The 55,285-nt window shown below is 66.9% G+C and carries 56 protein-coding genes (1 of these 56 cut by a window edge); 7 read left to right on the forward strand and 49 right to left on the reverse strand.

Going from position 1 to position 55,285, the window contains the following annotated elements:
* Positions 1-108 precede the first annotated feature (108 nt).
* The 34 genes from AC3WLE_RS25715 to AC3WLE_RS25880 form a co-directional block, all read right to left on the reverse strand.
* The gene (locus tag AC3WLE_RS25715) at positions 109-525 is read right to left on the reverse strand and encodes a gamma-glutamylcyclotransferase family protein (protein WP_492319979.1); all 417 of its coding nucleotides are present in this window, start codon (positions 523-525) and stop codon (positions 109-111) included.
* A 2-nt stretch (positions 526-527) separates the two neighbouring features.
* Complete coding sequence (gene rraA / locus AC3WLE_RS25720) at positions 528-1,025, reverse strand: ribonuclease E activity regulator RraA (protein WP_011615564.1); 498 nt, start codon at positions 1,023-1,025, stop codon at positions 528-530.
* A 48-nt stretch (positions 1,026-1,073) separates the two neighbouring features.
* The gene (locus AC3WLE_RS25725; protein WP_492319978.1) at positions 1,074-2,813 is read right to left on the reverse strand and encodes a thiamine pyrophosphate-binding protein; all 1,740 of its coding nucleotides are present in this window, start codon (positions 2,811-2,813) and stop codon (positions 1,074-1,076) included.
* A gap of 57 nt (positions 2,814-2,870) precedes the next feature.
* Positions 2,871-4,148, reverse strand: coding sequence for an MFS transporter (locus AC3WLE_RS25730; protein ID WP_492319977.1), 1,278 nt, complete (start codon positions 4,146-4,148; stop codon positions 2,871-2,873).
* 132 nt (positions 4,149-4,280) lie between these two features.
* On the reverse strand, positions 4,281-5,105 hold the full coding sequence (locus AC3WLE_RS25735) for a LytR/AlgR family response regulator transcription factor (protein WP_010810508.1): 825 nt from the start codon (positions 5,103-5,105) through the stop codon (positions 4,281-4,283).
* Positions 5,106-5,207: 102 nt separating this feature from the next.
* On the reverse strand, positions 5,208-6,383 hold the full coding sequence (locus tag AC3WLE_RS25740) for a sensor histidine kinase (RefSeq protein ID WP_492319976.1): 1,176 nt from the start codon (positions 6,381-6,383) through the stop codon (positions 5,208-5,210).
* Between the two features lie 62 nt (positions 6,384-6,445).
* A complete protein-coding gene (locus tag AC3WLE_RS25745; protein ID WP_010810506.1) occupies positions 6,446-6,814 on the reverse strand; it encodes a DUF962 domain-containing protein in 369 nt (122 codons plus the stop codon).
* A gap of 267 nt (positions 6,815-7,081) precedes the next feature.
* On the reverse strand, positions 7,082-8,026 hold the full coding sequence (locus AC3WLE_RS25750) for a CysB family HTH-type transcriptional regulator (RefSeq protein WP_010810505.1): 945 nt from the start codon (positions 8,024-8,026) through the stop codon (positions 7,082-7,084).
* Complete coding sequence (locus tag AC3WLE_RS25755; protein WP_492353124.1) at positions 8,023-9,132, reverse strand: sulfate/molybdate ABC transporter ATP-binding protein; 1,110 nt, start codon at positions 9,130-9,132, stop codon at positions 8,023-8,025. Before AC3WLE_RS25755 ends, AC3WLE_RS25750 begins: the two co-directional genes overlap by 4 nt.
* The gene (cysW, locus tag AC3WLE_RS25760) at positions 9,129-10,058 is read right to left on the reverse strand and encodes a sulfate ABC transporter permease subunit CysW (RefSeq protein ID WP_492319974.1); all 930 of its coding nucleotides are present in this window, start codon (positions 10,056-10,058) and stop codon (positions 9,129-9,131) included. Before cysW ends, AC3WLE_RS25755 begins: the two co-directional genes overlap by 4 nt.
* A gap of 1 nt (position 10,059) precedes the next feature.
* The gene (cysT, locus tag AC3WLE_RS25765; RefSeq protein ID WP_058697938.1) at positions 10,060-11,019 is read right to left on the reverse strand and encodes a sulfate ABC transporter permease subunit CysT; all 960 of its coding nucleotides are present in this window, start codon (positions 11,017-11,019) and stop codon (positions 10,060-10,062) included.
* Positions 11,020-11,178: 159 nt separating this feature from the next.
* The gene (locus AC3WLE_RS25770; protein ID WP_492319973.1) at positions 11,179-11,850 is read right to left on the reverse strand and encodes an RBBP9/YdeN family alpha/beta hydrolase; all 672 of its coding nucleotides are present in this window, start codon (positions 11,848-11,850) and stop codon (positions 11,179-11,181) included.
* Entirely contained in the window at positions 11,847-12,698 is an 852-nt protein-coding gene (locus AC3WLE_RS25775; protein ID WP_492319972.1) for an EAL domain-containing protein, read from the reverse strand. Before AC3WLE_RS25775 ends, AC3WLE_RS25770 begins: the two co-directional genes overlap by 4 nt.
* 187 nt (positions 12,699-12,885) lie before the next feature.
* Positions 12,886-13,797, reverse strand: a complete 912-nt coding sequence (locus tag AC3WLE_RS25780) for an ATP-binding cassette domain-containing protein (protein ID WP_492319971.1) — start codon at positions 13,795-13,797, stop codon at positions 12,886-12,888.
* Between the two features lie 35 nt (positions 13,798-13,832).
* Positions 13,833-14,636, reverse strand: a complete 804-nt coding sequence (ssuC, locus tag AC3WLE_RS25785) for an aliphatic sulfonate ABC transporter permease SsuC (protein WP_492357271.1) — start codon at positions 14,634-14,636, stop codon at positions 13,833-13,835.
* Between the two features lie 13 nt (positions 14,637-14,649).
* Complete coding sequence (ssuD, locus tag AC3WLE_RS25790; protein ID WP_316150122.1) at positions 14,650-15,813, reverse strand: FMNH2-dependent alkanesulfonate monooxygenase; 1,164 nt, start codon at positions 15,811-15,813, stop codon at positions 14,650-14,652.
* 34 nt (positions 15,814-15,847) lie between these two features.
* Positions 15,848-16,876, reverse strand: a complete 1,029-nt coding sequence (locus AC3WLE_RS25795; RefSeq protein WP_492319968.1) for a sulfonate ABC transporter substrate-binding protein — start codon at positions 16,874-16,876, stop codon at positions 15,848-15,850.
* Positions 16,877-17,033: 157 nt separating this feature from the next.
* Positions 17,034-17,657: an NADPH-dependent FMN reductase gene (gene ssuE, locus AC3WLE_RS25800; protein WP_492319967.1), complete on the reverse strand. Its 624-nt coding sequence runs from the start codon at positions 17,655-17,657 to the stop codon at positions 17,034-17,036.
* Positions 17,658-17,730: 73 nt separating this feature from the next.
* Positions 17,731-18,735 carry a sulfate ABC transporter substrate-binding protein gene (locus AC3WLE_RS25805; RefSeq protein WP_492319966.1) on the reverse strand — a complete coding sequence of 335 codons (1,005 nt, stop codon included), beginning with the start codon at positions 18,733-18,735 and terminating at the stop codon, positions 17,731-17,733.
* Between the two features lie 404 nt (positions 18,736-19,139).
* Positions 19,140-19,445 carry a hypothetical protein gene (locus AC3WLE_RS25810; protein WP_492353126.1) on the reverse strand — a complete coding sequence of 102 codons (306 nt, stop codon included), beginning with the start codon at positions 19,443-19,445 and terminating at the stop codon, positions 19,140-19,142.
* Positions 19,430-20,176 (reverse strand): T6SS phospholipase effector Tle1-like catalytic domain-containing protein, encoded by a 747-nt coding sequence (locus AC3WLE_RS25815; RefSeq protein WP_492319964.1) that lies wholly within the window; start codon positions 20,174-20,176, stop codon positions 19,430-19,432. Before AC3WLE_RS25815 ends, AC3WLE_RS25810 begins: the two co-directional genes overlap by 16 nt.
* A 484-nt stretch (positions 20,177-20,660) precedes the next feature.
* The gene (locus AC3WLE_RS25820) at positions 20,661-21,257 is read right to left on the reverse strand and encodes a DUF3304 domain-containing protein (RefSeq protein ID WP_492357270.1); all 597 of its coding nucleotides are present in this window, start codon (positions 21,255-21,257) and stop codon (positions 20,661-20,663) included.
* Between the two features lie 263 nt (positions 21,258-21,520).
* A complete protein-coding gene (locus AC3WLE_RS25825) occupies positions 21,521-22,060 on the reverse strand; it encodes a ferritin-like domain-containing protein (RefSeq protein WP_492319962.1) in 540 nt (179 codons plus the stop codon).
* A 279-nt stretch (positions 22,061-22,339) separates the two neighbouring features.
* Positions 22,340-24,928 carry an ATP-dependent chaperone ClpB gene (clpB, locus tag AC3WLE_RS25830; protein ID WP_492319961.1) on the reverse strand — a complete coding sequence of 863 codons (2,589 nt, stop codon included), beginning with the start codon at positions 24,926-24,928 and terminating at the stop codon, positions 22,340-22,342.
* Between the two features lie 224 nt (positions 24,929-25,152).
* Complete coding sequence (locus AC3WLE_RS25835; protein ID WP_492357269.1) at positions 25,153-26,034, reverse strand: MaoC/PaaZ C-terminal domain-containing protein; 882 nt, start codon at positions 26,032-26,034, stop codon at positions 25,153-25,155.
* Positions 26,034-28,184 carry a D-(-)-3-hydroxybutyrate oligomer hydrolase gene (gene phaZ2 / locus AC3WLE_RS25840; protein ID WP_492357268.1) on the reverse strand — a complete coding sequence of 717 codons (2,151 nt, stop codon included), beginning with the start codon at positions 28,182-28,184 and terminating at the stop codon, positions 26,034-26,036. The genes AC3WLE_RS25835 and phaZ2 overlap by 1 nt, the downstream gene beginning before the upstream one ends.
* Before the next feature lie 122 nt (positions 28,185-28,306).
* Positions 28,307-29,851, reverse strand: a complete 1,545-nt coding sequence (locus AC3WLE_RS25845) for an acyl-CoA synthetase (protein WP_492319958.1) — start codon at positions 29,849-29,851, stop codon at positions 28,307-28,309.
* A 14-nt stretch (positions 29,852-29,865) separates the two neighbouring features.
* Positions 29,866-30,942 (reverse strand): branched-chain amino acid ABC transporter permease, encoded by a 1,077-nt coding sequence (locus tag AC3WLE_RS25850; protein ID WP_492353132.1) that lies wholly within the window; start codon positions 30,940-30,942, stop codon positions 29,866-29,868.
* A gap of 11 nt (positions 30,943-30,953) precedes the next feature.
* Complete coding sequence (locus AC3WLE_RS25855; RefSeq protein WP_492319956.1) at positions 30,954-31,979, reverse strand: branched-chain amino acid ABC transporter permease; 1,026 nt, start codon at positions 31,977-31,979, stop codon at positions 30,954-30,956.
* A 15-nt stretch (positions 31,980-31,994) separates the two neighbouring features.
* Positions 31,995-32,735, reverse strand: coding sequence for an ABC transporter ATP-binding protein (locus tag AC3WLE_RS25860; RefSeq protein WP_492319955.1), 741 nt, complete (start codon positions 32,733-32,735; stop codon positions 31,995-31,997).
* The gene (locus tag AC3WLE_RS25865) at positions 32,728-33,489 is read right to left on the reverse strand and encodes an ABC transporter ATP-binding protein (protein WP_041227982.1); all 762 of its coding nucleotides are present in this window, start codon (positions 33,487-33,489) and stop codon (positions 32,728-32,730) included. The genes AC3WLE_RS25860 and AC3WLE_RS25865 overlap by 8 nt, the downstream gene beginning before the upstream one ends.
* A gap of 92 nt (positions 33,490-33,581) precedes the next feature.
* Positions 33,582-34,769: a substrate-binding domain-containing protein gene (locus tag AC3WLE_RS25870; protein WP_492319954.1), complete on the reverse strand. Its 1,188-nt coding sequence runs from the start codon at positions 34,767-34,769 to the stop codon at positions 33,582-33,584.
* A gap of 77 nt (positions 34,770-34,846) precedes the next feature.
* A complete protein-coding gene (locus tag AC3WLE_RS25875; RefSeq protein ID WP_492357267.1) occupies positions 34,847-35,629 on the reverse strand; it encodes an enoyl-CoA hydratase/isomerase family protein in 783 nt (260 codons plus the stop codon).
* On the reverse strand, positions 35,626-36,297 hold the full coding sequence (locus tag AC3WLE_RS25880) for a TetR/AcrR family transcriptional regulator (RefSeq protein WP_492319952.1): 672 nt from the start codon (positions 36,295-36,297) through the stop codon (positions 35,626-35,628). Before AC3WLE_RS25880 ends, AC3WLE_RS25875 begins: the two co-directional genes overlap by 4 nt.
* Before the next feature lie 240 nt (positions 36,298-36,537).
* On the opposite strand from AC3WLE_RS25880, the gene AC3WLE_RS25885 reads away from it, so the two are divergent.
* Positions 36,538-37,446 (forward strand): alpha/beta fold hydrolase, encoded by a 909-nt coding sequence (locus tag AC3WLE_RS25885; protein WP_492353354.1) that lies wholly within the window; start codon positions 36,538-36,540, stop codon positions 37,444-37,446.
* Here AC3WLE_RS25885 and crcB read toward each other — a convergent pair.
* The 7 genes from crcB to AC3WLE_RS25920 all read right to left on the reverse strand — a co-directional run bounded on the left by crcB (position 37,396) and on the right by AC3WLE_RS25920 (position 44,060).
* Complete coding sequence (crcB, locus tag AC3WLE_RS25890; RefSeq protein WP_492319950.1) at positions 37,396-37,776, reverse strand: fluoride efflux transporter CrcB; 381 nt, start codon at positions 37,774-37,776, stop codon at positions 37,396-37,398. The genes AC3WLE_RS25885 and crcB overlap by 51 nt on opposite strands.
* Positions 37,776-38,294: a molybdenum cofactor biosynthesis protein MoaE gene (locus tag AC3WLE_RS25895; protein ID WP_011615581.1), complete on the reverse strand. Its 519-nt coding sequence runs from the start codon at positions 38,292-38,294 to the stop codon at positions 37,776-37,778. The genes crcB and AC3WLE_RS25895 overlap by 1 nt, the downstream gene beginning before the upstream one ends.
* Before the next feature lies 1 nt (position 38,295).
* Complete coding sequence (gene moaD / locus AC3WLE_RS25900) at positions 38,296-38,553, reverse strand: molybdopterin converting factor subunit 1 (RefSeq protein WP_492319949.1); 258 nt, start codon at positions 38,551-38,553, stop codon at positions 38,296-38,298.
* Positions 38,554-38,585: 32 nt separating this feature from the next.
* The gene (locus tag AC3WLE_RS25905; RefSeq protein WP_492319948.1) at positions 38,586-39,824 is read right to left on the reverse strand and encodes a molybdopterin molybdotransferase MoeA; all 1,239 of its coding nucleotides are present in this window, start codon (positions 39,822-39,824) and stop codon (positions 38,586-38,588) included.
* Between the two features lie 173 nt (positions 39,825-39,997).
* Complete coding sequence (gene thrC / locus AC3WLE_RS25910) at positions 39,998-41,443, reverse strand: threonine synthase (protein WP_492353353.1); 1,446 nt, start codon at positions 41,441-41,443, stop codon at positions 39,998-40,000.
* Between the two features lie 21 nt (positions 41,444-41,464).
* A complete protein-coding gene (locus AC3WLE_RS25915; protein ID WP_010810475.1) occupies positions 41,465-42,775 on the reverse strand; it encodes a homoserine dehydrogenase in 1,311 nt (436 codons plus the stop codon).
* A gap of 49 nt (positions 42,776-42,824) precedes the next feature.
* The gene (locus AC3WLE_RS25920; protein ID WP_492319946.1) at positions 42,825-44,060 is read right to left on the reverse strand and encodes a pyridoxal phosphate-dependent aminotransferase; all 1,236 of its coding nucleotides are present in this window, start codon (positions 44,058-44,060) and stop codon (positions 42,825-42,827) included.
* Positions 44,061-44,404: 344 nt separating this feature from the next.
* Between AC3WLE_RS25920 and AC3WLE_RS25925 the strand changes: the two genes are divergently transcribed.
* From AC3WLE_RS25925 to AC3WLE_RS25945, 5 genes are all read left to right on the forward strand, one after another.
* Positions 44,405-44,788, forward strand: a complete 384-nt coding sequence (locus tag AC3WLE_RS25925; protein WP_018309168.1) for an Mth938-like domain-containing protein — start codon at positions 44,405-44,407, stop codon at positions 44,786-44,788.
* Positions 44,789-44,913: 125 nt separating this feature from the next.
* Positions 44,914-45,378, forward strand: a complete 465-nt coding sequence (locus AC3WLE_RS25930) for a peroxiredoxin (RefSeq protein ID WP_492352290.1) — start codon at positions 44,914-44,916, stop codon at positions 45,376-45,378.
* A 404-nt stretch (positions 45,379-45,782) separates the two neighbouring features.
* The gene (locus AC3WLE_RS25935; protein ID WP_010810471.1) at positions 45,783-47,486 is read left to right on the forward strand and encodes a PhoH family protein; all 1,704 of its coding nucleotides are present in this window, start codon (positions 45,783-45,785) and stop codon (positions 47,484-47,486) included.
* A 137-nt stretch (positions 47,487-47,623) separates the two neighbouring features.
* Positions 47,624-48,085, forward strand: a complete 462-nt coding sequence (locus AC3WLE_RS25940) for a hypothetical protein (RefSeq protein WP_492319944.1) — start codon at positions 47,624-47,626, stop codon at positions 48,083-48,085.
* Between the two features lie 47 nt (positions 48,086-48,132).
* On the forward strand, positions 48,133-48,804 hold the full coding sequence (locus tag AC3WLE_RS25945; protein ID WP_492319943.1) for a C40 family peptidase: 672 nt from the start codon (positions 48,133-48,135) through the stop codon (positions 48,802-48,804).
* A gap of 61 nt (positions 48,805-48,865) precedes the next feature.
* Here the strand turns inward: AC3WLE_RS25945 and AC3WLE_RS25950 are convergent, their stop codons facing one another.
* From AC3WLE_RS25950 to AC3WLE_RS25985, 8 genes are all read right to left on the reverse strand, one after another.
* Positions 48,866-49,873, reverse strand: coding sequence for an inorganic phosphate transporter (locus AC3WLE_RS25950; RefSeq protein WP_010809518.1), 1,008 nt, complete (start codon positions 49,871-49,873; stop codon positions 48,866-48,868).
* Positions 49,874-49,886: 13 nt separating this feature from the next.
* Entirely contained in the window at positions 49,887-50,513 is a 627-nt protein-coding gene (locus AC3WLE_RS25955) for a DUF47 domain-containing protein (protein ID WP_010809517.1), read from the reverse strand.
* 189 nt (positions 50,514-50,702) lie between these two features.
* Positions 50,703-52,094: a replicative DNA helicase gene (locus tag AC3WLE_RS25960; protein ID WP_492352289.1), complete on the reverse strand. Its 1,392-nt coding sequence runs from the start codon at positions 52,092-52,094 to the stop codon at positions 50,703-50,705.
* A 160-nt stretch (positions 52,095-52,254) separates the two neighbouring features.
* Positions 52,255-52,707, reverse strand: a complete 453-nt coding sequence (gene rplI, locus AC3WLE_RS25965) for a 50S ribosomal protein L9 (RefSeq protein ID WP_492319942.1) — start codon at positions 52,705-52,707, stop codon at positions 52,255-52,257.
* A 32-nt stretch (positions 52,708-52,739) separates the two neighbouring features.
* Entirely contained in the window at positions 52,740-53,018 is a 279-nt protein-coding gene (rpsR, locus tag AC3WLE_RS25970; RefSeq protein ID WP_006163606.1) for a 30S ribosomal protein S18, read from the reverse strand.
* Between the two features lie 3 nt (positions 53,019-53,021).
* On the reverse strand, positions 53,022-53,321 hold the full coding sequence (priB, locus tag AC3WLE_RS25975; RefSeq protein ID WP_492319941.1) for a primosomal replication protein N: 300 nt from the start codon (positions 53,319-53,321) through the stop codon (positions 53,022-53,024).
* Positions 53,322-53,398: 77 nt separating this feature from the next.
* Entirely contained in the window at positions 53,399-53,773 is a 375-nt protein-coding gene (gene rpsF / locus AC3WLE_RS25980) for a 30S ribosomal protein S6 (RefSeq protein WP_010809513.1), read from the reverse strand.
* A 118-nt stretch (positions 53,774-53,891) separates the two neighbouring features.
* A complete protein-coding gene (locus AC3WLE_RS25985; protein ID WP_492352288.1) occupies positions 53,892-54,884 on the reverse strand; it encodes an asparaginase in 993 nt (330 codons plus the stop codon).
* A 255-nt stretch (positions 54,885-55,139) separates the two neighbouring features.
* Here AC3WLE_RS25985 and lexA point away from each other — a divergent pair, with 255 nt between their 5' ends.
* Positions 55,140-55,285, forward strand: partial view of a transcriptional repressor LexA gene (lexA, locus tag AC3WLE_RS25990; RefSeq protein WP_013957143.1) — the 5' portion only. Its footprint extends 508 nt past the window's final position; only the first 146 of its 654 coding nucleotides appear in the window; its start codon is at positions 55,140-55,142; its stop codon lies off the right edge, out of view.

The raw sequence follows: 55,285 nt of genomic DNA on the forward strand, positions 1-55,285 counted from the left end.
GGCTGAGCCCCGTGCAATACAGGACTCAGCCCTTGGCGGCCTAACTTACCCGTCCAACTTTACGGGGTCAGTTCAAATGGGCGCCGTCTGTTTGAAACGAGCCGGGGCTCAGGCCGCGGCGGTATCGCGTGCGCGGCGATAGGCCACCCAGTCGCCGCTGTCGATGCGCGGCAGCGTGGCCACCGCGGACTCGGCCACCGGGTACAGCAGGCAGGCGACAGGCTGGCCGTTGTGCAACACGGGCCGTTCCTCGCGCACGAACAGCGTGGCCTGGCCGGGATAAACCTCTTCAATCTCGTCGAGCACCGGCAACAGCGCCTCGGCAATCTCATAGAGATCGCCCACGACCGGCCCGCCACTGGCGTCCAGCACCAGGCCGGGATAGGTGCCGAAGTCAAAGAGCCTGCCCGCGATCGTCCCCGTGCCCAGCAGCGTGGGCGCGGCAATGCCGTGGCGCTGCGCGGCGGCGTTCAGGTCGTTGACCTCGCCGGCGCGCAGCGTGCCGTAGACAAAGACGCGCGGCATGCTCAGTTCCCCAGCCTTTCGTCCGAGACCAGCACGCCGTCGGCATCGACGTAGATCCAGTTGCCCGGGCGCACCACCGCGCCGGGCATCTGCACCGCGACGTCGCTTTCGCCGACGTTGCGCTTCTGGCTTTTCTGCGGATGCACGGCGAGCGCGCGGATGCCGATGTCGCACACGTCCAGCTCGGCGGTATCGCGGATGCAGCCGTTGACGACGATGCCGACCCAGCCGTTCTTCTCGGCCAGCAGGCCAAGGTTGCCGCCCACCAGCGCGCAGCGCAGCGAGCCGCCGCCGTCGATCACCAGCACGCGGCCCTGCCCCGGCGCTTCCAGCGCGGTGCGCACCAGCGAGTTGTCTTCGAACACCTTGAGCGTAGCCGCGGGGCCGGCAAAGGCGCCCTGCTTGCCGAAGGCGCGAAACACCGGCGCCATCACGCGCAAGGTGCCGTCGGCAAGGCGGTCTTCATGCGCGTCGCACAGGTCGGTGGTGACAGGCTTCATCGATGGTCTCCTGATAGGTAAGAAAGTATCCGGTCGGGCAGCCCGGCCTCACTGTTGCTGGCTGGCCAGCGCCTGCGCGCGGATGGCGCTCAGCGTGGTGCGCGGCGTGATCACGTCCGGGTCCACCTGGATCTCGATCAGCGTGGAGACCGGCGCGGCCAATGCCTCGCGCAATGCCGGGGCAAAGGCTTCGGTCGTGGTCACGGTGGCGCCGCGCGCGCCATAGGCGCGCGCCAGCGCGGCAAAGTCGGGGTTGTGCAGCTCGGTGCCCGAGACATGGGTCGGGTATTCGCGCTCCTGATGCATCCGGATGGTGCCGTACATGCCGTTGTTGACGACGATGAAGATCACCGGCGCCTGGTACTGCATCGACGTAGCCAGTTCCTGGCCATTCATCAGGAAGCAGCCATCGCCGGCCAGCGCCACCACGGTGCGTTGCGGGAACGCGATCTTGGCGCCGACCGCCGCCGGCACGCCATAACCCATCGCGCCGCTGGTCGGGGCCAGCTGGCCGCGGCGGCCGCTGGTGAACGGGCGGTAGTGGAAATACCGGTGCAGCCAGCCGGCGTAGTTGCCGGCGCCATTGGTCACGACCGCGTCGGCCGGCAGCAGCTGGTCCAGCGTGCGGATGACTTCGGCCATGTCGACGCCCTGTCCAGTAAATGGGGGCGGCTGCAGGTAGCGTTCGTAGTCGGCGTGCGTGGCTTCTGTCCACGCCTGCCAGCGCGGCTCGGCGGGAGGCTGCAGGCCGGCCAGGCGCGCGGCGATGGCCGGCATCGAGGCCTGGATCATCAGGTCGGCCTGGTAGACGCTGCCCAGTTCCTCGGCGCCGGCGTGCACGTGGATCAGCTTTTGCGCGGGACGCGGCGCGGCGATCAGCGCGTAGCCGCCGGTGGTCATCTCACCCAGGCGCGGGCCGACGGCCAGCACCAGGTCGGCGTTGCGGACGCGCTCGGCCAGCGCCGGGTTGATGCCGATGCCGACATCGCCGGCGTAGTTGGGATGGCGGTTGTCGAACAGGTCCTGGCCGCGGAAGGCGCAGCCCACCGGCAGCGCGAAGCGCTCGGCAAAGGCCTGCAGGTCGGCGCAGGCCTGCGGCGTCCAGCCGCTGCCGCCGGCCAGCACGAAGGGACGCTCGGCGGCGTCGAGCATCTCGGCCAGCCGCGCCAGGTCGGCCTCGCCGGGCCAGCTCATGACGCGCTGGTAGGCCTGCAACTGCGGCACGGCGGCAGTCTGCGCCAGCATGTCTTCGGGCAGCGCCAGCACCACCGGGCCCGGACGGCCCGAGGTGGCGGTCTGGTAGGCGCGCGCAATGTATTCGGGGATGCGTTCGACCCGGTCGATCTGCGCCACCCACTTGGCCATCTGGCCGAACATGCGGCGGTAGTCGATTTCCTGGAAGGCCTCCCGGTCCATGAAGTCGGTGCCGACCTGGCCGATGAACAGAATCATCGGCGTCGAGTCCTGGAAGGCGGTGTGCACGCCGATACTGGCATTGGTGGCGCCCGGCCCGCGCGTGCAGAAGGCCAGCCCGGGGCGGCCGGTCAGCTTGCCGTAGGCCTCGGCCATCACCGCGGCCCCGCCCTCCTGGCGGCAGATGATGAAGCGCAACTGGTCGCGGCGGCGGTGGAAGCCGTCGAGCACGGCCAGGTAGCTTTCGCCCGGCACGCCGAAGGCCAGCTCGGCGCCGTGCGCCAGCAGCGCATCGACCAGGATATGGCCGCCCGGCAGCGGCGTGCCGTGTTCGGAATCGTCAGGCTGGGTGGTATTGGCCGGCGTCATTGACATGAAAGCATCCTCAGGCGATCGAATTCGGAAGGCGGTGCTTGGGTGGCCCGGCCCGGGCTAGGCGGCCTCCGCCTGGCCCGCCGCCGCGCCGCGGCGCGAGCGGTTGCCGTTGCCCACTGTCACCGCGGTGAAGATCGACAGCAGCTGGAAACCGCCGATCATGAAGAACACCCAGGCCGGCAGCTTTGCATCCATCAGCGCACCGAAGAACAGCGGGCCGCACGCCAGGCCGATATCCAGGCCCGAGTAGACCACGCCATAGACGCGCCCGGTGGCACCGGCGGGGGCGGCGGCGCGCACCAGCAGGTCACGCGACGGCCCGGCGGTACCGGCGCCAAAGCCGATCACGCCCATCAGCACCGGCACCAGCAGCGCCGGCACCAGGTTCAGCCCGACCAGCACCGCCATCAGCCCCGACACCGTGAAGCTCACCGCGATCAGCCGGTCATGGTTGCTGGTGCGGCCGGCGGCAAAGCCGCCGACGATCATGCCGCCGGCGCTGCACAGCATGTAGATGGTGTAGGACGCGGTCGCCAGCGTGAAGGGCATGCCGTACAGGTAGGTCAGCGCGGTCGGGGCAAAGCTCTGGATGCCGGCTGCGGAGAACGTGGTCAGCAGGAAGAAAGCCCAGCACACCCATACCTGCGGCAGCCGCAGGAAGCCCAGCACGCTGCCGCCGGCTGTGGCCACCCCTGCCGCAGCCTTGGCCGCGGGCCGGCCCACGGCGCCCTGCACTTCGCGCGGGTCCAGCACATGGCGCAGCACTACCAGCACGGCCAGCACGATAAAGGCCACCGCCGAGGCCGCCGCCAGCGCCACGCGCCAGCTGGCCAGGTTGGCGACCGCCACCAGGAACAGCGGCGCCGCGGCCCAGCCCAGGTTGCCGGAAATGCCGTGCACCGAGAACGCATGGCCCAGCCGGGGCTGCGACACATGCTTGTTCAGCAGCGTGAAGTCGGCCGGGTGGAATACACCGTTGCCCAACCCCGCCACGGCCGCGCCGAACAACAGCGCGGCGTAGCCGGAACTGGTCGACAGCAGCAAGGCCGCGGCGCCCAGGAAGGCCAGCCCGGCGAACAGCACCGGCCGCGCGCCGAAGCGGTCGACCACAAAGCCGGACGCGGTCTGCACCACCGCCGAGACCGCGAAGAACACCGTCATCAGCAGGCCCAGCTCGGCATAGCTCAGGCCGAATTCCGCCTTGATCCACGGGAACAGCGGAGCCAGCAGCAGGTGGTAGAAGTGGGAGACCCCGTGGGCCAGGCCAACCAGCCCGATCACCTGGGCGTCATGACGAAGGGGATTGCGCGTGGGATCGAGTGCGGCGGTGGACATGGCGCTGGTGGCAGGGGCTATGCGGCAGGACAGGAGGCGGCAGCCCAAAAAATACGGGCCGAAGCCCGCATCATAGAGGAAAAGCCCTGCCCTCTGCAGCCAGGTGGCGGCCACGCCGCCCGCGGGCATGCCTCACATCTGCTTGAACAGGTGCGCGTACTGTCGCGCCACCGGCAGCAGTTCAGGACGGTCGCGCAGCCGCAGCGACAGCCGTCCCAGCGACTGATTGACCGCGCTGGCCACGCAGGTGATGTTGACCACGGTGCCGCGGTGCACCTGCCAGAAGCGCTCCGGGTCCAGCTGCTGCGTCAGCTCGCGCAGGCTGGTGCGGATCAGCGCTTCGCCGGCGCCGGAGACCACGTTGACGTACTTGTCGGTGGCCTCCAGGTAGATGACTTCGTCCACGGGGATGATACGCACCTCCTGCCCCACCAGTGCCTTGATAAAGCGCAGGTACTGCCGCTGCGGCGCGCCGCCCGGGCCTGGCGTGGCATGCTCCAGCGATTCCAGCCGCGCCAGCAGCTGGCCAAGCCGGTCCGTCTCCGCGATCGAGGCTTCGGCCTCGGTGTCTTCATCGTCGGCGGGGCCGGCCAGGCGGTCCTTCAGGCGCTGCACCGTGGCCTCAAGCCGTTCGCGCTGGACCGGCTTGAGCACATAGTCCACCGCGGCGCGCTCGAACGCCTCCAGCGCGAACTGGTCGTATGCGGTCACGAAGACCACCAGCGGCGGGGTGTCGAATTCGATCAGTTCGCGCGCCACGTCCATGCCGCTCATTCCCGGCATGCGGATATCCAGGAAGGCCACCCGCGGCTGGTGCTCGCGTGCCGCCGCCAGCGCGGCCACGCCGTCGTGGACCACGGAAACGATACGGGCCTCGGGCCACAGCGACATCAGTTCGGATTCCAGCACGCGCGCCAGCAGCGCTTCGTCGTCGGCGATCAGAAGGGTCGGGGTCATGGGGGCGTTGGGGTGGTGGATGGGTCCTGACGTTGTCAGCGGCACCGCCCACGGGCGGTGCCAGCCGTTCGTCTTGTCAGGCGTGCTGGCAGGCGGTGCGCCTCAGAGCCGTTGCATGGCCGGCGTCGATACTGGCATGCCCTCCGGCACGCTGGTGACTGTCTGGGTCAGGGTGGGCGCTTCGGCCGGGCGCTCCAGCGGCAGCGTCAGCCGCACCACCACGCCTCTCGGGGTGTTCTCTTCCATCTGCATGGAGGCCGCCGCGCCAAAGATACGCGCCAGCCGCTCGCGCACGTGCGTAATGCCCAGGCCCGAGCCCTTGCCCGAGGCATGGCCGAAGCCCACGCCGGTATCGGCGATGATGACCTGCACCGCATTGTCGCCGGCCGCGCGCGCCGACAGCCGGATATGGCCGCCGATCATGCAGGGCTCGATGCCGTGCGTGACCGCGTTTTCCACCAGCGGCTGGATCAGCATGGGCGGGATCTCCACCTTCGCCAGTTCGCGCGGCAGGTCGATGTCGAACGAGAGCCGCTGGCCGAAGCGCATGCCCTGGATGTCCAGGTAGCTGCGCAGCAGCTCGAACTCCTGCCGCAGCGTGCATTGCTCGGCGCGGGTATGCGCCAGCGACATGCGCAGGAAACCGATCAGGCGCTGCAGCAGCTGGCGCGCGGCGGGCGGGTCGGTGGCGATCAGCCCGTCGAGGTTGGCCAGCGAGTTGAACAGGAAATGCGGCTCGATCTGCGCCTGCAGCGCCATCAGCTGCGCGCGCACCAGCTGCTTTTCGGCTTCCTCGCGCTGCAGGGCGTCCAGCGCGGCCTGGCGCTCGAGCGACGCGAGCTTCTCGCGCGACCAGTAGAAATAGATCATCGAGGCCGCGGCCAGCATGCCCACCACCAGGCACATGCGCAGCATGCCGCCGGCTTCGTCCGCGGATTTGGGCGGCAGGTCCAGTGCCACGCGCGTGGCCCAGCTGCCGAACACCACGCCCGCGGGCACCGCGGCGGCGGCCAGCAGCAGGAACGGCCAGCGGCGCGGCCGGTCGTTCCACCAGATCACCACGCGCGGAATGTCGATCAGCACCCAGATCGACAGGCCGATCAGCTGGCTGTAGACAAAGTTGTGCCACAGGCTCCCGCCGGTCTGGAAGCCGTAGTTCAGGCTGATGGCGATCACCGAGTTCATGCACAGCACGAACAGAAGGTCGCGGCCGAGGATATTGAGCCGGGAGGGGATGGCGGTGGCGACGTTGGAGAAGCAGCGGTCCATGGCGTTCATGTTAGCGCGGACTGAGCCTGGCGCAATGCGGGAATGTGATGAGGCGGGCAGCGCTGGCCACCTCAGCCGCCCTGCCCGGCACGCCGGCCGGCCAGCGCGCGCCACCATTGGCCGGACAGCACATAGCGCGGGAAGGTGATCCACTGCTCGGCCAGGATGCGGCCGGCGATGTCCGCCGGCCCGGCAAACGGTTCCGGCGCGTGGGCTTCCAGCCGGTGCCCCCGGCCCTGCAGGGCCATCGACATGCCCATGCACACCAGCCCCAGCGCCACCGCCGGCAGGCTCAGGCGCAACAGGCCGTAGAGGCCCAGCACGGTGCCAGCCATGAACATCGGCACGGCCACGATATGCAGCAGCAGGTTGCGGGGATGCTGGTGGTTGCGGGCATAGCCGCGCCACTGCCAGCGCAGCAGCGGTTCGTCGTCGCGCATGATCGTCTCTCTCTCCCTTGTCCGGCCCTTGCAGACCGGCGGCCGCGCGCAAGCTTTGTTGCACTGCGGTGCACGTGCGGCGCTCGCCGGACGGCAAGCCGCGGGCACGTGCAAGCAATGTACCCCTCACCCGGGCACGAAGAAAGTCTCTTGCGACGAACGGCGGGCACGGGGCGCGAACGGCACCGTGCCGGGGCGGACGGCGCAGGCCGGCGGCGCTCGGGTGGCCCCTGCGCCGCCTGACGGCCGTCCGCAACCAGGCCGGAATCAGGCCGCCAGGGCCTGGCGCTCCTGCTCGGACAGCGCGCTGCTGACGGTGTCGGGCGACAGGTGCGGCGCAAACATGTTGATAAAGGCGTGCGCATAGCCGCGCAGGTAGGCACCCCGCCGCACCGCCACGCTGGTGGTGTTGGGCGCGAACAGGTGGTCGGCCGAGATCCGCACCAGGCCGGAATCCTTGCGCTCGTCATAGGCCATCGAGGCAATGATGCCCACGCCCAGGTCCAGTTCGGCGTAGGTCTTGATCACGTCGGCGTCCAGCGCGGTCAGCACGATCTCCGGCTGCAGGCCGGCCTCGGCAAAGGCGCTGTCGATCTTGCGGCGGCCGGTGAAGCCGGCGTCGTAGGTGATGAGCTGGAAGCCGGCCACGTCTTCGAGCGTGGGCTCGGGCAAGCGCGTGAGCGGATGGCCGGGCGAGACCACCAGCACGTGCTGCCAGCTGTAGGCCTCGAACGAGGTCAGCCCGGCCTCGGTGGCCAGGGCCTCGGTGGCGATGCCGATATCGGCCTGCCCCGTCAGCAGCAGCTCAACGATATGCGTGGGCGACGCCTCCTGCAGTGCCAGCGTCACATGCGGGTATTCGCGGCGGAAGGCCTGCACCACGCGCGGCAGTGCATAGCGTGCCTGGGTGTGGGTGGTGGCAACGGTCAGGCGGCCGGTATGGCGGCCGGCGTATTCGTCGCCGGCCTGGCGCAGGTTCTCGGCCTCCAGCAGCAGGCGTTCGACGATGCGCACGATCTCGCGCCCGGGCTCGGTCAGGCCGGTCAGGCGCTTGCCGTAGCGCTCGAAGATCTCCACCCCCAGTTCTTCTTCCAGCTCGCGGATCTGGCGCGACACGCCGGGCTGCGAGGTGTAGAGCGCGTTGGCGACTTCGGTCAGGTTGAACTGGCGGCGCACCGCCTCGCGGATCGATCGGAGTTGCTGGAAGTTCATGACGTCGCCTTTTCTTGTTGGGTGGACGTGGTACGCGGTTGCGTGAACACACGCAGCTGGCGCGGGCGCACCGCGAGCAGTTCGCCTTCGCGGAAGCCCGCATGGCGGAAGCGCTCCAGCGGCAGCGCGACTTCGATCACGTCCTGGTTGTCTTCACGTTCGAGTTCAAGCTGCGCCACCGGGCCCAGCGTCAGCGCGCGGCGCAGCGTCACGGCGATGCCGTCGGCGCCGGGCGAATAGCGTTCCAGGTCGAGGTCATGGGGGCGCACATAGGCCACCGCGTCGCCGGCGGCTTCATGGCCGCTGCCGACCACCGGCAGCACCGCCTCGCCGGTATGCAGCAGGCCGCCGCTCTCGCCCACTTCCAGGCGGCCATGGAACAGGTTCACGTTGCCGAGGAAGCCGAACACGAAGGGCGTGGCCGGATGGTTGTAGACCGCCTCGGGCGAGCCGTACTGCTCCACATGGCCGCGGTTCATCAGCACCACCTGGTCGGCCACTTCCAGCGCTTCTTCCTGGTCATGGGTGACGAACACGCTGGTCACGTGCAGTTCATCGTGCAGGCGGCGCAGCCAGCGGCGCAGCTCCTTGCGCACCTTGGCATCGAGCGCGCCGAACGGTTCGTCCAGCAGCAGCACGCGCGGCTCCACCGCCAGCGCGCGCGCCAGCGCGATACGCTGGCGCTGGCCGCCGGAGAGCTGCGACGGGTAGCGGTCGGCGAGCCAGTCGAGCTGCACCAGCTCCAGCAGCGAACGCACCTTGTCGCGGATCTGCGCTTCGCCCGGGCGCTCGGCGCGCGGCTTGACGCGCAGGCCGAAGGCCACGTTCTCGAACACGCTCATATGCTTGAACAGCGCATAGTGCTGGAACACGAAACCCACCTGGCGCTGGCGCACATGCTGGTCCGAGGCATCGCGCCCGGCCAGCACGATCTGGCCCGCATCGGCGCGCTCCAGGCCGGCGATGATGCGCAGCAGCGTGGTCTTGCCGCAGCCGGACGGCCCCAGCAGCGCGGTCAGCTCGCCTTCGTCGAAATCGAGCGAGACGTTGTCCAGCGCGACAAAGTCGCCAAAGCGCTTCTCTACGTTCTTGACCTGGATGCTCATGATGCTTGTCCTTGCAAACTTGCCAGCGGCCGCTCTGGTGCAGCCTCTTCGATTTCCTTGCGGGCGCGCAATTCCACCAGCGTCTTGATGCCGAGCGTGACCAGCGCCAGCAGCGTCAGCAGCGAAGCCACCGCAAAGGCCGCCGCGAAGTTGTACTCGTTGTAGAGGATCTCAACATGCAGCGGCATGGTGTTGGTCAGTCCGCGGATATGGCCCGATACCACCGAGACCGCGCCGAACTCGCCCATCGCCCGCGCATTGCACAGGATCACGCCATACAGCAGGCCCCAGCGGATATTGGGCAGCGTGATATGGCGGAAGGTCTGCCAGCCCGAGGCGCCCAGCACGATCGCGGCCTCTTCCTCTTCACTGCCCTGCGCCTGCATCAGCGGGATCAGCTCGCGCGCAACAAAGGGGAAGGTCACGAAGATGGTGGCCAGCACGATGCCCGGCACCGCGAACATGATCTTGATGTCGTGCGCTTCCAGCCACGGCCCCAGCCAGCCCTGCGCACCGAACAGCAGCACGTAGACCAGGCCGGAGATCACCGGCGACACCGAGAACGGCAGGTCGATCAGCGTGATCAGCAGGTTCTTGCCGCGGAAGTCGAACTTGGCGATGGCCCAGGCCGCCGCCACGCCGAACACCACGTTCAGCGGCACCGCGATCGCCGCCACTGTCAGCGTGAGCTGGATCGCGGCGAGTGCGTCGGGCTCGATCAACGCTTCCCAGTAGGTCTGCACGCCCTTGCGCAAGGCTTCATAGAACACCGAAGCCAGCGGCACGAACAGGAACAGCGTGAGGAACAGCACCGCCACCGTGATCAGCGTGTAGCGCACCCACGGCGCTTCGCCGGTGGCGTCAAACCTGTGATGGGCCGGGGCGTTGCCTTGCCCGCCCAGGCGTCCCGCAACTGCGCCGGCCATGTCAGAACTCCTTGCCCGTGGCGGGCGCTTCAGGTGCCAGCGCGGCGCGCACACCGGATTGATGGCGGCGCGTCCAGGCCTGCAGCAGGTTGATCAGCAGCAGCAGCCCGAAGGAAATCACCAGCATCACCACCGCCACCGCGGTGGCGCCGGCGTAGTCGTATTGCTCCAGCTTGGAATAGATCATCAGCGGTGCGATCTCCGACACCATCGGCATGTTGCCGGAGATAAAGACCACCGAGCCGTACTCGCCGGTGGCGCGCGCGAACGATAGCGCAAACCCCGTCAGCAGCGCCGGCAGGATGGCGGGCAGGATCACGCGCTGGAAAGTCTGCAGGCGGTTGGCGCCGAGGCTGGCAGCGGCCTCCTCCAGCTCCTGCTCAACATCCTCCAGCACCGGCTGCACCGTGCGCACCACGAACGGCAGGCCGATAAAGGTCAGCGCCACCACCACCCCCAGCGGCGTGAACGCGACCTTGATGCCAAGCGGCTCGAGATAGCGGCCGATCCAGCCATTGCCGGCAAACAGCGCCGTCAGCGCGATACCGGCCACCGCCGTGGGCAGCGCGAACGGCAGGTCCACCAGCGCGTCGATCAGGCGCTTGCCCGGGAAGCGGTAGCGCACCAGCACCCAGGCCACCACCAGCCCGAACACCGTATTGACGATGGCCGCCACCAGCGACGCGCCAAAGCTCAGCTGCAGCGACGCCACCACGCGCGGCGCCGTGACCGAAGTCCAGAACGCGTCCCACGTCATCGTGAAGGTCTTCAGGAACGTGGCCGACAGCGGGATCAGGACGATCAGCGTCAGGTAGAACAGCGTGAAGCCCAGCGACAGGCCGAAGCCGGGGAGCACCGTAAAGCGCTGCCTGGACGGGCTGCGCGGCGCGCGCGCGGCGCCGGAATCAGGGGCGCGAGGGGCGGCTGGCGGCGTGTCCGCCAGGGAAATGGATGGAGGCATGTCGTCTCGTCTGTGAGCGGTGCGCCGCCGGACCCTGATGGCTGGCCCCCGGCGGGCCGTTCTTTATGACGCCAGCGCATATTGCGCCGGCCTACGAGACAGATTCTGCAGAGTCGTCCTTATAAACAGAACGAATCTTTATGAATTTTCTTAGACGGTTTAGATATAAGGGACGGTAGACACCACCTCGATGCCCGTCTCCCAGGCGCCGGATGACTCACTTACGGAGCCGGCATCGCCTGCCTGCGCGATGCGCTGGACCAGGGTATCGAGCAGCGCGAGGCCTTCAGGCCACTCGCCCAGTGCGGAATCGGCATTGATGTGGCCCAGGCTGCCCGCATCGACCAGTTCGCTGCCCCACAGCGTGCCCCAGCTGAAAGCGGTGCGCTGCGGCATCCAGGGGTCGTTGCGGCTGGCGACCAGGATGGTCGGGAACGGCAGCCGGTAGGTCGGCAGCAGCGCCGCCACGCCAAATTTGTCCGGATCGGCCGGCGCCACCAGCAATGCGCCGGCAATGCCGACCGGATCCAGCGCCGCCTGGCGCAACGATGCCAGGCAGCCGAAGCTGTGCGCCACCAGCACCGCGCCGCGCGCGGCCACGCGCTGGGCGCGCATCACGCCTTCGGAGACGCGCTCGGCCCACAGCGGCAGGCTGGGGCGCGACCAGTCGTGCTGCTCCACCCGCTGCCAGTCGGGGAAGCGCTGCTCCCAGCGGCTCTGCCAGTGTCCCGGGCCGCTGCCGTGCAGCCCCGGCACGGTCAGCACCTGCAGGTGCCGCGGAATGTCCAGGCGCGTGCCATGGCCGCCGGATAGCCGGTTCGCTTGGGTCATACCACCTCCTTGTCCAATGCATGCGCGGCGCTCGCCAGGCCTGTGCGCAGCCCTGCCGCACTGACCGGCGCGCCGGCGAAGGCGCCCTGCCCCAGGCCGATGCCCGCGGCCTGCAGGCGCTCGATGCTTTCGGCGCTCTGCAGGCGCCGCCCGATCAGCGTTACGCCGGCGTTGGCCGCGCTGGCACGCAGGCCCGACAGCTGGCGGTCGGTCCAGGTGCGGCGCATGTCCAGCTTGAGCCAGTCCGGCAACGCGTGCGCCATCAGCGCACCGGCTTCCGCCGGATCCGACGCCTGCAGGCTTACCGCGAAACCGTTGCGCCGATAGTTGCCAACGACATGCAACAGCAATGCCAGGTCGTCATTGGCGCTGGCCGGCACCTGGATCACAAAGCGCTCCAGCGGCAGGCCCAGCGACTGCAATGCGCGCCGGAAGGCAGCGCCGTGGTCATCGGTGACCGCGGCCAGCAGCCGGTTATGCACGTTCAGCACCAGCTTGTGCTCGCCTTCGGCGGCAAAGTAGTTGATGGCATGCAGCAGGCGCGAAAGCCGGTCCAGCGACACCAGGGTGTTGTCGTCGGCCGCCATCGCAAACAGCTTCCATGCCGCCAGGCCCACGCCGTCCTCTGCGTAGGTGTGGATCGAACCTTCATGCGCCACCAGCTGCCGGTCTGCCAGCGTCACCAGCGGCTCGAACGCGCTGGTCAGCGAGCAGTTGAAGAACTGGCCCTGCACCTGCCCGCGCGCGTCGCGCCACAATTGCCGGTCAGCCAGCGGCTGGCGCGGCAGCGATTCCAGATAACGTTGGAGCGCAGGCACTGCGCCCGCGGGTTCATGCACGCCTGGCATGGCATTCCTTGGGTTGACCGGGCCCCTCAGCCCCTTGGTCGGATTAGTGATGACGGGCGCTTCATGCGCCCTCTGTGCGGTCGCACCGCATCGGCCTGCCTGCTCATGATAGGAGGTCAGCGCGCGCGAGCGAATGAAGATTACGGCCTGTCGATATGCGCGGCGCACATTGCCGCGGGTGGCACGGTCACGCTGCCCAGCTCACCTTCAGCGGCGCGGTCGTGGCGGCCGGGTCGGCATGCGCACCTGCATGCGACGGTACCTGCGCCTGCGGCACTTGCCGCATCACCCGCTGCAGCACCGCGGCCTCCAGCTGCGCAAAGCCCGCCGCGCCGCGTTCGCGCGGGCGCGCCAGCGCCACGCGCTCATCCATGGCAATGCGGCCGTCCTCGATCAGCACGATGCGGTCGGCCAGCGCCACAGCTTCCGACACATCGTGCGTGACCAGCAGCGCCGTGAAGCCAAGGCGGCGCCACAGCGATTCGATCAGCCCCTGCATCTCGATGCGCGTGAGCGCATCCAGCGCGCCCAGCGGTTCATCCAGCAGCAACAGCTGTGGATGGTGGACCAGCGCGCGCGCGAGGGCCACGCGCTGGCGCTGGCCGCCGGACAGGCGTGCGGGCCACTCCCTGGCGCGGTCGGCCAGGCCCACCTGCGCCAGCACATCGGCGGCTTCACCGCGGCGTGCGCGCGGCAGGCCCAGCGCGACGTTGTCCAGCACGCGCTTCCACGGCAACAGCCTTGCGTCCTGGAACATCACGCGCACGTCGGCGTGCCGCGCGCGGCCCTTCGCCGCGGATTCACCGTCGACGGTGATGCTGCCGCCATCGGCTGCTTCCAGTCCCGCCACCAGCCGCAGCAGCGTGCTCTTGCCGCAGCCGCTGCGCCCGACGATCGCCAGGAACTCGCCCGGCGCCACGTCCAGCGCCACGTTGTGCAGCACTTCGCGGCCGTCATAGCGCTTGACCACCTGGCGCACGTGCAGCGCCACGCCGCCTGCCTTGCGCGGCGCCTCCGCCGCCGGCTGTGCCGCCTCGCGGCGCGCGAGGCCCGCTTCCAGTTCCACCAGCGCAGCCTGCTCTACCGGATACATCTGCATCTCGATCTCCTTGCTTGATTGGGGCGACGGGCCGGTCAGGCCGCGGCGTAGCCCGGATGCCAGCGCAGCCAGTAGCGCTCCAGCCCGCGCGACAGCCAGTCGGCCAGCTTGCCCAGCAGCGCATAGAGCAGGATGCCCACCAGCACCACGTCGGTTTGCAGGAACTCACGCGCGTTCATGGTCATGTAGCCGATGCCCGATTGCGCGGAGATGGTCTCCGCCACGATCAGCACCACCCACATCAACCCGAGCGCGAAACGCATGCCCACCAGGATGCCCGGCAACGCGCCGGGCAGGATGACCTCGCGGTACAGCTGCCAGCCGGACAGGCCGTAGCTGCGCGCCATCTCCACCAGCCCCGTATCGACCGAGCGGATGCCGTGATACGTGTTCAGGTAGACCGGGAAGAACACGCCCAGCGACACCAGGAACAGCTTGGCGGTCTCGTCGATGCCGAACCACAGGATCACCAGCGGGATCAAGGCCAGCGCCGGGATATTGCGCACCATCTGCAGCGAGCTGTCGAGCAGCGTGGCCGCGGTGCGGAAGGTGCCGGTCAGCAGCCCCAGCAGCAGGCCCAGCCCGCCGCCGATGGCAAACCCCACCAGCGCGCGCCAGGTGCTGACCCCGACGTGCTTCCACAGCTCGCCCGAGCGCGCCAGCTCCCAGGCGGCCTGCACCACCGCCAGCGGGGCCGGCAACACGCGGCTGGAGAGCCAGCCGTTCCGCGAGGCCAGTTGCCAGACCACGATCAGCAGCACCGGCACGATCCACGGAGCCAGCGCGCGCGCCAGCGCCCGAGGTCCCTGGCGCAGCGGCTGCAATAGAGGAGCGTTCATGATTGCCCTCCCCTCAGCTCTGCGCGGCGCGCGGCACGATGCCAGTCGCCATGACTTCACCGAACGGGCCCGACAGCACCTTGCCCGGCAGCTTGTCGCGCACCGAGCGCGGCAGCAGCGGGAACACCAGTTCGGCAAAGCGGTAGGCCTCTTCCAGGTGCGGGTAGCCGGACAGCACGAAGGTGTCGATGCCCAGCTCGGCGTATTCGCGCATGCGCTCGGCCACGGTGTGCGGATCGCCCACCAGCGCGGTGCCGGCACCGCCGCGCACCAGGCCAACGCCGGCCCACAGGTTGGGGCTGATCTCCAGCGCCTCGCGCGTGCGGCGCGCGCCGCCCGCGTGCAGCGCGGCCATGCGGCGCTGCCCTTCGGAATCCATCTTGGCGAACACGGCTTGCGCACGCGCCACGGTCTCGTCATCGAGCCGGCTGATCAAGTCGTCCGCCGCAGCCCAGGCGGCGGCTTCGGTCTCGCGCACGATCACATGCAGGCGGATACCGAACTTCACCGTGCGGCCATGGCGCGCGGCCTGCCGGCGCACGTCGTCGAGCTTCTGCGCCACGTCAGCGGGCGGCTCGCCCCAGGTCAGGTAGGTATCGACCTGCTCGCCGGCCAGCGCATGCGCCGGCGCCGACGACCCGCCGAAGTACACCGGCGGATGCGGCTGCTGCAGCGGCGGATAGAGGACGGTGGCACCCTTCACGGACAGGTGCTTGCCCTCGAAATCCACCTTGTCGCCGTCATGGCTGGCGGCCAGCACCTGGCGCCAGATGCGCAGGAACTCGGCCGAGGCCTCGTAGCGCGCGGCGTGGTCCAGGAACAGGCCGTCGCCTTCCAGCTCAGCGGTATCGCCGCCGGTGACCAGGTTGATCAGCAGCCGGCCGTTGGAAATGCGGTCGAAGGTTGCCGCCATCCGTGCGGCCAGCGTCGGCGCCATCAGGCCGGGGCGCACCGCGACCAGGAATTTCAGGCGCTGCGTGACGGCCGCCAGCGCCGATGCCGCCACCCATGGGTCTTCGCACGAGCGCCCGGTCGGGATCAGCACGCCTTCGTAGCCCAGCGTATCGGCGGCCACGGCAACCTGCTTCAGGTAATCGAAGCTGACCTCGCGCGCGCCTTCCGAAGTGCCGAGGTAGCGGCTGTCGCCGTGGGTGGGGATGAACCAGAATACTTGCATGTCGTTGTCCTATTGTTCCTGCCGATGGAGGTGGCTATCGCTTCGCCTGCTGCTGCGGCACGTCCCAGCGCGCATCGGCCACCTTGACTGGCCTGGGGATCAGCTTGAGCGAGTGGAAGGCGTCGGCGATGCGCTGCTGCTCGGCCAGCACCCCGGCGCTGACCGGGCGTGCGCCGTACGAGAAGCGCGAGACGGCGAGCTCAAGCACATCGGCCGGCAGCCCGGTTTCGCCGGTCAGCACCGTGGTGGCCTCCTTGGGGTTGTTTTGCGCCCAGGTGCCCAGCGTGGCCAGTTCGTCCAGGATCAGGCTGACGATCTCCGGCTTGGCTTGTGCATAGGGGCGCGAGGCCAGGTAGAACTGGTGGTTGCTGACCACGTTCTTGCCGTCCGCGCCGCGGCCATCGGCGAGCACGCGCGCAACCAGCTGCTTCTCGGCAGCCGCGAGGAACGGGTCCCAGATCACCCAGGCATCGACCGCGCCGCGCTCGAAGGCGGCACGCGCATCGGCCGGCGGCAGGTAGACCGGCTGGATCTCGCTGTAAGGGATGCCGGCTTTCTCCAGCTGGCGCACCAGCAGGTAATGCACGTTCGAGCCCTTGTTCAGCGCCACGCGCTTGCCGCGCAGTTCCGCCACCGAGCGGATCGCCGAACCCTTGGGCACGACGATGGCCTCGGCCACCGGCGCCGGCGGCTCATTGCCGACGTAGACCAGTTGCGCCCCCGCGGCCTGCGCAAAGATCGGCGGCGCCTCGCCGACGGTGCCGAAATCGACGGCACCGACGTTCAGCCCCTCAAGCAGTTGCGGGCCGGCGGGGAACTCGGTCCATTTGACGGTGATGCCTTGCGGCGCCAGGCGCTTTTCCAGCGTGCCGCGCGCCTTCAGCAGCGTCAGCGTGCCGTACTTCTGGTAGCCGATGCGCAGCACCTTGGGATCGATGTTCTTCGACTGCGCTTCGGCGCGGCCGGGCAGTAGCCCATAGGCCAGGCCGGTGGCAAGCACCAGCGCGGCGGTAATCAGGCGGCGGCGCTGGCTGGCCGTGCGCAACGGGTTGGTCAGTGTCATGCGATGTCCTCCATGGCCCGGGGCAATGCCCTGCTGGCCGGATTGATTCCAGGATGGTTGCGGCAGCACGCATCCCTGCCGGCCCCGCGTGGCGGGTGGCATGGCGTCGCTGCCGTGGCGCCGGGCAGGCCGGCGCCACTTCCGTCAATCAGTCAGTTCAGGCGGAACATCGCTCGGCCACCGCGATCGCGGCAGCGCGCTGGACCAGGGCGCCGGGCACCACATCGAGCGGCACCTCGATGCGCGAATGCGCCAGCGCATCGCGCACGCGCAGCACGCCCTCGTCCAGGCGTGCCGACAGCGCGGCATCGAAGCGCGCCTGGCGCACGCCGGCGGCTTCAAAGGATTCGATCTGCTGGTCCACGGCAAAGATGCCGGGCAGGATCTGGCGCGAGCCCAGCGCGGACAGCACCGGGCGCAGCGCGTAGTCGATCGCCAGCGCATGGGCCAGGCTGCCGCCGGTGGCGATCGGCAGCACGATCTTGTCGCGCAGGCCAGTCTGCGGCAGCAGGTCCAGGAAGGCCTTGAGCAGGCCGCTGTAGGCGGCCTTGTAGACCGGCGTGGCCAGTACCACCACCTGCGCCTCGGACACGGCATGCGTGGCCGCGGCGATGACGGGGTCGTCCACGCGTGCCGCCAGCAGCGGGCCTGCGGGCAGTTCGCGCAGGTCGAGGTGGCGGGTGCGTTCGCCGGCAGCCTCGAGCGCGGCACGCAGGTGCGCCAGCACCAGGCCGGAGCGGGACTGGACCGACGGGCTGCCGGAGAGCGTCAGGATGGACATCGGGCTTCCTTCTTCTGATGGACCGGTCGGCGCCGCGGCCGCCCCACGCGGCCCGGCGCGCCGGTCTCGTGGTTTATTTCTTGCCGGGCTGGTAGATCTGGTCGAACGTGCCGCCATCGGCAAAGTGGGTCTTCTGGGCTTTCTGCCAGCCGCCGAAGGCTTCATCGATGGTGAACAGCTTCACCTTGGGAAAGTTGGCCGCGTACTTGGCCGCCACCTTCTGCGAGATCGGGCGGTAGTAGTTCTTGGCCGCGATCTCCTGGCCCTCGTCGGTGTACAGGAACTGCAGGTAGGCCTCGGCCGCCTTGCGCGTGCCCTTCTTGTCGACCACCTTGTCGACCACCGCCACCGGCGGCTCGGCCAGGATCGACACCGACGGCGCGACAATGTCGAACTTGTCCGGGCCCAGCTCCTTGATCGCCAGGATGGCTTCGTTCTCCCACGCGATCAGCACATCGCCCAGGCCGCGCTCGACAAAGGTGGTGGTGGCGCCGCGCGCGCCCGAATCCAGCACCGGCACATGCTTGAGCAGCTCGCCCACGAACTCGCGCGCCTTGACGTCATTGCCGCCCGGCTGGCGCAGCGCATAGCCCCACGCCGCCAGGTAGTTCCAGCGTGCGCCGCCCGAGGTCTTGGGATTGGGCGTGATCACCTGCACGCCCGGCTTGACCAGGTCGCCCCAGTCCTTGATGCCCTTGGGGTTGCCCTTGCGCACCAGGAACACGATGGTCGAGGTGTACGGCGAGGCGTTGTGCGGCAGGCGCTTCTGCCAGTCCGGCTTGATCAGCCCTTTCTCCGCGATGGCATCAATGTCATAGCCCAGCGCCAGCGTGACTACGTCAGCGTCCAGCCCGTCTATCACCGAGCGCGCCTGCTTGCCCGAGCCGCCGTGCGACTGGCGCACGGTCACGGCATCGCCGCCCTGGGCCTTCCAGGCCTTGGCAAAGGCGGCATTGACATCGACATACAGCTCGCGCGTCGGATCGTAGGAAACGTTCAGCAGGTTGGCAGCCGCCGCGGTCTGCGCCGCGCTCAGGGCGCCAAGTACGGCCAGGCTGATAGCCAGTTTGCGGATCATCTTGTGTTGCTCCCGTCAGTGTCGTGAATGGGCGCCAGGCGCCTCTTGCCTTGTCCGCCTTGGGTAGCGGACTTGTGTCAGGAGCAAGACTACCGAGGGGGCTATCTGAACGGAACGAATGGTTTCGCCGATCCTTTGCTGTTTTTTGCATAAGATCGGACGGAAATATGGACATGCCGGCACAGGGGGACATCAAGTGTGGACGGCGTGAGGGCAGTGGACGGTGGCGCATTCGCCACGCTGAAACCGGCAAAGGCGGTTTTGCTCCCATCCCGAAGCTATGCCACCGCAAGCCCCTCGTTTGCGGCCGGCAGATTCGTTGCCGGTGCAAGTCCAGATAGGGCCTACGCTGGTCTCTGCCGGTGAATATCACCCGTGGCCAGCCATAGCCGCCCGGCGCATATTCATTGAAGAACGGGATGCGGAACCAGATCCAGCTGTCGTGCACGTAATCGTCGTAGAGGGCGATCGCGACCTTCTCCAGGCGCGCCACAGCCTCGGCCGACGTATGCTGCTTGCTCCAACCGGGCAATCTCGGCCTTCAGGCGCTGGCATTCCGGGTCGTCGCGTTCGGCCTCCTGTACACCCAGCATGATCTTGCGTGGCGTCTTGGCATCCTCGGGCGCTGCCTGGAAGAAGGTGCGCTCGGTGACATACTGGCCGGTGCCAATCTGTGCGCGCAAGGTACGCCAGCTCAGCAGCTGACCCATGCCAAAGCGCAAGGCCTCTTCCACGTCTCGATACGTTGAAAAGAGTGCGGCCAGTCGTTGAACGCTGCCACCGTCGCCGGGTGGATCGCAAAATCTTCGGACAGGGCAGTGGAATTCCGAATCTCTTCCTCGAGCATCAGCGGTACGCCGCTCTTGAGCGCAGCGATGTACATGTCATGCAGGGGAATCTGGCTGAGCTTGCTGCTGTCGCCGTCACGCGCCTTGCCCTGTTCATTGAGAGCATCGCCCACGTCGGAGTGCACGCCGGGATAACCCACCTCCCAGCGGCCCCGCGTCTGGGGGTAGCTTTCATCGATCCGGATAGTGTCGAGCGGAAAACTCATGCGCTGCTCGTGAATCGAGTAGAAGTGGGCGCACCTGCGAACTTCTTTGGGTATATTCAGCGCACCGTCGCGGGCAAAGCGGAAATGCCCGTCAAACATATCCAGGTCGACCGTGGCGCGAGTCGAATCTGGCAGGCCCACCGAGGCGACCGTGTCAAAGAGCCCGAGGAAGTTGACCTCATAGGGTAGCGCGCGCCGCCCCGTCTGGTCGCTGATCCGCCCGCCAGGCGCCCATTCCTTGATCAGCTTGCTGACAAAGACACGGGCGGACGCGGCCCCGCGCGAAAAGCCGAAGACGTTGATCCAGATCTTCTTGATCATCCGGCTCTGCGGACCGTCGTCGAAGCGGTTGCTATGGGTGATACCCAATATGCGAATCTTGTCCATGAGCTTGCCCACTCGACCATCGGCGACCGCATTACAGAGCTCTTTGGCCTCGCTGTCGCGAACTAGGGGAAAATCGCTCCGCCGAGTGATTGCATATTGCACGGAATTGAGCACCCGAATCATTCCCCAGACGCAACGCTGATCGAAGCCTTTGGCCAGAGCTTTGCCGTTCGAGGAATAGTCGAGTTCCCCTAGCTCTGGGACGGGGTACCCACTCCCGGGATGTAGAACGAAAAAATGCCTCTATCCGGCTTGTCCCTTGCAACGCTATGCAAACGTGCCACATTGGTGTGAGTCTTGAAGAGTGAGTCTCGCCACATCTTATTGTTCTTGTCGTCGTTGTTGTTGGTGCCGTCGAAGAACAGATTGATATGAATGGTCTGGGGACATTCACACAATGGGTCTCTCACGGTCCCCTCGCCCCATGCCCAGGCGTCCTTACTTTGCGCCAGTCGACCGCCTTCAGGCATCATGTCTGGCCATTTCACCACCGCCATTTCAGACCTCCCCGTCGGTATTTAAGATTCCATTCGTCGTCACGCACGCCTTGGGCAACGTCCGGCTCGTCGGCAGTGTGCTTGCGATCGACGCTGTTATTACCATTGGCATTGCCGTCGGCAATCATTAGCTTGACGCGATCACCAGGCAGGAAGATGGCCCAGGCACCGCCAGTCTTGGAGCCATCGTACTGAGGGATGCGAACGTTTTCGGCCTTGTACCAATAGCCTGGGGTCTTGCCGTCCCTCACCTTCTCAACCAGCCAACGCACGGTAACGCGCAGATCGGGCTGCCACTGGCGCGGGAAAGTCATGCAGCAGCTTTCTTTTCCTCCCCCCGATGGGTGTCCATCGGATTCGGCTGGCATGATGTTCGGGCCACCACCACCGACCTCGCCGGGACCTTCAACTTCGAAGGAATGAATGTAGTAAGGGGTGTAGTTCAGCGCCTTCATGCCGCCGCTGATGTATTTCGATGTCGAGACTCGGCTTTCGGGCTGCCAGGACGGCTCCCCGCCGGCACAGTCAGTGAATATCAACGCCAGGCCAGCCATAGCGCAGACGCAGGCGACACTTCGATTCATGACTTGGCTCCCGCTGCGACAGTTGGCAGCACGTCGTTCTGCATATCGGTCCCTTTGGGCTTGTCCCTTACGCGGCCCATGTCGGGCGCATAAGAAAACGCCCGCACCGGCAAGCCGGTGCGGGCGAAGTTTCCATTCTGGAAACGGGTAGACAAGTCATGAAGAGCGCCCCCGCATCTCCATGACAGGACGAATGTTATCGGCTTGCCTGCGACCTGGGGTTGATCAAGGTCAAGTGCGGGGCAGCCTGCCGCGCCTGCGCCTCAGCCGCCCTGGCGGGCGAGCAGGTCAGCCATTTCGTCGGCATGCTCCTCTTCCACCGCCAGGATGCCCTCCATCATCCGGCGTGAGGTCGGATCGCGTTCTCCCAGGAACTGGATGATCTCGCGATAGCTGTCGATGGCGATGCGCTCGGCCACCAGGTCTTCCTTGATCATTTCCGTCAGCGAAGTACCCGCCACATATTCAGCATGGGAGCGGCTGGTCAGGCCGTCGGGTGCGAAGTCTGGCTCGCCGCCAAGCTGGACGATGCGCTCGGCGATCTGGTCGGCATGGCCTTGTTCTTCATTGGAATGGGCCAGGAATTCATCGGCCACGCTCTTCGAGTTGGGCCCCTTGGCCATGTAGTAGTGTCGGCGATAGCGCAGTACGCAGACGATTTCGGTGGCCAGCGCAGCGTTGAGCAGCTTCAGCACGGTATCGCGATCCGCTGCATAGCCCGCGGTCACGGCGCCATCATCGATGTGCTTGCGGGCACGCTCGCGCAATGTCTTGACGTCTGAGAGGAAAGGCTTGTCGGTCATTGAAGGGCTCCTTGGGGATGGGGCTGCGTCAGCGCAGCGCCTTGTAGGGAAATTCAACCCTTCTGCAACGCGAGAAGTGTGCCACTCGGCGGATGGCGCGGAACGGCGCGGCTGGCGACGACCCCTGGCATCGTGGCGTGAAAAAATTGCACGCGGCGGGACCGCCTTACACGCAACGCGCGATGGCAAGACGAAAAAAAGCCCCTGCGCTGTATCGCAGGGGCCTGACCATGATCGACCGCCTGTGTGCTCCGGCAGTCGATCGAGCCATGGGCAGCCTTAGTCCAGCTTCCGCCCGAACGTGAACTCCCCGTCGACATAATCCACCGGCACCACATCCTTGGCGGCGAACTTGCCTTCCAGGATCGCCCGCGCCACCGGGTTCTCGATCTGCTGCTGGATCGCCCGCTTGAGCGGACGCGCGCCAAACACCGGGTCGTAGCCTGCGCTGGCGATCTTCTCCAGCGCCGTCTCGCTCACCTCCAGCGTCATGTCCATGCGGGCCAGGCGGCCTTGCAGGCGTTGCAGCTGGATGCGCGCGATCGACTCGATATGCTTCTGGTCGAGCGCGTGGAACACCACCACTTCATCGATCCGGTTCAGGAACTCCGGCCGGAAATGCGTGCGCACTTCCTGCCAGACCGCACCCTTGATCGCTTCCTGCGGCTCGCCGGTCATCGACTGGATGATCTGCGAACCCAGGTTGGACGTCATCACGATCACCGTGTTCTTGAAGTCCACGGTGCGGCCCTGGCCATCGGTCAGGCGGCCGTCGTCCAGCACTTGCAGCAGCACGTTGAAGACGTCCGGGTGGGCCTTCTCGACTTCATCCAGCAGCACCACGCTGTACGGCTTGCGGCGCACGGCCTCGGTCAGGTAGCCGCCTTCCTCGTAGCCCACGTATCCCGGCGGCGCGCCGATCAGGCGGCTGACGCTGTGCTTCTCCATGAATTCGCTCATGTCGATGCGGATCAGGTGCTCTTCCGAATCGAACATGAACTCGGCCAGGGCCTTGCACAGCTCGGTCTTGCCGACGCCGGTAGGGCCCAGGAACAGGAACGAGCCATAAGGCCGGTTCTCGTCCGCAAGCCCGGCACGCGAACGGCGGATGGCATCGGACACCAGCCGCACGGCTTCGTCCTGGCCGACCACGCGCCCATGCAGCCGGTCTTCCATCTTCAGCAGCTTCTCGCGCTCGCCCTGCATCATCTTCGATACCGGGATGCCGGTGGCACGGCTCACCACTTCGGCGATTTCCTCGGCGCCCACCTGCGTGCGCAGCAGCTTGTTGGGCTGCTTCTGCTCGCTGGCCTCGGCGTCGGTGGCGGCCTTGAGCTTGCCTTCCAGGCCCGGCAGCTTGCCGTATTGCAGCTCGGCCACCTTGTCCAGCTTGCCTTCGCGCTGCAGCTTGGCGATCTCCAGCTTGACCTTCTCGATCTCTTCCTTGAGCGCGGCCGTGCCCTGCGCGGCGCCCTTCTCGGCCTTCCAGATCTCGTCCAGGTCGGCGTACTCCTTCTCCAGGCGCGCGATTTCCTGCTCGATCAGCTCCAGGCGCTTCATCGACGCCTCATCGGTCTCTTTCTTGACCGCCTCGCGCTCGATCTTCAGCTGGATGGTGCGGCGCTCGAGCTTGTCCATCGACTCCGGCTTGGAATCGATTTCCATCTTGATGCGGGCGGCCGCCTCGTCGATCAGGTCGATCGCCTTGTCGGGCAGGAAGCGGTCGGTGATATAGCGATGCGACAGCTCCGCCGCGGCGACGATGGCCGGGTCGGTGATTTCCACGCCGTGGTGCAGCTCATACTTTTCCTGCAGCCCGCGCAGGATGGCAATGGTGGCTTCAACGCTCGGCTCATCGACCAGCACCTTCTGGAAGCGGCGCTCCAGCGCGGCGTCCTTCTCGATGTACTTGCGGTACTCGTCCAGCGTGGTCGCGCCGATGCAATGCAGCTCGCCGCGCGCGAGCGCCGGCTTGAGCATGTTGCCCGCGTCGATCGCGCCCTCGGCCTTGCCGGCCCCGACCATGGTGTGGATCTCGTCGATGAAGACGATGGTCTGGCCCTCGTCCTTGGCGACGTCGTTCAGCACCGCCTTCAGGCGTTCCTCGAACTCGCCGCGGTACTTGGCGCCGGCCAGCAGGCCGGCCATGTCCAGCACCAGCACGCGCTTGTTCTTCAGGCTCTCGGGCACTTCGCCGTTGACGATGCGCTGCGCCAGCCCCTCGACGATGGCGGTCTTGCCCACGCCCGGCTCGCCGATCAGCACCGGGTTGTTCTTGGTGCGGCGCTGCAGGATCTGGATCGCGCGGCGGATCTCGTCGTCGCGGCCGATCACGGGATCGAGCTTGCCGATGCGGGCGCGCTCGGTCAGGTCGATGGTGTACTTCTTGAGGGCCTCGCGCTGGCCCTCGGCCTCGGCGCTGTTGACCGAATCGCCGCCGCGCACGGCCTGGATCGCCGACTCGAGCGACTTGCGGTTCAGGCCGTTTTCACGCGCGATGCGGCCGGCGTCGCCCTTGTCGTCGGCGACGGCCAGCAGGAACAGCTCGCTGGCGATGAACTGGTCGCCGCGCTTGATGGCTTCCTTCTCGGTGGCGTTGAGCAGGTTCACCAGGTCGCGGCCGATCTGGACCTCGCTGGTGCCCTGCACTTGCGGCAGGCGCTTGATGGCGGCATCGAGCGCCGTCTGCAGGCCCTGCACGTTGACGCCGGCGCGCGCCAGCAGCGCCTTGGCGGCGCCGTCGTCCTGCGCCAGCAGCGCGCGCAGCAGGTGCTGCGGTTCGATGTATTGGTTGTCGTTGCCCAGTGCCAGGCTTTGCGCATCAGCCAGCGCTTCCTGGAACCGGGTGGTCAGCTTGTCAAGACGCATAAGGATTCCCTCTCTCGGATAAGGTCGTGTCCTGATGCGGGGGCGTCGGCGCCGGTCTTCGCTGCCGGAGCGCCCGTATGCCCTGCCGGACACTGGATGTCTTTCCGAAAGATAAGGCTTTGTCGCGACATTTCAAGGCCGCGCCGGTACGCAATCACCCCGTTCAGCACGCCATGCCGATACCCCAGGCTCCGACGCTCTCAAGTGCCGCAAGCGATACGTGGCTAGGCGGCACGGCAGGCTCCCTTGTCCGCCAGGTTGCGCACCAGCACCAGTGATTCGCCCTGCACCACCACGCGCCCGTCCGCGCCCGTGACGACGCTGGCCAGGTTGACCAGGTCCTTGCCCGCGCGCACCCGCACGATGCGCACGCATGCCGTCAGCGGCTCATCCAGCCGCGCGGCTGAAGCGAGGCGCAACGACTGCTTCATCCACCCCGTGCCCCGTCCGGGCAGTTGCGTGCCGAGCAGGTCCGAGAACATGCCGGCCAGCAGCGGCAGCGGCACCACCGGCCCGCCAAAGCCGCGCGCGCGGGCAAAGGCCGGATCGGCGTGGTAGGGGTTGGCGTCGCCGGTCAGGTTGATGTATTCGTCCAGGTCCGCCTGGGTGAAGGCGCGTGTTGCACGGGCTTCGTGACCGGGGCGCAGGCCGTACAGTGAGGCGTCGCCCGCCTCTGGCGCCGGTGCCGTGTCGCCGGGTAGCCGGGCCAGTCCCTCCGGCCCGGCACCCGGCAGCCAGAGCGACTCGCCCACGGCCGTGACGCGCTGCGCATCGCCCGGCCCGCCCGCGCTGCCAACGGTGGTGCCGTAGCTCGCCAGTCCGGCGGGCGCGTGCTGCGGCGCCAGCGCGATCCGCACCGTATCGCCAACGAAGGCCGGTGTCGGGAACATCAGCGTCTGCCCGACCGGCAACGCCGGCCCGGGCAGCTGCCGCCAGGTGTGGCCGCACAGCAGCGAGAACAGGAACATGCCGTGCGCCACGGTGGCACCGAAATGCGTGCCACGGGCAAAGCACGGATCGCAGTGGATCGGGTTGTCGTCGTGCGACAAGGCGGCGAAGCGGTCAAAATCGCGCTGCGACAGCACGCGCGGCAGGGCATCGTTCATCAGTCAGGCACCTGTACGGTATTAGCGTTGACGGTAATCGCGTTGCCGGCAGCAGGCGATGCGGCAAACGGCGGCACGTTGGACGGCAGCAGCGTCGGCGCCGGCGTGTTGAGGGTGCCCCCGCGCGGCGTGGTGCGCACCACCTGCGACGGCGGCAGCGCCTTGCCCGCGGTGAGGTTGTCGTAGACCGCGTCCAGGGCCCGGTTCAGGTAGACGTGCAGCGGCACATAGCGGTTGCTGTAGCCCGGCACCAGCCCGATGAAGGCATCGAGGTGCTGGGCGTTCTCGACCTCCACGTACGACAGCTTGCTGGTCACGCCCTCCTGCTGCCGGTTCAGCCCGAGATACGGGCGCGAGGTATGGTTCACCGGCAGCAGCCCGTCGCTGCGCCCGTGCACGATCACCGCAGGCTTGCCGCGCAGGTTGCCGTTGCGCAGCGTCAGCGCCTGGCCGGCCTGCAACGCACGCGCCGCGGCGTCGGAGCCGGACAGCAGGCTGCGCAGGCAGTTGGCGCCGTCGTAGTTCAGGTCTGCCCGCAACGTCGACGGTGAAACGGACGCCAGGTTCAGGTACGGGCCATGCTGCGGATCGAGGTCATTGATCAGCTGGACCGGCGGCTGCGGCGGCACGCCGTTGCCGGTGGCGAACATCGACGCCAGCGCCGCGGGTGCGATTGCCGCGGGCTTCAGGTCGGTCAGCGTGCTGGCAAAGCTGTAGCCGCACAGCCGGTCGGTGACGCTGGCCTGCGCATAGGCGTTGGCATAGTTGACCGAGATCGCGGCGGCTACATCAAGCACGGCCAGCGACGGGTGCAGATCGTCCGTTTCCGCTTCCCAGCCGGCGGCACGCAGCGCCTGCAGGGCGCTGGCGCTTTGCTCGTCCGTGTTCGCACCGCTGACCAGGCCCTTTTCCGCCAGCGTCTGGCAGCGGTTGGCAAAGAAGGTCGCCGTGGCCGGGTTGGTGTAGAGCGGCGCCTGGGCCAGCGCGGTGGCCCGCGCGGCGCAGTGCTGCAGCAGGTTGGCCGTGGTGCTGTAGTCGTACAGCGTGCGGGCCGAAGCCGCCACCGGCGTCGCGCCGCGTTGCACCACGACGCCGGTATCGGGCGGCATGTTCAGGTTGGGCTCGCCCACCGCAACGCCGTCGATCAGCCCGCCGGCATCCTGCTCGGCCGCCGCCACCGCGGCACCGCCGCCGTTCGATACGCTGGAGGCAATCACCACGATCCTGTCCTTGTCCAGGGTGCGCTGGCGGGTGCCGTTGGCGGATACGGCGCCGAAGCGGTCATTGATCGCCCAGATCGCAAATTCCACCGCCTGCAGCGTGAACTTGCCCCAGTCCTTCTCCGGGTTGCGCTGCGAATGCGCGTGCTTGAATGCCAGCCGGTGCGGGTTGGCAGCGGTGAAGTCCGCCAGCGAGGTGGCCCCCGCCGGCGCGGCGAACTGCGCGTTCTTGCCGGCCGCAGCGCGCGTGGCGCGGGTGCCGTCGATCAGCGGCACGGTGTCGGTATCCAGGTCATGCGGCGCGGCGCCGGTGCCCTTGTCGGTATAGGCCACCGCGCAGCCGCGCTTCAGGCCCCACTCGCCGGTGGCGATGGCGCCATAGACGCCGCGCGAGCCGGACGAGGTGGCGGTGATCACGCATGGCTTCGAAGTGTTGAACGACGCAGGGATCTGCACCAGCATGGTCACGTTCTGCTGGCCCGAGCCATCGTCCGAAAAGGCCAGGTACTCCACGCCGGCCACTTTGCCTTCGGAGCCGGTGGCATTGCCCTGAGCGTCGACATTGGGGCCGTAGAGCGAGCCGTAGCCGCCGCTGGCGGTGGTGTCGACGAGGGCACGATAGTTGGTATGGATCGCATAGCGCCGCAACTCCGCCGCGGTCGGCGCGGTGGGATTGGCCGGCAGTGGCGCGGTGGCGCTGGCGAGGCCGTCCTTGCCCAGGCCGGCAGTGAGCAGGTCGTCGGTGGTGCCGTTGTAGCTGTTGATCGTGACCGTGCCGATATTCGCCGGCTTGGTATTGGGGTTGCTGCCGTTGCCGTTGTTGTTGTCATCGCCCGAGCCGCAGGCGGCGGCCAGCATCGATGCGGCGGCCGCCAGCACCGTGAGCCTGAGGCGGCGTTTCTGCTGCGGCGGGATCTGCGTGGAATGCATGTCAACCTCCTCCTGTCGCACCCGGATGGCCGGGGCTGTCGAGTTGTCTTCAGATCGAGGACTGCGGAGACTGCGAACTGCGGAAATCGGAAACACGGCAACCGCTGGCGCGGCCATGCGCCTCAGCCAGAGAACTGTGCGCGCAGCTTGTGCTTTTCCACCTTGCCTGACGGCGTGCGCGGCAGCGCGTCGAGAAAGCGCACATGGCGCGGCACCTTGTAGCCGGCCAGCTGCGCCTTGCAGTGGGCGATCACGGCATCGGCCTCCAGCACAGCGCCCGGGCGCAGCACCACCAGCGCCATGCCGACCTCGCCCCAGCGCGCATCCGGCGTGCCGATCACGGCGGCCTCGGCCACGCCCGGCAGCTGGAACAGCACGTTCTCGACTTCGGCCGGATAGACGTTCTCGCCGCCCGAGATAAACATGTCCTTGGCCCGGTCGACGATGTAGTAGTCGCCGTCCTCGTCACGATAGGCGATATCGCCGGAATGCAGCCAGCCGCCGCGGATCGCGGCCGCGGTGGCCTCGGGCAGGTTCCAGTAGCCTGGCGTCACGCCGGGGCCCTTGATCAGCAGTTCGCCACGCTCGCCCGGGCCCACGTCCACTCCAGCCGCATCGACGATGCGCGTCAGCATCGACCCCACTGGCTTGCCGATGGTGCCGATCTTGCGGCGCGCGGTGCCTTCGTCGCAGACAAAGACCGTGGGACCGGTCTCGGTCATGCCGAAGCCGAAGCAGATGGTCACGCCCTTGGCCAGGTAGGCCTCCAGCAGCGGCCTGGGCACCGGCGAGCCCCCCGCCGACATATTGCGCACGCCGGCGAAGTCTGCCTGCGCGAAGCGCGGGTGCTGGCTCAGGAACAGGTAGACCGCCGGCACCGCGAAGAACATGGTGATGCCCTCGCCGCTGGCGCGGTCGAGCTTGCCCAGCACCACCTGCGGCTCGAACTGCCGCATGATGTGCACCGTACCGCCCGCGTGCAGCACCGGGTTGGCATACAGGTTGAGGCCGCCGGTGTGGAAGAACGGCAGCACGCTGAGGAACACGTCGTCGCGCGTGATCTTGTTTGCCAGCATCGCGTTGACGGCATTGAAGAAGACCATGCCATAGGTCTGGATCACGCCCTTGGGCCTGCCGGTGGTGCCGGAGGTATAGAGCAGGTGCCAGACCTCGGACTCATCGCGGCACGGCATCTCGATGATGCGGCCGGAGGCGGCGTCGAGCACCGCCTCGTACTCGGTCCAGCCGCCGGGAACGTCGGCGGCCTCATCGTCGGCCAGGTGCAGCACCGCGCGCAGCGGCATGGCGCGCGCCAGATCCGCGGCCACGGCGAGGAAGCCGTCGCCGGCCACCAGCACCTCGGGCGTGCAGTCCTGCAGGATCGGCAGCAGCTCCGCCGCCGGCAGGCGCCAGTTCAGGCACACCATCACCATGCCGGCCTTGGCGCAGCCATACAGCATCTCGAAATAGTCCGAGCTGTTGTGCGCCAGCACCGCCACGCGCGTGCCCGGCGCCAGTTGCAGGTGGTCACGCAGGTATTCCGCGAAGCGGCTGGCGCGTTCGTCGAAATGGCGATAGGTCACCTGGCGGCCGGTCTCCACGTCCACCAGCGCGACCTTGTCGGGGAAATGCTGCGCATTCTTGTGCAGCCAGTCGATGACGTACATGCGCTAGCCTCCGCTCAGCTTGCCACGTCCTGCACGGGCCCGGTGCCGCGCAGCCGCCCCACCACGCCCTGCGGGAAATAATAGACGCTCAGGATAAACAGCAAACCCAGCCACAGCAGCCACCGGTCCGGATGCAGCAGCGACGACAGCAGCGGCAGCGCGGCGGTGGCGTCGCTGGCCAGTTTCATCACGTCCTGCAGGTAGGTTTGCGCCACCAGGAACAGCACCGTGCCGATCACCGCGCCATAGAGCGTGCCCATGCCGCCGATCACCACGATCAGCAGGATGTCGACCATGATCTCGAACGACAGCGAGGTATCGGGCCCGTTGTAGCGCAGCCAGATCGCCATCAGCACGCCCGCCAGCGTGGCGAACATCGCCGACAGCACCGTCGACACGGTGCGGTACACCACGGTGCGGTAGCCGATCGCCTCGGCGCGGAAGTCGTTCTCGCGGATCGCCTGCAGCACCCGGCCAAAGGGCGAGTTGACGATGCGCAGCAGCACCAGGAACAGCACCACCGCGCCGGCGAACACCAGGTAGTAGCTCAGCAGCTTGCCGCTCAGCGGCACGCCCAGCCATTCAGTGTCGCCCAGCGTAAAGCCGGGGCGCAGCACCTCCGGCACCTTGAAAGTCAGCCCGTCTTCGCCGCCGGTCCATTCCGACAGCTGCGACACCAGCGTGGCAAAGGCGGTCGCCACTGCCAGCGTGATCATGGCAAAGAAGATCGCGCGCACCCGCAGCGAGAACAACCCGATCAGGAACGCCAGCAGCGCTGACACCGCGAGCGCACCCACGGTGCCGGCCAGCAGCGCGCCCCAGCCCGGCTCCATGCGCGACATGGCGATGGCCACGCCATAGCCGCCGATGCCGAAGAACATGGTGTGAGCAAAGGAAACGATGCCGGTATAGCCCAGCAGCAGGTCATAGCTGGCCACCAGCACCACGAAGATGCAGATCTTGGCCGCCATGTTGAGCGCGCGCGCGCCGGGGAAGGCAAAGGGCGCGCACGCCAGGGCCACCAGGATCACCAGCAGGATCACGGTCAGCACGCGGCTGCGCGGCAGGTCGCCGGAGAGAAGTCGGATCATGGTCGTTGCCCTCAGCGCCGCGCCACCGGGAACAGCCCCTGTGGGCGCCACAGCAGCACCAGCATCATCAGCAGGATGTTGGAGAACAGAGCCACCTTGGGGAACAGGAAACCGGTGTAGTTGGCCATCAGCCCCACCAGCAGCGCACCGACAAAGCAGCCCGTGGTCGATCCCAGCCCGCCGATGATGATGACGATAAAGATCAGCACATTCACCTGCGCACCGATCGCCGCGGTGATGTTCTGCTGGTACAGCCCCCACAGCACCCCGCCCAGCCCCGCCAGCGCCGCGCCCGCGACGAACACGCCGATAAACAGGCGCCGCACGCGGTAGCCAAGCGCTTCGACCATCTCGCGGTTCTCCACGCCGGCGCGGATCAGCAGGCCGATGCGGGTGCGATTCAGCAGCAACAGCATGGCGATAAAGATCACCAGCCCCAGCGCCATCGCGATCAGCCGGTATTTCTCGATCGCGGCATCGCCCAGCAGCACCGCGCCGCGGAAGGTGGTGGGCACCTGCAGCGCGATGGTCTCGGGGCCCCAGATCGCCTTGATCAGCTGCTCGGCCACGATCATGCCGCCCATCGTGATCAGGATCTGCTTCAGGTGCTGGCCGTAGACCGGGCGCACCACCACGCGCTCGAAGAACAGCCCGACCGCGCCGGCTGCGACCATTGCGGCTACGATCGCCAGTGCAAACACCGACAGGTTCAACGCCAGGCTGTCGGCCTCGACCCAGCCTGCCAGTGGCAGCAGGACCGAGGCGGCCACATAAGCGCCCAGCGCGATGAAGGCGCCGTGGCCGAAGTTGAGCACATCCATCAGGCCGAACACCAGCGTCAGGCCCGACGAGACGACGAAGATGATCATTCCCATCGCGAGCCCGGCAATGGTCAGCGTGAGCCAGGTCGACGGGCTGCCGACCAGCGGATAGGCCAGCAGCATCAGCAGCGGCGCCAGCGCCAGCGGGGTCCAGTCGAGCCGTACCTTGGGCAGGTCCGACGGTGCGGCGGCCGGCAATGTCGTTGAAGTGGTCATGTGTGTTGTCCCGCGTTACTGGTGCGCCGCCAGCGACAGCCCCAGCAACTTCTGCTGCAGCCCGTCGTCTTCAGCCAGCGCCGCCATCGTGCCCGTGTGCACCGTCCGCCCATCGTCCATCACCGCCACCGTATCCCCCACCGACTTCGCCATATGGAAGTTCTGCTCCACCAGCAGGATCGACACCTCGGTCTGCTTGAGCTCGCGGAACACATGGATCATGTTCTGGATGATGGCCGGCGCCAGGCCCTTGGTGGGCTCGTCGACGATCAGCAGCTGGCGCGGCTCGATGATGGCGCGCGCTACCGACAGCATCTGCTTCTGCCCGCCCGACAGCACGCCGGCGCGCTGCTGCCAGAAGGTCCTAAGCGCCGGAAACATGCGGAACACCCAGTCCAGCCGGCGCTCGTCGATGGCGCCGGTGCGCGCTGCCAGGCGCATGTTTTCGGCCACGGTCAGGTCGGAGAACACGCTCATGTTTTCCGGCACGTAGGCAATGCCGGCCTGCGCGATCGCGGGCGTGCTGTGGCGCGTGATGTCGGTGCCGTCAAAGGTCACCGTGCCGGTGCTGGCCTGCCACAGGCCCATGATGGTGCGCAGCGTGGTGGTCTTGCCGGCGCCGTTGCGCCCCAGCAGCATGGTCACGCCGCCGCGCGGCACCTCGAAGCTGACGCCGTGCAGGATGTGGTACGGGCCGATATGGGTCTGCACGCCCTGTAAACGCAGGATCGGCCCGGTTGCTTGTGCGTCAGCCATGGCTGCCCTCCTCTTCCGGCATGCCCAGGTAAGCCTGCTGCACCACCGGCGAGGCGATCACCTCGGCCGGGTCGCCGTCGGCCACCAGGGTGCCGTTGTGCAGCACGATGATGCGGTCGGCCAGCGAGCGCACCACGTCCATCTTGTGTTCGACCAGCAGCACGGTCTTGCTGCGGTCCTGGCGGATCTCGCGGATCAGGTCAAGGATCACCGGCACTTCATCCACGCTCATGCCCGCGGTGGGCTCGTCGAACATGAACACGCGCGGCTGCAGCGCCAGCAGGATGCCGACCTCCAGCTTGCGCTGGTCGCCGTGCGGCAGCGAGGCCACCGTCAGCTGGCGCTTGCCGGCCAGCGCCACGCGCTCCAGGATCGCCATGGCCTGCGCCTGCACGTCGCGGTGGCTGGTCCACATCGAGAACAGGTCGATGCCGCGCTGCTGGCGCGCCTGCACCGCCAGGCGCACGTTCTCCAGCACCGACAGCTGCGGGAACAGGCTGGTCAGCTGGAAAGCGCGGCCGATGCCACGGCGCGTCTTCTGCGACACCGGCAGGCGCGTCACGTCCTCGCCATCCAGCAGGATCTGCCCGGCCGTGGGCGGCAACTGGCCCGAGACCAGGTTGAAGTACGTGGTCTTGCCGGCGCCGTTGGGGCCGACGATGCAGGTCAGCTCGCCGGGCCGGAACGCGCACGACACCGCATTGACGGCCACATGGCCGCCAAAGCGGATGGTCAGGCCGCGCGTCTCCAGCAGCGGCTGCGCCGCGGCGGCAGTCGCGCCGGCGTGCCCGGCGGCCGGCTGCGACGGCGCCGGCGCGGACCGGGTGAAGGATGCTGGCGCGATCATCAGCGGTGGTTGCGCACGGGCACGGCCATTTCTTCGGGCTTGATCTCGCGCACGAGCTCAGGCACGCCCCAGGCGAAGGCCGGATCCACCTTGATCTTGAAGTGGTACATCGACTGCATGGCCTGGTGGTCTTCCTTGCGGAAAGTCATCTTGCCCTTGGGGGTGTCGAATGACATGCCTTCCATCGCCGTGATCAGCTTCTCGGTGCCGGTCTCGCCGCTGGTCTTCTTCAGCGCCTCCACCAGCGCGATGCCCGCGGTCATGCCGCCGGCCGTGAAGAAATCGGGCGGCGCCTTGAACTTGCTGTAGTGGTTGGACACCAGCCACTCATTGGCCTTGTTCTTGGGAATGCCGAAGTAGTAGTACGTAGCCCCTTCCATGCCCGGGAAGTTCTTGTAGCTGGCCATCGCCGGCAGGATGTTGCCGCCCGTGGCAATCTCGATGCCGTAGCGCTTGGGATCCAGATCCGCGATCTTGAACGGGTTGCCGGCACCGGCCCAGATAATGAAAATCACCTTGCGACCCGGCTTGTCCTTGAGCGAATCAAACAGCCGCTGCGCGCCTGCGGTGAAGTCCGTGGTGCTGGTCGGCAGGTATTCCTCATGCACGACCCTGGCGTTCTTCAGCGCGCCCTTGAAGGCCTTGACGCCGTCGCGGCCAAAAGCGTAGTCCTGCGCCAGCGTGGCGATCTGCACGCCCGGCTTGTCCAGCGCCACGGCGTTGGAGATTGCGTCCTGCGACGAGTTGCGGCCGGTGCGGAAGATATAGCGGTTCCACTTGTCGCCGGTGATCGAGTCGGCCACCGCGGGTTCGACCAGCAGTACCTTCTTGTATTCCTCTGCCACCGGCAGCATCGCCAGCGCGGTGCCGGAAGAGGTGGGGCCGACCGCGATATCGGCGCGGTCGTCGCTGTAGGCGGCGGCCAGCTGGGCCTTGGCCACGTCCGGCTTGCCCTGGGTGTCTTTCTCGATCACCACCAGCTTGTTGCCGTTGACGGTCATGGTGCCGTTGGTGGCGTATTCCAGACCCATCATCAAGCCGGTCTGGGTCTGCTTGGCGTAGGCCTCGAGCGCGCCGGTCTTGTCATAGACGTGCGCGATGCGGATGTCCTTGGCCAGCGCGGTGCCGGCGGCAAGCAGGCCGGCGGCCATGACCAGGGCACGTACGGCGAGTGGGTTGCGTTGCATTGCTGTCTCCTGTGTTCGGTCTCGTTTGTCTTTGTCTGGATGAAACCTGCTGCAACTGCCTGGGAAAGCTCTACAAACTATTCGCGCGCGCGCCCTGCCAGGAAGCACCGCATGCCGTCGGCAGTCTCGGCGCTGGCGATCTGTGCGACAAAGGCCGCGCGCTCGCGCTCAAGGCCGGCCGCCAGGGTGTCGGCGTCCCAGCGCAACAGCGCGCGCGTGCGGGCCACGCTGCCCGGCACCTTGCGCATGACGCCACGCGCCAGCGTCGCGGCATCGGCCTCGGCCGAACCCGGTGCGGCCAGCGCAGTCGCCAGCCCGAGCGCCGCCGCCTCCGGCGCGGCGACGATCGTATTGTTCAGCTGCCAGGCGCGCGCCCGCGGCGTGCCGACCAGCTGCGGCAGCATCGCGGTCCAGCCGCCGTCCGGGCTGAAGCCAACCACCGTGTAGTACGGCGCGATGCGCGCATCCCGCGCCAGCACCGCCATGTCGCACGCCAGCACCAAACCCAGCGAGCCGCCCGTCAGCCAGCCCTCCACCGCCGCCACCACCGGGCAGCGCAGCGCTGCCAGGCGCAGGATCGAACGGTTCAGCAGTGCCAGCAGCCGGTCGGCGTAGCTGGCTATCGCGTCGCCCTGCGCAGCGAATGCCGCGACATCGCCGCCGTTGGAGAAATTTTTCCCGGCATGCGTCAGCACCACGGCATGAATCGCCGGGTCGGCTTCAATCTCGTCCAGCGCGGCGAGCAGCGCTTCCAGCAACTCGGGCACCAGGCTGTTGTGCCGCTGCGGCCGGTTCAGGCGCAGCAGCGCCACGCCATCGGCGCGCGCCCACTGCACCAGGGGTTCTGCGTGGGCGTTCATCGCGGCTGCAGGCCGTGCGAGATCAGGTCGAAAGCGGTGTCGACCACCTTCTCCATCGAAGGCGGGCGCTTCCAGCGCGCATAGCGCATGCCCAGGAAGTTGCTGATGCCGATCAGGCACCAGGCGCGCACCTCGGCATCGCCGGGCACGATCTCGCCCTGCTCTTCGGCGCGCGTCAGGCGCCGGCTGTAGAGCTCGGCAAACACCTGGAAATAGCTGCTGTAGATGGTCTCATCGACCGAGTACGAATCAAGCACGATCCGGTACAGGTTCTTGTGGCGCGAAACGAAAGAGAGAAATGCCTTCAGCCCCAGGCGCTCGGCTTCCATCTGGGTGGCCGCGGCGGCAACGTGCTTGCGCAGGTGGGCGCGCACCAGTTCCAGCATGTGCGCGACCAGCGCGCGGAAGATGTCTTCCTTGTCCTTGAAATACAGGTAGAAGGTGCCCATCGCGACCTTGGCTTCCTGCGTGATCTCGGAGATCGACGCGGCGTAATAGCCTTTCTCACCGAACACCTTCTCGGCCGCGCGCAGCAGCGCCTCGCGCGTCTTCTGCCCGCGCGCGGTCTTGGGCGGGCAGATGCCGCCGGCATGACCGGGTTCGCGGGTTGCGCCGGGTTCGCGGGTTGCGCCGGTTTCGGGCGGTGCGCCCGTGTCGGTCTGGGACATCTTGTCTCCGGTGGCGCTGCGCGCCTTGTCATTGGAATGCCAGCCGCTTCATGTCTGCCGGCGCAGGCAGGTGCCTCCTCCGCGCCTGCCTGCGCCGGGAATCGCCACTCAGGCAAAACCTGATAGCTGATTCATGTTTCATCGTATAAATTGCCCACCGTGGATGTCAATAGAGAGGCACCCTCACCCGGTGGCATCCAGGCCACTGCCCTTTACCCTCCTGCCAGGAGAGAACCGTCGTTGGACGCTTCCGATTCGGCATCTGCCGGCCCCGCTTCGCCGCCGTTCGCCAGCCACCCGGCACGCGGCGCCTTGCCAGGCTGGCGCGAAACCGGCCAGGGACGGCCGCTGCTGTTGCTGCACGGCTGGTCCGTCACCGGCGAGGCCTTCGACGGCCAGCGGGCGCTCGCACTGGCGGGAATCCGCGTGATCGCGCCCGACCATGCCGGCCACGGCCTGTCGCGCGAGCGCGACGGCACCACGATCACGGCGCTGGCGCGCGACGTCGCCGGACTGGTTGCGCACCTCGGGCTGACAGACGTGGTGGTCGCTGGCTGGTCGATGGGGGCGATGGTGGCATGGGCGCTGCTGCGGGACCATTCGGGTCTTCCGCTGGCAGCGGTCGGCAGCATCGACATGACACCGAGGCTGGTGACCGATGCGGCCTGGCCGCATGGCCTGCACGGCCACTATGAGATTGCGCACGCCGCGCAGATGGCGGCCCGCATCCGGGCCGACTGGCCCCGGCTGGCGCCGTCGGTCGCGCTGGGAATGTGGTCGGCGGGAAGTCGCCCGGAAGGCGCCGCAATGCAACGCATCGCGCACATGGCGGGCCAGTGCGATGCGTTGGCGCTTGCCGCTTTATGGGAAGACATGGCGCGCCAGGATTTCCGGGAGACATTGCGAGCCACCGGGCTGCCGCTGTTCCATTTGTACGGGGAAGCCAGCCGGCTCTATGCGCCCGCGGTGGGCGCCGCCACGCTCGCACTGCGGCCCGGGGCGGGATTCAGCGTGGTGGCCGGCGCCGGCCACAGCCCGCACATGGAGCAGCCGCAGGCGTTCAATGCCGCGCTGCTGGGCCTGATCGCCCGGGCCGCGTCAGGCCAGCAGGCGGTAAGTCCAGAGGCCGAACGCGGTCAGCAGCAGTGAGCCGCCCAGGTGCAGCAGCAGGTGCAGCGCCGCCCAGCCGTAGTCGCCGGCAATCAGGTTCGCCACCACCTCGCTGGAAAAGGTCGAGAACGTGGTCAGCCCGCCAAGGAAGCCGGTGATGGCCAGCAGGCGCCATTCCGGCGGCAGGCCCGCGTGCGTATCGAAGAACCCGACCGCCAGGCCGACCAGGTAGCCGCCCAGCAGGTTGGCCGCCAGCGTGCCATAGGGTAGCGCGGGATTGATCGCGTTCCACAGCACCGCGAAGCCCCAGCGCAGCCACGCACCCGCCGCGGCGCCTAGGCCCACGGCGACAAAGCCGAGCGACCCCATCAGGGCTGGCTCCCGCCCTGCTTCTCCGGTGGTGCGCCAGCATCGTCGCCGCTGGCATTGAACGATGCGATCCCCCAGCGCTGGAGGGCGGCTTCGTCGGTCACGCGGGCGTCGACCCAGCGCGCCCCTTCCGGGGTGTCCTCCTTCTTCCAGAACGGCGCTTCGGACTTGAGGTAGTCCATGATGAACTCGCACGCGGCAAAGGCATTGCCGCGATGCGCCGACGCCACCGCGACCATCACGATCTGGTCCAGCGGCTGCATCGGGCCGACGCGGTGGATGATGGTCACGCCCAGCAGCGCCCAGCGCGCGCACGCAGCCGCCTCGATCTGCGCCAGCGCCTTCTCGGTCATGCCCGGATAGTGCTCCAGCTCCATCGCGCTGACCGCGCTGCCGTCGCTGACATCGCGCACCGTGCCGATAAAGCTGGCCACCGCGCCGACCGCCGGATTGCCGGCACGCAGCGCCGCGACTTCCGCACCGAGATCGAAATCCTCACGCTGCACCCTGACGCTCATCTCAGCCTCCGGTCACTGGTGGGAAAAAGGCGACTTCGCAGCCGTTGGCAATCGCCGTATCGGGGCGCGCCACCGCATGGTCGACGGCCATGCGCAGCGCGCGGCCTTCGGCTAGAGTTTCGGCCCAGGGGCCGCCGCGCTGAATCAGCCAGTGGCGTAATTCGCCCACGGTGCGCACCTCGGCCGGCACCTCGGCGCGCTCTTCGGCCACGCCCAGTTGCTCGCGCACGCTGGCAAAGAATCTGAGTTCGATGATCATCACTGCTTCTGCGTCCTGGTAATACGGGCCGGCTACGCGAGCAGGCCGTCAAACGGAATGAACTGCACGGTATCGCCGCGCGCGATCGGCTGGTTGGGCGGATTGTCGATCAGGCCATCGCCCCATACGGTGGAGGTCAGCACGCCCGAGCTCTGGTTGGGGAACAGGTCCAGCCCCCCCTCGGCATTGATGCGAGCGCGCAGGAACTCATTGCGGCGGTCGCCCTTCTTCAGCTCGAAATCCGCGCGCAGCGGCAGGCGCCGCGGGGTCACGCCGGCCACGCCCTGCAGGCGCAGGATGAACGGGCGCACGAACAGCAGGAAGGTCACGAAGCTGGACACCGGGTTGCCCGGCAAACCCAGGAAGAACGCCGGCTCAGCATCGTTGTTGACCTGCCCGAACGCCAGCGGCTTGCCCGGCTTGATCGCGATCTGCCACATGTCGAGCCGTCCTTCGGCCTCGACCGCGGGCTTGATATGGTCTTCCTCGCCGACCGAAACACCGCCCGAGGTGATGATCAGGTCGTGCCCCTGCGCCGCACGGCGCAGCGTCTCGCGCGTGGTGGCCAGTGTGTCGGGAACGATGCCGAAGTCGCTGACCTCGCAGCCCAGGTTTTCCAGCAGGCCGCGCAGCGTGAAGCGGTTGGAGTTGTAGATGGCGCCCGGCTTGAGCGGCTCGCCCGGCATCGCCAGCTCGTCGCCGGTGAAGAACACGGCCACGCGCACGCGCCGCACCACGTCCAGCTTCGCCTGGCCGACCGATGCGGCCAGCCCCAGCGCCTGCGGCGTCAGCCGCGTGCCGGCCGGCAGGATCACGCTGCCGGCTTCGATATCCTCGCCCGCGCGCCGCACCCATTCACCGGATTGCGGCACGTGGTTGACGATCACGTCCTCGCCCTCGGCGGTGCATTGCTCCTGCATCACCACGGCGTCGGCGCCCGGCGGGATCAGCCCGCCGGTGAAGATGCGCGCGGCGGTGCCGGGTTCCAGCGCGGTGCCGACATGGCCGGCGGGAATCCGTTGCGACACGCGCAGCCGCGTGCCGGCAGCGGGCACATCGCCCGCGCGCATGGCGTAGCCGTCCATCGAGGTATTGTCTGCCGGCGGCACGCGCAGCGTGCTGGTCACGGGCGCGGCCAGCACGCGGCCGTTGGCGTGGAGCGTGTCGATGGATTCAAGCTGCGCCAGCGGACGGGCGGCGCCGAGCAGCGCGTCGAGCGCCTGGGCCATGGTCAGCATCGGGGGGCGGGAAGGTGCTGCGGCTTGGGTCATGGTGCGATGTGGGAAAGTGTTGGCCCACGAAAAACGGCCCGCGCATTGCCGGCACCCACTTGGTTGGGGCAGGCAATCCGGGGGCCGGAGATCGGGCCCGCAGCCTGATTGTAGCGAGTTGGCGCGGGCCCGGCATGCGGCAGCGCCGCAGCGGGCTGCACGCGCCCGCGCGCTTACAGGCCGGTGTGGCCGGCGATGTAGGCCTTGACCTGCGCGGCGTCGGCCGGCATCACTTCAAAGCGCTGCGGCAGGCTCTCGATGCCCTCGAACCTGGCCGGGCGCTCCGGCTCGTGGCCAAGCGCTTCGCGGATGGTGTCGGCGAACTTGGCCGGCAGCGCGGTTTCCAGCACCACCATCGGCACGCCGGCGCCGAGATGCTCGCGCGCCACCTTGACGCCATCGGCGGTATGGGTATCGATGGTGATACCGTAGCGCGACGACAGGTCGCGGATGGTGGCCACGCGGTCGTCATGCGTGCTGCGGCCCGAGACAAAGCCGAACTCGCGGATGCGGTCGAATTCCGGCGTGCCCGACAGGTCGAAGCCGCCCTTCTCTTCCACGTCGCGGAACAGCGCCACCAGCTTGCCGGCGTCCTGGCCGAGCAGGTCGAACACGAAGCGCTCGAAGTTCGAGGCCTTGGAAATATCCATGCTCGGGCTCGAGGTGTGGTACGTCTCGGCCGACTTGCGCACGCGGTAGGCACCGGTGCGGAAGAACTCGTCGAGCACGTCGTTCTCGTTGGTGGCCACTACCAGCTTGTCGATCGGCAGGCCCATCATGCGCGCGATATGGCCGGCGCAGACGTTGCCGAAGTTGCCCGACGGCACGCAGAACGAGACCTTCTGGCCGGGGCCGCTGGTCGCCAGCAGCCAGCCCTTGAAGTAGTACACCACCTGGGCCACGACGCGCGCCCAGTTGATCGAGTTGACGGTGCCGATCTTCTGGCGCGCCTTGTAGTCGAGGTCGTTGGAGACCGCCTTGACGATGTCCTGGCAGTCGTCGAACACGCCTTCGACGGCGAGGTTGAAGATGTTGGCGTCCTGCAGGCTGAACATCTGCGCGGTCTGGAACGCGCTCATCTTGCGGTGCGGGCTCAGCATGAACACGCGGATGCCGCGCTTGCCGCGCATGGCGTATTCTGCCGCGCTGCCGGTATCGCCGGAAGTCGCACCCAGGATGTTCAGCTCCTGCCCGGCGCGGCCCAGCGCGTACTCGAACAGATTGCCGAGCAGCTGCATCGCCATGTCCTTGAAGGCCAGCGTCGGGCCGTTGGACAGGCCCAGCAGTTGCAGCCTGGTGCCGCCCTCTTCACCGAGCGTGCGCAGCGGCGTGATGTCGGCGGTGTTGTCGCCTTCGCGCGCATTGCAGTACACCTCGGGCGTATAGGTCTTGCGCGTCAGCGCGCGCAGGTCTTCGGCAGGAATATCGTCGCAGAACTTGCGTAGGATCTCGTAGGCCAGGTCGGCATACGACAGCTTGCGCCACGCTTCGAGCTCATCGGCGGTGACTTGCGGGTACTGGGTAGGCAGGTACAGCCCGCCGTCCGGCGCCAGGCCGCCCAGCAGGATCTCGGAAAACGATTGCGGCATCTCATGGCCGCGGGTCGACTGGTATTTCATGTGAATCAGCAGGTCCGGCCCTTAGTTCAGTTCTTCCATGCGCAGGCGCGTCACGGCGGACAGCACGGTGGGCAGCGCCTCGATCTTGGCGATCGCCGCGTTGACGTGCTTCTCGCGCGTGATGTGCGTGAGGATGATGATGTCGGTCTGCGGCTCGCCTTCGCGCGATTCCTTCTGCAGCATGGCGTCGATCGAGATGCCGCCCTCGGCCAGGATGCGGGTGATCTCGGCCAGCACGCCGGTCTCGTCGGCCACGCGCATGCGCAGGTAGTACGAGCTGTTGATCTCTTCGATCGGCAGCACCGGCACGCTCGACAGCTCATCCGGCTGGAACGCCAGGTGCGGCACGCGATGGTTCGGGTCGGCGGTGTGCAGGCGGGTCACGTCGACCAGGTCGGCAATCACGGCCGAGGCGGTCGGCTCGGCGCCGGCGCCCTTGCCGTAGTAGAGCGTCGCGCCCACGGCGTCGCCCTGCACCAGCACCGCGTTCATCGCACCTTCGACGTTGGCGATCAGGCGCGAGGCCGGCACCAGCGTCGGATGCACGCGCAGCTCGACACCGTCGTCGCGGCGGCGGGTGATGCCCAGCAGCTTGATGCGGTAGCCCAGTTCCTCGGCGTACTTGATGTCGATGGCTGACAGCTTGGTGATGCCTTCCACGTGGGCCTTGTCGAACTGCACCGGCATGCCGAAGGCGATCGCGCTCATCAGCGTGACCTTGTGCGCGGCATCGACGCCTTCGATGTCGAAGGTCGGGTCGGCTTCGGCGTAGCCGAGCTGCTGCGCTTCCTTCAGCACCACGTCGAAATCGAGGCCCTTGTCGCGCATCTCGGACAGGATGAAGTTGGTGGTGCCGTTGATGATGCCGGCGATCCACTGGATGCGGTTGGCGGTCAGGCCTTCGCGCAGCGCCTTGATGATGGGGATGCCGCCGGCGACGGCAGCCTCGAACGCCACGATCACGCCCTTGCGGCGCGCGGCTTCGAAGATCTCGTTGCCGTGCACGGCCAGCAGCGCCTTGTTGGCGGTGACCACGTGCTTGCCGTTCTCGATCGCCTTGAGCACCAGCTCGCGCGCGATGCCGTAGCCGCCGATCAGTTCGATGACGATGTCGATGTCGGGGCGGTTGACCACCTCGTTGGCATCGCTGACGATCTCCACTTCCCCGTTGGTCAGTTCGCGCGCGCGTTCGGTGTTGAGATCGGCCACGATGGCAATCTCGATGCCGCGGCCGGCGCGGCGGCGAATTTCTTCCTGATTGCGCTTGAGCACGTTGAACGTGCCGCTACCGACGGTACCGATGCCGAGCAGGCCAACTTTGATGGGGTTCATGGACAATCTTCTGAGTTGCTAAGGATGAATTGCGGCGCGGCCCGCGAAATCAGGCCGCTACCTTGCCGTGGCGTTTTCGGTACGCCTCGAGGAAGCGCGCGATGCGGCCGATGGCCTCGCGCAGGTCTTCCTCGTGCGGCAGGAACACGATGCGGAAATGATCGGGCTTGGCCCAGTTGAAGCCCGAGCCCTGCACCAGCAGCACCTTGGACTCCTGCAGCAGTTCGTAGATGAACTCCTGGTCGTCCTGCACCGGGTACATCGACAGGTCGAGCTTGGGAAACAGGTAAAGCGCCGCCTTGGGCTTGACGCAGGTAACACCCGGGATCGCGGTGATCAGCTCGTAGGCCAGGTCGCGCTGGCGGCGCAGGCGCCCGCCTTCGTTGACCAGGTCGTTGATGCTCTGGTAGCCGCCCAGCGCGGTCTGGATCGCCCACTGGCCCGGAACGTTGGCGCACAGGCGCATCGACGACAGCATGTTCAGGCCTTCGATATAGTCGATGGCCGGGCGCTTGTCGCCCGACACCACCATCCAGCCGGCGCGGTAGCCGCACGAGCGGTAGTTCTTCGACAGGCCGTTGAAGGTCACGGTCAGCACATCGGTCGAGAGCGAGGCGATCGAGGTGTGGGTGTGGCCGTCGTACAGGACCTTGTCGTAGATCTCGTCGGCATAGATGATCAGGCCGTGCTCGCGCGCGATGGCGACGATCTCGAGCAGCAGCTCGTCCGAATACAGCGCCCCGGTGGGGTTGTTCGGGTTGATGATGACGATGGCCTTGGTATGCGGCGTGATGCGGGCGCGGATATCGGCCGGATCGGGCATCCAGTCATTGGACTCGTCGCAGATATAGTGCACCGGCGTGCCGCCCGAAAGGCTCACCGCGGCGGTCCACAGCGGGTAGTCCGGCGCCGGCACCAGCACTTCGTCGCCGGCATTGAGCAGCGCGTTGACGGCCATCACGATCAGTTCGGAGGCACCGTTGCCGACATAAATATCGTCCAGGCCAACGCCTTCGATATTTTTTTGCTGGGTATAGTGCATGATCGCCTTGCGTGCGGCGAAAATTCCCTTGGAATCAGAATAACCTGCCGAATTCGGCAGGTTTCGCATCATGTCCTGCTGAATCTCTTCCGGCGCGTCAAAGCCGAACACGGCCAGGTTGCCGATATTCAGCTTGATGATCTTGTGCCCTTCTTCCTCCATCTGCTTGGCCTTTTCCAGCACCGGTCCGCGGATGTCGTAGCAAACGTTATTGAGTTTGTTGGATTTCTGGATGGGTTTCACGGCGATGTCGGGCAAGCGTAGCGTGCCGCGTCGGCGGCACCGGACAGGGAATCTGGGCGAATCTGAATTAATGCCGAAGCCCCGTGCGGAAGCCCCGCGCCGGGGCGACGTCCGCTGCAATGCAACGCGAACGTGGCAGACAGGGAGGCAAAAGCTATAATTTATCGGATTATGACAGACTTCGGCAGGGATTCTTGCATTGCAGCGTGCGCTTGCCGCGCACACGCCAGGCGCCTGCGCACTGTCGTCCATCCTGTCGTCCACACCGTACCCGCCCGGGGTGCCGGCCATCCGCCCCACGGGCCGGCCCGCCAGCCCGCGGCGGCCGCCGCAGAGGCCTCCAAGTGAAACTCCACGCCGACCAGCCCCAGTCGCTCAATACCGTCACGGCCTACGGGCCGGGCTACATCGAGATCAACCTCGTCCGTCACACCAACTCGGTCCTGGTCATGCCCGAGGGCGAAGTCCGGCCCTGGCCGGTCAGCCGCTTCGAAGACCTGGAACCCGCGCATTTCGAGCAGCTGGTGGAACTCGGCCCCGAAGTGGTGCTGCTCGGCACCGGCTCGCGGCTGCGCTTCCCGCACCCGCGCCTGACCGCGTCGCTGTCACGCCGCCATGTCGGGGTGGACGCCATGGACCTGCAGGCCGCCTGCCGCACCTACAACATCCTGATGGCGGAAGGTCGCAAGGTGGCGGCGGTGCTGCTGCTCGAACCCGAAGCCGCCTGATCTTTGCAAAAGTTGAGCCGGCGCCACGCTTGAAGTCCGGCAGGGCGCCCCAATCTGCCCCGCCAAGGTGGCAGCCCCCTCACCCGATTCTCCGATCCCCTGCCCCTCCCCCAGGAGCCACAAGCATGACCGTCAGTCTGAACAAGGCCGTACCCGACTTCAGCGCGCCGATGACCGGCGACGCCACCTTCCGCCTTGCCGACAACCGCGGCAAGACGGTGGTGCTGTACTTCTACCCGAAGGACAACACGCCGGGTTGCACCACGGAGGCCATGAACTTCCGCGACCAGTATGAGGATTTCCAGAAGGCCGGCGTACAGGTGTTCGGCATCTCGCGCGACAGCATCCGCTCGCACGAGAACTTCAAGGCCAAGCTTGAGCTGCCCTTCGAGCTGATCTCCGACGCCGACGAAGCCGTGTGCACGCTATTCGATGTCATCAAGATGAAAAAACTCTATGGCAAGGAGCACCGGGGCATCGAGCGCAGCACCTTCATCATCGACGGCAAGGGCATCCTGCGCCACGAGCTGCGCGGCATCAAGGTGCCGAGCCATGTTGACGAGGTCCTGGAAATCGTGCGCGGGATCTGAGGTATCACGTCGGTATCGGCCTTGCCTCTGCACGGACGCCAAGCCGGACGTGCTGTGTCGCAACAAGCCGTTGGCAAACCCAATTGCCAAACCCAAAACCTTCGGATACATTGGCCCGTAATGAGTTCAGATTCCGGATGCCACGCTGTTTCGACTCCCCGGCCCAGGCGGTTCGCGCCACAGGCCGGTAGCGGATCTGCCGTGTCGGCAGTCCGCAAAAGAGCCGCCAATCCTGTTATGCAGGCATGGCGGCTTTTTTGTTTGCAGCCGCGTCTGTGCTCATGCCTGTCCGCGCCGGGAGCCTCGCGCATGCATGCCCCGGCCATCGGCCGCCACGACGTATCGCGGCGTCGCGGCACGGACACCCTCGCCCCCTTCTTGTCCCCCTGAAAGGAATGCCAAGCATGCCGCTGCCTACCATGCCCGCCAAGCCTGCCCAATTGCTGGATCCGAGCGAGTTTGCTCCGGTCTCCGCGGTGCCCAAGGCCAAAGCCGCCACACAGGGCAAGAAACCTGTGCCGGCGCTCGAGCGCGTGGCATTGCTGGAAACCGGCGACACCGAGGTGCCTGAGGTCCAGGCCCGCGCCGCCGGTGGCACCCGTGCCCGCAGCACCGAGACCCCGGCCGTATCGACGCCTGCCGTCAATGCCGCACCGGTCAGCCTGGTCAAGCCGTCCACCGGCCCCACGCGCCGCGCCCGCAAGTCCGAAGGCCCGAGCAAGCTGTTCGTGCTCGACACCAACGTGCTGATGCACGACCCGGCCTCGCTGTTCCGCTTCGAGGAACACGACATCTATCTGCCGATGATGACGCTCGAAGAACTGGACAACCACAAGAAGGGCATGAGCGAAGTCGCGCGCAACGCGCGCATGGTCAGCCGCACGCTCGATTCGCTGGTGGGCGGCACCGACGGCGTGCTCGACGAAGGCCTGCCGCTGGCCAAGCTGGGCAACCGCGATGCGCAGGGCAAGCTGTTCTTCCAGACGCGCCTGAACGACATCAAGTTGCCTGAAGGCCTGCCGCAGGGCAAGGCCGACAACCAGATCCTGGGCGTGGTCAGCGCGCTGCAGCAGCAGTACCCCGAGCGCCAGGTCGTGCTGGTGTCGAAAGACATCAACATGCGCATTAAGGCGCGCGCACTGGGCCTGCCGGCCGAAGACTACTTCAACGACCAGGTCCTGGAAGACAAGGACCTGCTCTATGCCGGCGTGCTGCAGCTGCCCGGCGACTTCTGGACCAGGCACGGCAAGGGCGTGGAAAGCTGGCAGGACCCGAAGTCAGGCGCCATGTTCTACCGGCTCACCGGGCCGCTGGTGCCGTCGTTCCTGGTCAACCAGTTCGTCTACCTGGAACCGGTCGACGGCAGCCTGCCGCTGTACGCGCAGGTCAAGGAGATCAACGGCAAGACCGCGCTGCTGCAGACGCTCAAGGACTACACGCACCACAAGAACAATGTGTGGAGCGTTACCGCCCGCAACCGCGAGCAGAACTTCGCGCTCAACCTGCTGATGAACCCGGACATCGACTTCGTCACGCTGCTCGGCCAGGCCGGCACCGGCAAGACCCTGCTGGCGCTGGCAGCCGGGCTGGAACAGGTGCTGGACCAGAAGCAGTACAACGAGATCATCGTCACGCGCGCGACGGTGCCGGTGGGCGAAGACATCGGCTTCCTGCCCGGCACCGAGGAAGAGAAGATGCAGCCCTGGATGGGCGCGTTCGACGACAACCTCGAGGTGCTGCAGAAGAGCGACGACAGCGCCGGCGACTGGGGACGCGCCGCCACGCAGGAGCTGATCCGGTCGCGCATCAAGGTCAAGAGCATGAACTTCATGCGCGGACGCACCTTCGTCAACAAGTTCGTCATCATCGACGAGGCACAGAACCTGACGCCCAAGCAGATGAAGACGCTGGTGACGCGCGCGGGCCCCGGCACCAAGATCATCTGCCTGGGCAATATCGCGCAGATCGACACGCCGTACCTGACCGAGGGTTCGTCGGGCCTGACCTACGTGGTCGACCGCTTCAAGGGCTGGAGCCACAGCGGCCATATCACGCTGGCGCGCGGCGAACGCTCGCGCCTGGCCGACCACGCCGGCGACGTGCTCTGACACCGGCAACCTGAGGGCGCGCCCAGCCGGTGGCGGGGCGCGCCCGCAGTGCCTGAGCGCCGTCGTCAACGGCAAGCACTTTGGGGCTATGATGGCCCCATGTTTGCCGTTGCCCCGCATCCCCACTGGAGGCGTCGATGAATACCCAGCATCTGCCCGGCAGGCATGCGCCTGCCGTTGCCCGCAGCCAGCACAGGCAGCGCCTTGCGCTGGCCATGCTGGCAGCCGCCGGCATCGCGCTGGCCGCCAGCTGGCGCCCGGCCCATGCCGCCGCCGAAGAAATGGTGATCCGCACCATGGGCCCGGTCAGCTACGTCTGCGGCGGTGTCGCCGAGGACGAGCGCCAGGCGCTGGCCGCGAAGGAAAAGGACTTCAACATGGGCATCCTGTTCACACAGGGTGCGAACGGTGAATTCCTGTCGGACGTGGCGGTCAGGCTGGTGCGCGACGAGCAGGAAGTCGCCAGCTTCCGCGCCGCCGGCCCGCGCTGCCTGATACGTGCGCCCGAAGGCAGCTACAATATCGAGGCCAGTTACAAGGGCCAGGCCAAGTCCATCAAGGTCAGCACCGGTACGCGCAACGCCCAGCTACGCTGGTAGCGGCAAGGCTTCCGGTGCGCCGGCAGGCCTGCGACCGGAAGCCCAGGATGCCATTGCGCCGTACCCGAATTCCTACCCATCCATTGCGTGCACAGGGCCTGCTTGTCCAGGTCCGGCTGCCGCTGCTCTGCGCCGCCGCCCTGCTGCTGGCGGCCTGCGCCAGTTCCCCGCCTTCGCGCCACGCCGGCCTGCCGCGCACGCCGGGCAAGCCCATGATCGACCCCAGCGCCGGACTGGAAGAGATTTCGATCCAGGCGATGTCCCTGGTCGGCACACCCTATCGCTACGGCGGCAATACGCCGGACTCCGGCTTCGACTGCAGCGGGCTGGTGCGCTACGTGGTGTCGCGCGCGGCCAATGTGAACCTGCCCCGCACCACCGAGGCGATGGGCACCCGCGGCAGCTCGCTGGACCGCAGCGAGGTGGCATCCGGCGACCTGGTGTTCTTCAACACCACCGGCCGCGCCAATTCGCACGTGGGCATCTACGTCGGACAGAACCGCTTTGTCCATGCACCGTCGTCCGGCGGCACGGTCCGTCTCGAAGACATGGGCAAGCCTTACTGGGCCGCGCGCTACAACGGCGCGCGCCGCGTGGTCGCGGCGGTCAACCAGCCGCCGGCGCCGGTGGCACCCCCGGCCGCGCCACCGCTGCCTGAGCCCGCGCCGGCTCCGCTTCCGGTCGACGACGATCCCATCGCTGCCTTCGCCAACCAGTGAAGCGCCCAAACAAAAAGCCAGGCATCAGCCTGGCTTTTTGTTGGTACGGCCGCCCCCTGCCTTACAGGATATGCCGCCCGATCCACCATGCGATCGCCGCCATGAAGGCCGACGCCGGGATCGTCAGCACCCAGGCCCAGACGATATTGCCGGCCACGCCCCAGCGCACCGCCGACATCTTCTGCGCCGAGCCGACGCCGACGATGGCGCCGGTGATGGTATGCGTGGTCGATACCGGCACGCCCAGCGCCGAGGCAAAGAACAGCGTAATCGCCCCGCCCGTCTCGGCGCAGAAGCCGCCGACCGGCTTGAGCTTGGTGATCTTCTGGCCCATGGTGCGCACGATCCGCCAGCCGCCGAACAGCGTGCCCATGCCGATGGCCACGTAGCAGCTGACGATCACCCAGGTCGGCGGCTGGCCGCCGGCGACCACATGGCCGCTGGCGATCAGCAGCATCCAGATGATGCCGATGGTCTTCTGCGCGTCATTGCCGCCGTGGCCCAGGCTGTACAGCGAGGCTGAAACCAGCTGCAGCCGGCGGAACCAGCGGTCCACCCGCGACGGCGGCGTGCGGAAGAAGGTCCAGCCCACCATCACCATCATCAGCGAACCGAGCAGGAAGCCCAGCAACGGCGAGACCAGGATGAACGCCACCGTCTTCAGCAGGCCGCTGCCCACCAGCGCGCCCGTGCCGGCCTTGGCCACCGCCGCGCCCACCAGCCCGCCGATCAGCGCATGCGACGACGACGACGGGATGCCGTAGTACCAGGTGATGACGTTCCAGGCGATCGCCCCGACCAGGGCCCCGAATATCACGTAGTGGTCGACGATATTGACGTCGATGGTGCCGGTCCCCACCGTGGCCGCCACCTTCAGGTGAAAGACAAAGATTGCGACGACGTTGCACATCGCCGCCATTGCCACCGCATGGTGCGGCTTGAGCACGCCGGTGGACACCACCGTGGCAATCGAGTTGGCCGCGTCGTGGAAGCCGTTCATGAAGTCGAACAGCAGCGCGAGCGCCACCAGCAAGGCGATCACCCACAGGCTCATTTGTATGGTCTGCATGCCGATTGCCGCCTCAGGCGTTTTCCAGGACGATGCCTTCGATGATGTTGGCGACGTCCTCGCACTTGTCGGTGATCGTCTCGAGCTGTTCGTAGATGGCCTTCAGCTTGATCAGGCGCTTGACGTCGGTCTCGTCGCGGAACAGCTTGGACATCGCCGAGCGCATCACGCGGTCGGCTTCAGATTCAAGCTGGTCGATCTGCTGGGCGGTCTTCAGGATGGTGCTGGCATTGCCCATGTCCTCGAGCAGGCCCACCGCGATCTTGACCTGGTCGCAGCACTGCACGCAGATGGCCGCCAGGCGCAGCGCCTCGTCGGTCAGGTTGGTCACGTCGTACAGCGAGATGGTCTCGGCCACGTCTTCCATCAGGTCCAGGATGTCGTCCATGGTCGTGATGAGCTTGTGGATCTCGTCGCGGTCCAGCGGCGTGATGAAGGTCTTGTGCAGCAGGTCGATGGTGTCGTGCGTGATCCGGTCGGCCTTCTTTTCGGTGGCCTGGACGCGGCGGGCATGGGCCTCGGCGTTGGGCAAGTCGTTGACCAGTGCCTGGAGCTCATGGGCGGCGGTCACCGCGCAGTCGGCATGCTGGTTGAAATATTCGAAGAACTTGCCCTCCGTGGGCATGAATCGGCCGAACATGGAATGTTCCTTGTGGCAGCGTGCAGACGCTGCGGATTGTGTTGCGGATTGAGCGGACGCGTTGCATGACAGCCGCGAGGGCGACTGTCATCAAAGCGCAATATTTTACAGGGTTACGGGGATATTGCCCGCGAATTTGGCACAAACGAGACGGCGCCGCACAGACTATTGCAGGCCGGCTTGACTTCGTCAGTTGTCGTTGTCGAAGAAAGCCGGGCCGCCGCTGAAGTTGTCAAACTTCGTGAACTGGCCGAGGAAGGTCAGGCGCACCGTGCCGATCGGGCCGTTACGCTGCTTGCCGATAATGATCTCGGCCGTGCCCTTGTCCTGGGAATCCGCGTTATAAACTTCGTCGCGGTAGATGAACAGGATCACGTCGGCATCCTGTTCGATAGCGCCGGATTCGCGCAGGTCGGACATCACCGGACGCTTGTTGGGACGCTGTTCCAGGCTTCGGTTCAGCTGCGACAGTGCAATCACCGGACAGTTGAGTTCCTTGGCCAGACCCTTGAGCGAACGGGAGATTTCGGAAATTTCCGTGGCGCGGTTCTCGCCGCCGCCCGAACCTGACATCAGCTGGAGGTAATCGATGATGATCAGGCCAAGCTGCCCGCACTGGCGCGCCAGGCGCCGCGAACGGGCACGGAGTTCCATCGGGTTCAGTGCCGGCGTCTCGTCGATGAACAACTGCGTGTCGTTCATGCGCTGGATCGCATGCGTCAGCCGCGGCCAGTCCTCATCCAGCAGGCGGCCGGTACGCAGCCGGTGCTGGTCGAGGCGGCCGACCGAGCCAAGCATACGCATGGCCAGCTGGGTGCCCGCCATTTCCATCGAGAACACGGCCACCGGCAAGCCCTGCTCCACCGCCACGTGCTCGCCGATGTTCAGCGAGAACGCCGTCTTGCCCATCGACGGACGGCCGGCAACGATGACCAGGTCGCCCGGCTGCATGCCGCTGGTCATCTTGTCCAGGTCGATGAAGCCGGTCGGGACGCCGGTGACGTCGGTGGTGGAGTCGCGGTGGTACAGCTCGTCGATGCGCTCGACCACCTGGGTCAGCAGCGGCTGGATTTCCTGGAAGCCCTTCTGGCCGCGCGAGCCTTCTTCGGCAATCGCAAAGACCTTGGATTCGGCCTCATCCAGCAGCTCGCGCACCTCGCGGCCCTTGGGCGCGAACGCGGCCGAGGCGATATCGTCGGCCGCCGTCACCAGCTTGCGCAGCACCGAGCGCTCGCGCACGATCTCCGCGTAGCGGCGGATATTGGCCGCGCTGGGCGTGTTCTGCGCCAGCGAATTCAGGTAGGCCAGCCCGCCCACCTCCTCGGCCTTGCCGGCGACCTGCAGCATTTCATAGACCGTGATCACGTCGGCCGGCTTGGTGGCCGAGATCAACCGGGCGATGCTCTGAAAGATCATCCGGTGGTCAAAACGGTAGAAATCCGCCTCGGAAATGAAGTCCGCAATGCGGTCCCAGGCGGCGTTGTCCAGCAGCAGGCCACCCAGCACCGATTGCTCGGCTTCGATGGAATGCGGCGGGACCTTGAGGTTCTCGAGTTGGGGGTCGGCGACAGGCGCGTTCATGGGGAGGGATTATAACGGCGGGAGGACGCACTTCGCCGGACATTTGGCGACCGGGCAGGCAAAGACAAGCGGGCAACAAAAAAAGGCAGGAGCCGGGGCTCCTGCCTTTTTTGCTTGCGGCGCTTCAGCCGGCGCAGCGCGCCGGCAAGGCGGCACGTCCTTAGACGCTCTCACCCACGACCGACACGGTCACGTCGACCACGACGTCCGTGTGCAGCGCAACGCTGACCGGGTGGTCGCCCACCATCTTCAGCGGACCATTCGGCATGCGAACCTGGGCCTTTTCCAGCTTGAAGCCTTGGCCAGCCAGGGCTTCAGCGATGTCGGCGTTGGTCACGGAACCGAACAGGCGGCCGTCCACACCCGACTTCTGGCTGATCTGGACGCTCAGACCGTTCAGCTTCTCGCCTTCGGCTTGCGCGGCGGCCAGCTTCTCGGCAGCGGCCTTTTCCAGCTCGGCGCGCTTGACTTCGAATTCGGCGATCGCGGTTTGCGTAGCACGGCGGGCCTTCTTGCCCGGGATCAGGAAGTTACGGGCGTAACCGTCCTTCACCTTGACGATGTCACCCAGGTTGCCCAGGTTGATGACTTTTTCCAGCAGAATAATTTGCATCGTATTCTCTCCTTAACGGACCTAGGGCCTGATCAGTTCTTGTGCAGGTCGGTGTACGGCATCAGCGCGAGGAAACGCGCACGCTTGATGGCCGTATCCAGCTGACGCTGATAGTGAGCCTTGGTACCGGTCAGGCGGGCCGGCGTGATCTTGCCGTTGTCGCCGATGAAGTCCTTCAGGGTGTCCAGATCCTTGTAGTCGATCTGTTCCACGCCAGCCACGGTGAAGCGGCAGAAGCGCTTGCGCTTGAACAGCGGGTTCTGTTGCTGGAAGCGCTTCTTGTTCTTGTTGTCACGTTTGACGAATGCCATGATTCAATCCTTTTCGAATGCTTTACATCCAGTGATGTGAAAGACGAGAGCCTTGCTGTTGCGGTGCTTGCGGGCCAGGAATCCTTCGCAGTCGAGCAGCGTGCCGAGCGGTAACCGCTCCAGACGCTGGCCAACCTGTCCGACCCCCATCGCTGCGATTGCAAACTCGACCTGCCGCGGCGTTTGCGCCTCGACGGCCTCGCCGCTGTACTGCAGGATGCAGTTCACGACGGGGACCCCGGCCGGGGTATAGCGCAGGGCATCGCGTTCCGCCAGGGTGGCGGCAAGCCGAAGCTGGTTCAACGCGGGACCTCTTGCTGGTTGCAATCCATGCTGCCGTGGCCGACGCTGTCAGCCATGGCGCGCACCGCAGTCCGCACTCAGGCGGCCTGGCCTTCGGTGGTCGTTTGCGCGGCCTTGCGGGCTTCTTCGCGCTGCACTTCCTTCATCATCGGCGAAGGTGCAGTCTCGGCCTTCTTGGTCTGCACGATCAGGTGGCGCAGGACGGCGTCGTTGAACTTGAACGCGTGTTCCAGTTCAGCCAGCGTTTCCTTGCCGCATTCGATGTTCAGGCAAACGTAGTGAGCCTTGGCCAGCTTCTGGATCATGTAAGCCATCTGGCGACGGCCCCAGTCTTCCACGCGGTGAACGTTGCCGTTCTGCGAGGTCACGAGCTGCTTGTAGCGCTCGATCATGGCCGGCACTTGTTCGCTCTGGTCCGGGTGGACGATGAAGACGATTTCGTAATGACGCATTGACGCTCCTTTTGGATTAGCCACCCGGGCGTCACGAGTCCGGTGTGGCAAGGTTGAATAGCCTTAGATTATAGCCCGCATGGCGGCAAGTGCGCAAGCCGCTGATTACACAGACAAATCAGGCGTTGGCAAACACGGCCTGCAGCCTTGCCGGATCCCGCGCCAGGCCTGAGTCGGCTGCCAGCGCCAGGGCCAGCAGCACGCGCGCCTTATAGGGATTGAGGTCCGTTGCGGAAACAAAAGCTCCATCCGTCGGGCTGAGCTGGGGCGGAATCGCCACATGGCCGGCCCCGGTGCGGGAACTGCGCACCACGGCCACGCCCGCGGCAGCGGCATCGGCCAGCGCCTCGGCCAGCACCTCATGCACCGAGCCATTGCCGGCGGCAGCCACCACCAGCCCGGCAACACCCGCGCGGACCAGCGCATCCACTGCCACCCTGCCCGGCTGCGCGTAGCTCGCCACGATCTCCACCATCGGCCACGCCGCCGGCATCGGCCCGATCACCCAGGCCACGCGTGGCGCGCGGGCGAAGCGCACGTAGTCGTCCTGCACGAAACCCAGCGGCCCGCAGGCCGAAACAAAGGCGTCCACCGCCGACGTGTGGGCCTTGGCCACATCCCGCGCAGCGTGGATCTGCTGGTTCAGCACCACCAGCACACCCTTGCCGCGCGCATCGGGATGAGCGGCCACGCGCACCGCATCCAGCAGGTTCAGCGGCCCATCGGCCGACAGCGACGTCGACGGCCGCATTGCCGCCGTCATCACCACGGGCACCGGACACGATTGCGTCAGGTGCAGCGCCATCGCAGTTTCTTCCAGCGTATCGGTGCCGTGGGTGATCACGATGCCAGCCACGTCGGGCTGCGCGGACCAGTGCTCAACCCGCGCCGCCAGCGTTTGCCAGAGCGTGAAGGTCATGTCCTTGCTGTCGACCTGGGCCACCTGCTCGGCCTCGATGCGAGCCGCCGACTGCAGCGCGGGCACCGCTGCCAGCAACGACGACACCGGCACGGTCGCCGCCTGGTAGCGTGCGCTGCTGGCAGAGTTTCCGGCCGCGCCAGCAATGGTGCCGCCGGTGGCCAGTACGACGATGCGAGGCAATTGGGTCATGGAGCGTGCAAAGAAAGTGGAAAGGCAGGAATGCCGATTGTAACGGGCGCGCCCCGCCTCGCCGCGGCTCTCGCCGGTGATCCGCATTCCGTCCATGAGACACGCCCCAAAAATTCTGCTTGCGCTCAGGCCGATACTGTATAAAATCACAGCATACTGTTTAAACATACAGTGCCCGGCCAGACGGATGCAGGATAAAGGATCGACCGATCCTCTTACCCGAAACCCCGCGGCCCCGCACGGAACGGCGATCCCATGGCGACCCTGACACCCCGGCAGCAGCAGATTTTCGATCTGATCCGCAACACGATCCGCCGCACCGGCTTTCCGCCCACGCGCGCCGAAATCGCCGCAGAGTTTGGCTTCTCCTCGCCCAATGCCGCGGAAGAACACCTGAGGGC

The sequence above is a fragment of the Cupriavidus sp. FW306-1B-F12B genome (genome assembly GCF_058781795.1).

Excerpts from the sequence above, each read along its gene's own strand:
- AC3WLE_RS25715 (WP_492319979.1), bottom strand. The coding sequence starts at position 525 with ATGCCGCGCGTCTTTGTCTACGGCACGCTGCGCGCCGGCGAGGTCAAC.
- rraA (WP_011615564.1), bottom strand. The coding sequence starts at position 1,025 with ATGAAGCCTGTCACCACCGACCTGTGCGACGCGCATGAAGACCGCCTT.
- AC3WLE_RS25725 (WP_492319978.1), bottom strand. The coding sequence starts at position 2,813 with ATGTCAATGACGCCGGCCAATACCACCCAGCCTGACGATTCCGAACAC.
- AC3WLE_RS25730 (WP_492319977.1), bottom strand. The coding sequence starts at position 4,148 with ATGTCCACCGCCGCACTCGATCCCACGCGCAATCCCCTTCGTCATGAC.
- AC3WLE_RS25735 (WP_010810508.1), bottom strand. The coding sequence starts at position 5,105 with ATGACCCCGACCCTTCTGATCGCCGACGACGAAGCGCTGCTGGCGCGC.
- AC3WLE_RS25740 (WP_492319976.1), bottom strand. The coding sequence starts at position 6,383 with ATGAACGCCATGGACCGCTGCTTCTCCAACGTCGCCACCGCCATCCCC.
- AC3WLE_RS25745 (WP_010810506.1), bottom strand. The coding sequence starts at position 6,814 with ATGCGCGACGACGAACCGCTGCTGCGCTGGCAGTGGCGCGGCTATGCC.
- AC3WLE_RS25750 (WP_010810505.1), bottom strand. The coding sequence starts at position 8,026 with ATGAACTTCCAGCAACTCCGATCGATCCGCGAGGCGGTGCGCCGCCAG.
- AC3WLE_RS25755 (WP_492353124.1), bottom strand. The coding sequence starts at position 9,132 with ATGAGCATCCAGGTCAAGAACGTAGAGAAGCGCTTTGGCGACTTTGTC.
- cysW (WP_492319974.1), bottom strand. The coding sequence starts at position 10,058 with ATGGCCGGCGCAGTTGCGGGACGCCTGGGCGGGCAAGGCAACGCCCCG.
- cysT (WP_058697938.1), bottom strand. The coding sequence starts at position 11,019 with ATGCCTCCATCCATTTCCCTGGCGGACACGCCGCCAGCCGCCCCTCGC.
- AC3WLE_RS25770 (WP_492319973.1), bottom strand. The coding sequence starts at position 11,850 with ATGACCCAAGCGAACCGGCTATCCGGCGGCCATGGCACGCGCCTGGAC.
- AC3WLE_RS25775 (WP_492319972.1), bottom strand. The coding sequence starts at position 12,698 with ATGCCAGGCGTGCATGAACCCGCGGGCGCAGTGCCTGCGCTCCAACGT.
- AC3WLE_RS25780 (WP_492319971.1), bottom strand. The coding sequence starts at position 13,797 with ATGCAGATGTATCCGGTAGAGCAGGCTGCGCTGGTGGAACTGGAAGCG.
- ssuC (WP_492357271.1), bottom strand. The coding sequence starts at position 14,636 with ATGAACGCTCCTCTATTGCAGCCGCTGCGCCAGGGACCTCGGGCGCTG.
- ssuD (WP_316150122.1), bottom strand. The coding sequence starts at position 15,813 with ATGCAAGTATTCTGGTTCATCCCCACCCACGGCGACAGCCGCTACCTC.
- AC3WLE_RS25795 (WP_492319968.1), bottom strand. The coding sequence starts at position 16,876 with ATGACACTGACCAACCCGTTGCGCACGGCCAGCCAGCGCCGCCGCCTG.
- ssuE (WP_492319967.1), bottom strand. The coding sequence starts at position 17,657 with ATGTCCATCCTGACGCTCTCCGGCAGCCCGTCGGTCCAGTCCCGCTCC.
- AC3WLE_RS25805 (WP_492319966.1), bottom strand. The coding sequence starts at position 18,735 with ATGATCCGCAAACTGGCTATCAGCCTGGCCGTACTTGGCGCCCTGAGC.
- AC3WLE_RS25810 (WP_492353126.1), bottom strand. The coding sequence starts at position 19,445 with ATGGGTCAGCTGCTGAGCTGGCGTACCTTGCGCGCACAGATTGGCACC.
- AC3WLE_RS25815 (WP_492319964.1), bottom strand. The coding sequence starts at position 20,176 with ATGGACAAGATTCGCATATTGGGTATCACCCATAGCAACCGCTTCGAC.
- AC3WLE_RS25820 (WP_492357270.1), bottom strand. The coding sequence starts at position 21,257 with ATGAATCGAAGTGTCGCCTGCGTCTGCGCTATGGCTGGCCTGGCGTTG.
- AC3WLE_RS25825 (WP_492319962.1), bottom strand. The coding sequence starts at position 22,060 with ATGACCGACAAGCCTTTCCTCTCAGACGTCAAGACATTGCGCGAGCGT.
- clpB (WP_492319961.1), bottom strand. The coding sequence starts at position 24,928 with ATGCGTCTTGACAAGCTGACCACCCGGTTCCAGGAAGCGCTGGCTGAT.
- AC3WLE_RS25835 (WP_492357269.1), bottom strand. The coding sequence starts at position 26,034 with ATGAACGATGCCCTGCCGCGCGTGCTGTCGCAGCGCGATTTTGACCGC.
- phaZ2 (WP_492357268.1), bottom strand. The coding sequence starts at position 28,184 with ATGCATTCCACGCAGATCCCGCCGCAGCAGAAACGCCGCCTCAGGCTC.
- AC3WLE_RS25845 (WP_492319958.1), bottom strand. The coding sequence starts at position 29,851 with ATGTACGTCATCGACTGGCTGCACAAGAATGCGCAGCATTTCCCCGAC.
- AC3WLE_RS25850 (WP_492353132.1), bottom strand. The coding sequence starts at position 30,942 with ATGATCCGACTTCTCTCCGGCGACCTGCCGCGCAGCCGCGTGCTGACC.
- AC3WLE_RS25855 (WP_492319956.1), bottom strand. The coding sequence starts at position 31,979 with ATGACCACTTCAACGACATTGCCGGCCGCCGCACCGTCGGACCTGCCC.
- AC3WLE_RS25860 (WP_492319955.1), bottom strand. The coding sequence starts at position 32,735 with ATGGCTGACGCACAAGCAACCGGGCCGATCCTGCGTTTACAGGGCGTG.
- AC3WLE_RS25870 (WP_492319954.1), bottom strand. The coding sequence starts at position 34,769 with ATGCAACGCAACCCACTCGCCGTACGTGCCCTGGTCATGGCCGCCGGC.
- AC3WLE_RS25875 (WP_492357267.1), bottom strand. The coding sequence starts at position 35,629 with ATGAACGCCCACGCAGAACCCCTGGTGCAGTGGGCGCGCGCCGATGGC.
- AC3WLE_RS25880 (WP_492319952.1), bottom strand. The coding sequence starts at position 36,297 with ATGTCCCAGACCGACACGGGCGCACCGCCCGAAACCGGCGCAACCCGC.
- crcB (WP_492319950.1), bottom strand. The coding sequence starts at position 37,776 with ATGGGGTCGCTCGGCTTTGTCGCCGTGGGCCTAGGCGCCGCGGCGGGT.
- AC3WLE_RS25895 (WP_011615581.1), bottom strand. The coding sequence starts at position 38,294 with ATGAGCGTCAGGGTGCAGCGTGAGGATTTCGATCTCGGTGCGGAAGTC.
- moaD (WP_492319949.1), bottom strand. The coding sequence starts at position 38,553 with ATGATCATCGAACTCAGATTCTTTGCCAGCGTGCGCGAGCAACTGGGC.
- AC3WLE_RS25905 (WP_492319948.1), bottom strand. The coding sequence starts at position 39,824 with ATGACCCAAGCCGCAGCACCTTCCCGCCCCCCGATGCTGACCATGGCC.
- thrC (WP_492353353.1), bottom strand. The coding sequence starts at position 41,443 with ATGAAATACCAGTCGACCCGCGGCCATGAGATGCCGCAATCGTTTTCC.
- AC3WLE_RS25915 (WP_010810475.1), bottom strand. The coding sequence starts at position 42,775 with ATGAACCCCATCAAAGTTGGCCTGCTCGGCATCGGTACCGTCGGTAGC.
- AC3WLE_RS25930 (WP_492352290.1), top strand. The coding sequence starts at position 44,914 with ATGACCGTCAGTCTGAACAAGGCCGTACCCGACTTCAGCGCGCCGATG.
- AC3WLE_RS25935 (WP_010810471.1), top strand. The coding sequence starts at position 45,783 with ATGCCGCTGCCTACCATGCCCGCCAAGCCTGCCCAATTGCTGGATCCG.
- AC3WLE_RS25940 (WP_492319944.1), top strand. The coding sequence starts at position 47,624 with ATGAATACCCAGCATCTGCCCGGCAGGCATGCGCCTGCCGTTGCCCGC.
- AC3WLE_RS25945 (WP_492319943.1), top strand. The coding sequence starts at position 48,133 with ATGCCATTGCGCCGTACCCGAATTCCTACCCATCCATTGCGTGCACAG.
- AC3WLE_RS25950 (WP_010809518.1), bottom strand. The coding sequence starts at position 49,873 with ATGCAGACCATACAAATGAGCCTGTGGGTGATCGCCTTGCTGGTGGCG.
- AC3WLE_RS25955 (WP_010809517.1), bottom strand. The coding sequence starts at position 50,513 with ATGTTCGGCCGATTCATGCCCACGGAGGGCAAGTTCTTCGAATATTTC.
- AC3WLE_RS25960 (WP_492352289.1), bottom strand. The coding sequence starts at position 52,094 with ATGAACGCGCCTGTCGCCGACCCCCAACTCGAGAACCTCAAGGTCCCG.
- rplI (WP_492319942.1), bottom strand. The coding sequence starts at position 52,707 with ATGCAAATTATTCTGCTGGAAAAAGTCATCAACCTGGGCAACCTGGGT.
- rpsR (WP_006163606.1), bottom strand. The coding sequence starts at position 53,018 with ATGGCATTCGTCAAACGTGACAACAAGAACAAGAAGCGCTTCCAGCAA.
- rpsF (WP_010809513.1), bottom strand. The coding sequence starts at position 53,773 with ATGCGTCATTACGAAATCGTCTTCATCGTCCACCCGGACCAGAGCGAA.
- AC3WLE_RS25985 (WP_492352288.1), bottom strand. The coding sequence starts at position 54,884 with ATGACCCAATTGCCTCGCATCGTCGTACTGGCCACCGGCGGCACCATT.